Annotated in this window: 53 protein-coding genes, 2 tRNA genes and 2 rRNA genes (2 of these 57 running past the window's edge); 20 read left to right on the forward strand and 37 right to left on the reverse strand. The window is 39.4% G+C overall.

What is annotated here, in order from left to right; genetic code table 11:
- The 4 genes from RI845_RS17240 to RI845_RS17255 form a co-directional block, all read right to left on the reverse strand.
- Positions 1-256 (reverse strand): 23S ribosomal RNA (locus RI845_RS17240); it reaches 2,634 nt to the left of the window's first position.
- A 419-nt stretch (positions 257-675) separates the two neighbouring features.
- A tRNA-Ala gene (locus RI845_RS17245) sits at positions 676-751 on the reverse strand.
- A gap of 102 nt (positions 752-853) precedes the next feature.
- Positions 854-930, reverse strand: a tRNA-Ile gene (locus RI845_RS17250).
- A gap of 117 nt (positions 931-1,047) precedes the next feature.
- Positions 1,048-2,590, reverse strand: a 16S ribosomal RNA gene (locus tag RI845_RS17255).
- The 16S and 23S rRNA genes sit together here with 2 tRNA genes alongside, the layout of an rRNA operon.
- Before the next feature lie 827 nt (positions 2,591-3,417).
- Between RI845_RS17255 and RI845_RS17260 the strand changes: the two genes are divergently transcribed.
- Positions 3,418-3,864 carry an RNA recognition motif domain-containing protein gene (locus RI845_RS17260; RefSeq protein WP_348387411.1) on the forward strand — a complete coding sequence of 149 codons (447 nt, stop codon included), beginning with the start codon at positions 3,418-3,420 and terminating at the stop codon, positions 3,862-3,864.
- A 97-nt stretch (positions 3,865-3,961) separates the two neighbouring features.
- Here the strand turns inward: RI845_RS17260 and purD are convergent, their stop codons facing one another.
- The 6 genes from purD to prmA all read right to left on the reverse strand — a co-directional run bounded on the left by purD (position 3,962) and on the right by prmA (position 10,275).
- On the reverse strand, positions 3,962-5,245 hold the full coding sequence (purD, locus tag RI845_RS17265; protein WP_348387412.1) for a phosphoribosylamine--glycine ligase: 1,284 nt from the start codon (positions 5,243-5,245) through the stop codon (positions 3,962-3,964).
- A gap of 29 nt (positions 5,246-5,274) precedes the next feature.
- Positions 5,275-6,084 (reverse strand): class I SAM-dependent methyltransferase, encoded by an 810-nt coding sequence (locus RI845_RS17270; RefSeq protein WP_348389556.1) that lies wholly within the window; start codon positions 6,082-6,084, stop codon positions 5,275-5,277.
- A gap of 129 nt (positions 6,085-6,213) precedes the next feature.
- Entirely contained in the window at positions 6,214-7,800 is a 1,587-nt protein-coding gene (gene purH, locus RI845_RS17275; RefSeq protein ID WP_348387413.1) for a bifunctional phosphoribosylaminoimidazolecarboxamide formyltransferase/IMP cyclohydrolase, read from the reverse strand.
- Positions 7,801-7,920: 120 nt separating this feature from the next.
- Positions 7,921-8,208, reverse strand: a complete 288-nt coding sequence (gene fis / locus RI845_RS17280; protein WP_033075879.1) for a DNA-binding transcriptional regulator Fis — start codon at positions 8,206-8,208, stop codon at positions 7,921-7,923.
- Positions 8,209-8,224: 16 nt separating this feature from the next.
- A complete protein-coding gene (gene dusB / locus RI845_RS17285) occupies positions 8,225-9,190 on the reverse strand; it encodes a tRNA dihydrouridine synthase DusB (RefSeq protein ID WP_348387414.1) in 966 nt (321 codons plus the stop codon).
- A 200-nt stretch (positions 9,191-9,390) separates the two neighbouring features.
- On the reverse strand, positions 9,391-10,275 hold the full coding sequence (prmA, locus tag RI845_RS17290) for a 50S ribosomal protein L11 methyltransferase (RefSeq protein WP_348387415.1): 885 nt from the start codon (positions 10,273-10,275) through the stop codon (positions 9,391-9,393).
- Positions 10,276-10,422: 147 nt separating this feature from the next.
- Between prmA and RI845_RS17295 the strand changes: the two genes are divergently transcribed.
- Positions 10,423-11,352, forward strand: coding sequence for a siroheme synthase (locus RI845_RS17295; protein WP_348387416.1), 930 nt, complete (start codon positions 10,423-10,425; stop codon positions 11,350-11,352).
- Positions 11,353-11,395: 43 nt separating this feature from the next.
- On the opposite strand, the gene ggt is transcribed toward RI845_RS17295, so the two are convergent.
- Positions 11,396-13,066: a gamma-glutamyltransferase gene (gene ggt, locus RI845_RS17300; RefSeq protein WP_348387417.1), complete on the reverse strand. Its 1,671-nt coding sequence runs from the start codon at positions 13,064-13,066 to the stop codon at positions 11,396-11,398.
- A gap of 20 nt (positions 13,067-13,086) precedes the next feature.
- Positions 13,087-13,473 carry an MAPEG family protein gene (locus RI845_RS17305; protein WP_348387418.1) on the reverse strand — a complete coding sequence of 129 codons (387 nt, stop codon included), beginning with the start codon at positions 13,471-13,473 and terminating at the stop codon, positions 13,087-13,089.
- 210 nt (positions 13,474-13,683) lie between these two features.
- Between RI845_RS17305 and RI845_RS17310 the strand changes: the two genes are divergently transcribed.
- The 3 genes from RI845_RS17310 (at position 13,684) to RI845_RS17320 (ending at position 15,707) form a co-directional block, all read left to right on the forward strand.
- Positions 13,684-14,304 carry a helix-turn-helix transcriptional regulator gene (locus tag RI845_RS17310; protein WP_348387419.1) on the forward strand — a complete coding sequence of 207 codons (621 nt, stop codon included), beginning with the start codon at positions 13,684-13,686 and terminating at the stop codon, positions 14,302-14,304.
- 54 nt (positions 14,305-14,358) lie between these two features.
- A complete protein-coding gene (locus RI845_RS17315) occupies positions 14,359-14,805 on the forward strand; it encodes a hypothetical protein (RefSeq protein WP_348387420.1) in 447 nt (148 codons plus the stop codon).
- A gap of 182 nt (positions 14,806-14,987) precedes the next feature.
- A complete protein-coding gene (locus RI845_RS17320) occupies positions 14,988-15,707 on the forward strand; it encodes a hypothetical protein (protein ID WP_348387421.1) in 720 nt (239 codons plus the stop codon).
- A gap of 8 nt (positions 15,708-15,715) precedes the next feature.
- Here the strand turns inward: RI845_RS17320 and RI845_RS17325 are convergent, their stop codons facing one another.
- From RI845_RS17325 to RI845_RS17335, 3 genes are read right to left on the reverse strand one after another with little or no spacing between them, the layout of a single operon-like run.
- Entirely contained in the window at positions 15,716-16,111 is a 396-nt protein-coding gene (locus RI845_RS17325) for an MmcQ/YjbR family DNA-binding protein (protein ID WP_348387422.1), read from the reverse strand.
- 18 nt (positions 16,112-16,129) lie between these two features.
- The gene (locus RI845_RS17330) at positions 16,130-16,528 is read right to left on the reverse strand and encodes a hypothetical protein (protein ID WP_348387423.1); all 399 of its coding nucleotides are present in this window, start codon (positions 16,526-16,528) and stop codon (positions 16,130-16,132) included.
- Positions 16,529-16,564: 36 nt separating this feature from the next.
- Positions 16,565-16,963: a hypothetical protein gene (locus tag RI845_RS17335; RefSeq protein ID WP_348387424.1), complete on the reverse strand. Its 399-nt coding sequence runs from the start codon at positions 16,961-16,963 to the stop codon at positions 16,565-16,567.
- A 349-nt stretch (positions 16,964-17,312) separates the two neighbouring features.
- Between RI845_RS17335 and RI845_RS17340 the strand changes: the two genes are divergently transcribed.
- Positions 17,313-18,566: a S1C family serine protease gene (locus tag RI845_RS17340; RefSeq protein WP_348387425.1), complete on the forward strand. Its 1,254-nt coding sequence runs from the start codon at positions 17,313-17,315 to the stop codon at positions 18,564-18,566.
- Positions 18,557-19,519, forward strand: coding sequence for an FHA domain-containing protein (locus RI845_RS17345; protein WP_348387426.1), 963 nt, complete (start codon positions 18,557-18,559; stop codon positions 19,517-19,519). The genes RI845_RS17340 and RI845_RS17345 overlap by 10 nt, the downstream gene beginning before the upstream one ends.
- A 112-nt stretch (positions 19,520-19,631) precedes the next feature.
- Here the strand turns inward: RI845_RS17345 and pyrE are convergent, their stop codons facing one another.
- Together pyrE and rph are read right to left on the reverse strand one after the other, a co-directional pair.
- Complete coding sequence (gene pyrE, locus RI845_RS17350) at positions 19,632-20,273, reverse strand: orotate phosphoribosyltransferase (RefSeq protein WP_348387427.1); 642 nt, start codon at positions 20,271-20,273, stop codon at positions 19,632-19,634.
- 22 nt (positions 20,274-20,295) lie between these two features.
- Positions 20,296-21,009, reverse strand: a complete 714-nt coding sequence (gene rph / locus RI845_RS17355) for a ribonuclease PH (RefSeq protein WP_348387428.1) — start codon at positions 21,007-21,009, stop codon at positions 20,296-20,298.
- Positions 21,010-21,200: 191 nt separating this feature from the next.
- Between rph and RI845_RS17360 the strand changes: the two genes are divergently transcribed.
- From RI845_RS17360 to RI845_RS17370, 3 genes are read left to right on the forward strand one after another with little or no spacing between them, the layout of a single operon-like run.
- On the forward strand, positions 21,201-21,758 hold the full coding sequence (locus RI845_RS17360) for a thioredoxin family protein (protein ID WP_348387429.1): 558 nt from the start codon (positions 21,201-21,203) through the stop codon (positions 21,756-21,758).
- A 19-nt stretch (positions 21,759-21,777) separates the two neighbouring features.
- On the forward strand, positions 21,778-22,440 hold the full coding sequence (locus RI845_RS17365; RefSeq protein WP_348387430.1) for a gluconate 2-dehydrogenase subunit 3 family protein: 663 nt from the start codon (positions 21,778-21,780) through the stop codon (positions 22,438-22,440).
- Positions 22,440-24,137: a GMC family oxidoreductase gene (locus RI845_RS17370; protein WP_348387431.1), complete on the forward strand. Its 1,698-nt coding sequence runs from the start codon at positions 22,440-22,442 to the stop codon at positions 24,135-24,137. The genes RI845_RS17365 and RI845_RS17370 overlap by 1 nt, the downstream gene beginning before the upstream one ends.
- Before the next feature lie 66 nt (positions 24,138-24,203).
- On the opposite strand, the gene RI845_RS17375 is transcribed toward RI845_RS17370, so the two are convergent.
- Entirely contained in the window at positions 24,204-24,743 is a 540-nt protein-coding gene (locus RI845_RS17375; protein WP_348387432.1) for a hypothetical protein, read from the reverse strand.
- Positions 24,744-25,040: 297 nt separating this feature from the next.
- Between RI845_RS17375 and RI845_RS17380 the strand changes: the two genes are divergently transcribed.
- Both RI845_RS17380 and RI845_RS17385 read left to right on the forward strand, forming a co-directional pair.
- Positions 25,041-25,904, forward strand: coding sequence for a YicC/YloC family endoribonuclease (locus tag RI845_RS17380; protein WP_348387433.1), 864 nt, complete (start codon positions 25,041-25,043; stop codon positions 25,902-25,904).
- A 198-nt stretch (positions 25,905-26,102) separates the two neighbouring features.
- Positions 26,103-26,768 carry a YceH family protein gene (locus RI845_RS17385; protein ID WP_348387434.1) on the forward strand — a complete coding sequence of 222 codons (666 nt, stop codon included), beginning with the start codon at positions 26,103-26,105 and terminating at the stop codon, positions 26,766-26,768.
- A 360-nt stretch (positions 26,769-27,128) separates the two neighbouring features.
- On the opposite strand, the gene RI845_RS17390 is transcribed toward RI845_RS17385, so the two are convergent.
- Entirely contained in the window at positions 27,129-28,394 is a 1,266-nt protein-coding gene (locus RI845_RS17390; RefSeq protein ID WP_348387435.1) for a malic enzyme-like NAD(P)-binding protein, read from the reverse strand.
- 185 nt (positions 28,395-28,579) lie between these two features.
- Positions 28,580-29,419, reverse strand: coding sequence for an outer membrane protein OmpK (locus RI845_RS17395; protein ID WP_348387436.1), 840 nt, complete (start codon positions 29,417-29,419; stop codon positions 28,580-28,582).
- 292 nt (positions 29,420-29,711) lie between these two features.
- Here RI845_RS17395 and RI845_RS17400 point away from each other — a divergent pair, with 292 nt between their 5' ends.
- Together RI845_RS17400 and hpt are read left to right on the forward strand one after the other, a co-directional pair.
- Positions 29,712-30,833, forward strand: coding sequence for a pyridoxal-phosphate-dependent aminotransferase family protein (locus RI845_RS17400; RefSeq protein WP_348387437.1), 1,122 nt, complete (start codon positions 29,712-29,714; stop codon positions 30,831-30,833).
- Positions 30,834-30,885: 52 nt separating this feature from the next.
- Positions 30,886-31,425: a hypoxanthine phosphoribosyltransferase gene (hpt, locus tag RI845_RS17405; protein ID WP_348387438.1), complete on the forward strand. Its 540-nt coding sequence runs from the start codon at positions 30,886-30,888 to the stop codon at positions 31,423-31,425.
- Positions 31,426-31,692: 267 nt separating this feature from the next.
- Here hpt and RI845_RS17410 read toward each other — a convergent pair whose 3' ends face one another.
- The 3 genes from RI845_RS17410 to RI845_RS17420 all read right to left on the reverse strand — a co-directional run bounded on the left by RI845_RS17410 (position 31,693) and on the right by RI845_RS17420 (position 34,913).
- Complete coding sequence (locus RI845_RS17410) at positions 31,693-32,481, reverse strand: hypothetical protein (protein ID WP_348387439.1); 789 nt, start codon at positions 32,479-32,481, stop codon at positions 31,693-31,695.
- 93 nt (positions 32,482-32,574) lie between these two features.
- Complete coding sequence (locus tag RI845_RS17415) at positions 32,575-33,297, reverse strand: SIMPL domain-containing protein (RefSeq protein WP_348387440.1); 723 nt, start codon at positions 33,295-33,297, stop codon at positions 32,575-32,577.
- 179 nt (positions 33,298-33,476) lie between these two features.
- Positions 33,477-34,913, reverse strand: coding sequence for an NCS2 family permease (locus RI845_RS17420; protein WP_348387441.1), 1,437 nt, complete (start codon positions 34,911-34,913; stop codon positions 33,477-33,479).
- A gap of 733 nt (positions 34,914-35,646) precedes the next feature.
- Between RI845_RS17420 and RI845_RS17425 the strand changes: the two genes are divergently transcribed.
- Positions 35,647-37,257: a SulP family inorganic anion transporter gene (locus RI845_RS17425; protein WP_348387442.1), complete on the forward strand. Its 1,611-nt coding sequence runs from the start codon at positions 35,647-35,649 to the stop codon at positions 37,255-37,257.
- A 99-nt stretch (positions 37,258-37,356) separates the two neighbouring features.
- Here RI845_RS17425 and RI845_RS17430 read toward each other — a convergent pair whose 3' ends face one another.
- The gene (locus RI845_RS17430) at positions 37,357-37,800 is read right to left on the reverse strand and encodes a GlcG/HbpS family heme-binding protein (protein ID WP_348387443.1); all 444 of its coding nucleotides are present in this window, start codon (positions 37,798-37,800) and stop codon (positions 37,357-37,359) included.
- 281 nt (positions 37,801-38,081) lie between these two features.
- Complete coding sequence (locus tag RI845_RS17435; protein WP_348387444.1) at positions 38,082-38,861, reverse strand: IclR family transcriptional regulator; 780 nt, start codon at positions 38,859-38,861, stop codon at positions 38,082-38,084.
- A gap of 358 nt (positions 38,862-39,219) precedes the next feature.
- On the opposite strand from RI845_RS17435, the gene bhcB reads away from it, so the two are divergent.
- The 5 genes from bhcB to RI845_RS17460 all read left to right on the forward strand — a co-directional run bounded on the left by bhcB (position 39,220) and on the right by RI845_RS17460 (position 44,154).
- Complete coding sequence (gene bhcB / locus RI845_RS17440) at positions 39,220-40,197, forward strand: beta-hydroxyaspartate dehydratase BhcB (protein ID WP_348387445.1); 978 nt, start codon at positions 39,220-39,222, stop codon at positions 40,195-40,197.
- Positions 40,198-40,232: 35 nt separating this feature from the next.
- A complete protein-coding gene (gene bhcC, locus RI845_RS17445; protein ID WP_348387446.1) occupies positions 40,233-41,381 on the forward strand; it encodes a 3-hydroxy-D-aspartate aldolase BhcC in 1,149 nt (382 codons plus the stop codon).
- Positions 41,382-41,677: 296 nt separating this feature from the next.
- Positions 41,678-42,676 carry an iminosuccinate reductase BhcD gene (bhcD, locus tag RI845_RS17450; RefSeq protein ID WP_348387447.1) on the forward strand — a complete coding sequence of 333 codons (999 nt, stop codon included), beginning with the start codon at positions 41,678-41,680 and terminating at the stop codon, positions 42,674-42,676.
- A 101-nt stretch (positions 42,677-42,777) separates the two neighbouring features.
- Positions 42,778-43,218, forward strand: a complete 441-nt coding sequence (locus RI845_RS17455) for a YtoQ family protein (protein WP_348387448.1) — start codon at positions 42,778-42,780, stop codon at positions 43,216-43,218.
- Between the two features lie 60 nt (positions 43,219-43,278).
- Positions 43,279-44,154, forward strand: a complete 876-nt coding sequence (locus RI845_RS17460) for an urea transporter (RefSeq protein WP_348387449.1) — start codon at positions 43,279-43,281, stop codon at positions 44,152-44,154.
- Here the strand turns inward: RI845_RS17460 and RI845_RS17465 are convergent.
- From RI845_RS17465 to xdhA, 12 genes are all read right to left on the reverse strand, one after another.
- Positions 44,151-44,777 carry a TetR/AcrR family transcriptional regulator gene (locus RI845_RS17465; protein WP_348387450.1) on the reverse strand — a complete coding sequence of 209 codons (627 nt, stop codon included), beginning with the start codon at positions 44,775-44,777 and terminating at the stop codon, positions 44,151-44,153. The two genes, RI845_RS17460 and RI845_RS17465, sit on opposite strands and share 4 nt — an antisense overlap.
- Positions 44,778-44,912: 135 nt before the next feature.
- Positions 44,913-47,099 (reverse strand): malate synthase G, encoded by a 2,187-nt coding sequence (locus RI845_RS17470; RefSeq protein ID WP_348387451.1) that lies wholly within the window; start codon positions 47,097-47,099, stop codon positions 44,913-44,915.
- Positions 47,100-47,187: 88 nt separating this feature from the next.
- Complete coding sequence (locus RI845_RS17475; RefSeq protein WP_348387452.1) at positions 47,188-48,378, reverse strand: urate hydroxylase PuuD; 1,191 nt, start codon at positions 48,376-48,378, stop codon at positions 47,188-47,190.
- 36 nt (positions 48,379-48,414) lie between these two features.
- Positions 48,415-49,701, reverse strand: coding sequence for a guanine deaminase (gene guaD / locus RI845_RS17480; RefSeq protein ID WP_348387453.1), 1,287 nt, complete (start codon positions 49,699-49,701; stop codon positions 48,415-48,417).
- Positions 49,702-49,911: 210 nt separating this feature from the next.
- Positions 49,912-50,418 (reverse strand): ureidoglycolate lyase, encoded by a 507-nt coding sequence (locus RI845_RS17485; protein WP_348387454.1) that lies wholly within the window; start codon positions 50,416-50,418, stop codon positions 49,912-49,914.
- Positions 50,419-50,441: 23 nt separating this feature from the next.
- Complete coding sequence (gene uraH, locus RI845_RS17490) at positions 50,442-50,783, reverse strand: hydroxyisourate hydrolase (RefSeq protein ID WP_348387455.1); 342 nt, start codon at positions 50,781-50,783, stop codon at positions 50,442-50,444.
- Between the two features lie 14 nt (positions 50,784-50,797).
- Complete coding sequence (uraD, locus tag RI845_RS17495; protein WP_348387456.1) at positions 50,798-51,307, reverse strand: 2-oxo-4-hydroxy-4-carboxy-5-ureidoimidazoline decarboxylase; 510 nt, start codon at positions 51,305-51,307, stop codon at positions 50,798-50,800.
- 4 nt (positions 51,308-51,311) lie between these two features.
- Complete coding sequence (alc, locus tag RI845_RS17500; RefSeq protein ID WP_348387457.1) at positions 51,312-52,367, reverse strand: allantoicase; 1,056 nt, start codon at positions 52,365-52,367, stop codon at positions 51,312-51,314.
- Between the two features lie 80 nt (positions 52,368-52,447).
- Positions 52,448-53,803 (reverse strand): allantoinase AllB, encoded by a 1,356-nt coding sequence (gene allB / locus RI845_RS17505; protein WP_348387458.1) that lies wholly within the window; start codon positions 53,801-53,803, stop codon positions 52,448-52,450.
- A gap of 23 nt (positions 53,804-53,826) precedes the next feature.
- Positions 53,827-54,744, reverse strand: coding sequence for a xanthine dehydrogenase accessory protein XdhC (xdhC, locus tag RI845_RS17510; protein WP_348387459.1), 918 nt, complete (start codon positions 54,742-54,744; stop codon positions 53,827-53,829).
- Between the two features lie 22 nt (positions 54,745-54,766).
- A complete protein-coding gene (xdhB, locus tag RI845_RS17515) occupies positions 54,767-57,136 on the reverse strand; it encodes a xanthine dehydrogenase molybdopterin binding subunit (RefSeq protein WP_348387460.1) in 2,370 nt (789 codons plus the stop codon).
- Positions 57,129-57,671 carry the final stretch of a xanthine dehydrogenase small subunit gene (xdhA, locus tag RI845_RS17520; RefSeq protein ID WP_348387461.1) on the reverse strand. 918 nt of this gene lie beyond the right edge of the window, so the window shows 543 of its 1,461 coding nt (coding positions 919-1,461); its start codon lies off the right edge, out of view — the gene reads right to left on this strand; its stop codon occupies positions 57,129-57,131. The genes xdhB and xdhA overlap by 8 nt, the downstream gene beginning before the upstream one ends.

Genomic DNA, 57,671 nt, shown 5'->3' on the forward strand with positions numbered 1-57,671 from the left:
TTCGCTCGCCGCTACTAACGAAATCTCGGTTGATTTCTTTTCCTCGGGGTACTTAGATGTTTCAGTTCTCCCGGTTCGCCTCAATTAGCTATGTATTCACTAAAAGATACCCAACTTACGTTGGGTGGGTTCCCCCATTCGGACATCTGTGCCTATAACGCCTTTTATCGGCTTAACACAGCTTTTCGCAGATTAACACGTCCTTCATCGCCTCTAACTGCCAAGGCATCCACCACATACGCTTAGTCACTTAACCATACAACCCCAAAAAGTCTTGCAACTTCAAGAATGTCCGGAGACTAATCCGAACTAAGTTATAGGTCTGACATTTTCACGCATTCATAAGAATGTTGACATCTTCATGTCAAACCCACAGTAAACTGTGAGCCTTGAGTAAGAACTAATGACAACACGATAAGAGTTGCCATTAATAATGTTGAGCTGTTGTATAAAACAGCTCGGTTGATAAACAACAAGTTGTTTATCGTGGTAATTCGTTGAACGTTTATGATTGGAGGTCATAAACACGAATTACCGGGTTTAATATCAGCTTTCCAAATTGTTAAAGAGTACATTGATACGCACATTCGGTATCTATGTTGGTAAAAAACCAAATTTAAAACATCTTAAAAGATAATTTAAATTTGGTCTTTCTTGTGAAGAAGAGTAAGTAAATGGTGGAGCTAAGCAGGATCGAACTGCTGACCTCCTGCGTGCAAGGCAGGCGCTCTCCCAGCTGAGCTATAGCCCCATTGTTTTACCAATGGTAATTAGCGCTTTTTACAAGGCATGTTATGACGACGTTTAGTGTTTCTTAAACGAGTCATAATATAACGCAGTAAAAACGTTAATTTGGTAGGTCTGGGCAGACTTGAACTGCCGACCTCACCCTTATCAGGGGTGCGCTCTAACCAGCTGAGCTACAGACCTATCATGATGGGTCTGCAACTTAAGTAGTCACGACCTATACTTCTTCATCTTTCGTTATCATACAATTTGTGTGAACACTCGCAGAGCCTAAGCTCTCATTAAGTTGTCTACTTAAGGTAAGGAGGTGATCCAACCCCAGGTTCCCCTAGGGTTACCTTGTTACGACTTCACCCCAGTCATAAATCACAAAGTGGTAACCGTCCCCCCGAAGGTTAAACTAGCTACTTCTTTTGCAACCTACTCCCATGGTGTGACGGGCGGTGTGTACAAGGCCCGGGAACGTATTCACCGTGGCATTCTGATCCACGATTACTAGCGATTCCGACTTCACGGAGTCGAGTTGCAGACTCCGATCCGGACTACGACAGACTTTCTGGGATTCGCTCCACCTCGCGGTCTTGCTGCCCTCTGTATCTGCCATTGTAGCACGTGTGTAGCCCATCCCGTAAGGGCCATGATGACTTGACGTCGTCCCCACCTTCCTCCGGTTTATCACCGGCAGTCTCCTTAGAGTTCCCGACACTACTCGCTGGCAAATAAGGATAGGGGTTGCGCTCGTTGCGGGACTTAACCCAACATTTCACAACACGAGCTGACGACAGCCATGCAGCACCTGTCTCAGAGTTCCCGAAGGCACTAATCTATCTCTAGAAAATTCTCTGGATGTCAAGGGATGGTAAGGTTCTTCGCGTTGCATCGAATTAAACCACATGCTCCACCGCTTGTGCGGGCCCCCGTCAATTCATTTGAGTTTTAACCTTGCGGCCGTACTCCCCAGGCGGTCAACTTATCGCGTTAGCTGCGCTACCCACAGATCAAGTCTACAGACAGCTAGTTGACATCGTTTACGGCGTGGACTACCAGGGTATCTAATCCTGTTTGCTCCCCACGCTTTCGTGCCTCAGCGTCAGTATTTGTCCAGGTGGCCGCCTTCGCCACTGATGTTCCTTCCAATCTCTACGCATTTCACCGCTACACTGGAAATTCCACCACCCTCTACAATACTCTAGCTTGCCAGTTCAAAATGCAGTTCCAAGGTTGAGCCCTGGGCTTTCACATCTTGCTTAACAAACCGCCTACGCACGCTTTACGCCCAGTAATTCCGATTAACGCTCGCACCCTCCGTATTACCGCGGCTGCTGGCACGGAGTTAGCCGGTGCTTCTTCTGTTGCTAACGTCACAGCTAGCAGTTATTAACTACTAACCTTTCCTCACAACTGAAAGTGCTTTACAACCCGAAGGCCTTCTTCACACACGCGGCATGGCTGCATCAGGGTTCCCCCCATTGTGCAATATTCCCCACTGCTGCCTCCCGTAGGAGTCTGGGCCGTGTCTCAGTCCCAGTGTGGCTGATCATCCTCTCAAACCAGCTAGAGATCGTCGCCTTGGTAAGCCTTTACCTTACCAACTAGCTAATCTCACTTGGGCTAATCTATAGGCGAGAGGTCCGAAGATCCCCCCCTTTGGTCCGTAGACATTATGCGGTATTAGCAGTCGTTTCCAACTGTTGTCCCCCACCTAAAGGCATATTCCCAAGCATTACTCACCCGTCCGCCGCTCGACGCCAGAGTAGCAAGCTACCCTTCGTTTCCGCTCGACTTGCATGTGTTAAGCCTGCCGCCAGCGTTCAATCTGAGCCATGATCAAACTCTTCAATTAAAAAGTTGTTACATATGCATCGACAAGCGATGCTACTCAATGAATTCTGAATGTTTCGTCTAACCAGAAGCTGGTTAAACTAAAACGTACTAATTAACTTCATCGCTAAATAAAGATAATTAATTTGTTTGTGTGTTCATCATCATTAAGTGATTTTTGATACCGAGGTATCTATGTTGTAAATCAATCTTAATGTGAGTGCCCACACAAATTGCATGATAACTAATTGTTAAAGAACCGTTCTATTCGAACGAAGAGCTAATCGCATTCGTTAGTCTCTTTGTCTTCAAACTGGCTAGTAGCCTTGCCTGAAGCAGATGCGCATTCTACGCACCTCAGTGTTGAAGTCAACAGTTAATTTCAATAATTTCGAATTTAATTGTTGTTGTTTGTAACTCGGTAATCCTAACCGTAAACATTACAAACTATCTACACCACTTGCCGCTGGTTGCTCTGCAGTAACGTTGCCGTAACTTGTTGAGATTCCCTGTGGAAGTGGATGCGCATTTTAGGGATTTTTGCGCCGCCGTCAACACCTTTTTTCATTTAATTTAAATAAAATTGAATTTAGCTATTTATCGTTCAAATAACACACAACCATTAACACTTATTTAAACTAAGCGGCTAATTATTACTTTGCATGCTTAGCCTTCCCCAATTTACTTTTTCAAACTGGCTTTTTTATATGCAAATAAATTAACTCTAATCTGCTGTTATTATGTACTTTTTATTAGTTGTCCTTGCAGTTTGTTAAAATCTAGTTAACATAGGTTTTGATTAGACAAATTTCGACAACTATTAACAATAAAAATAATCAGGTATTAATCATGAAATCTCCACTTATCCTAACGTCAGCATTTATTGCAAGTGCATTAACCGTAGTTGGTTATCTAGTTTCAGACCAAATTGCACAAGTTAATGCTAACTCTATCTCTATAGGTTTATTTATTGGCGCAATCCTTAGCCCAATGATCATCAAACTAATGTCTGGTAAAGATAGCGGCTCTGGTGATGTAAAAACCCTTTACGTAGGTAACCTTCCATATAGAGCAAATGAATCAGCTGTTCGCAGTTTATTTTCTGAATACGGCTTAGTTCATTCAGTAAGACTGATGAAAGATAAGCAAACTGGCAAAAGAAGAGGTTTCGGTTTTGTTGAAATTGCAGCGTCTGATGCGAGTAATGCCATAAACTCTTTAAACGATACCGAATTTCAACAACGTACATTGAAGGTACGTGAAGCGAAAGAAAGACCAGAGCCAAACCAAGAATAATATTTATACTTTTTAAAAGAAAAGGGCCATTGAATTAACAATGGCCCTTTTTTTACATCAGGGATGATGGAATATAAAGTTGGTTTATACCAGCGCTTTAACTTTCACGAGCAATTGCACGGTAAGCGATGTCAGTTCTAAACTGAACATCTTTCCAACTGATTTGATTCAATAATTCATAGGCTGCTTGTTGTGCCGATGTTACAGTTTCACCTAATGCAGTTGCGCATAATACTCGCCCACCAGATGTTACTATATTACCGTCACTTTCAGCTGTACCGGCGTGAAATGTTTTACGGTCAGTTAATGTATTTATTTCTAAACCTGAAATAACTTCACCTTTACCATATGAACCAGGATAACCACCAGCGGCTAAAACAACGCCAACGGCAGCACGTGGATCAAAGTCGATTGTTGCTTTATCTAACTCACCATTACAAGCAAGTAAACATAGCTCAACTAAATCTGATTGTAAGCGCATCATAATTGGTTGTGTTTCTGGATCACCAAAACGACAGTTATATTCAATCACATTTGGTGTCCCATCAGCTGCGATCATTAAACCAGCGTATAAAAACCCGGTATATGGTGCATCTTCATTAGCCATACCTTCAACCGTTGGCAGAATTACTTCATTCATGATGCGTTGGTGAATTTCAGCAGTAACAACTGGAGCAGGTGAATAAGCGCCCATACCACCAGTGTTTGGACCTTCATCATTATTGTAAGCACGTTTATGATCTTGGCTAGTTGCCATGGCCAATACATTTTTACCGTCTACCATAACAATAAAGCTAGCTTCTTCGCCTTCCAAGAACTCTTCAATCACAACGCGATGACCTGCGTCGCCAAATGCATTACCAGCCAACATGTCTTTAATTGCATCTTCAGCTTCTTGAAGAGTCATAGCAACAATAACACCTTTACCTGCTGCTAGACCGTCTGCTTTAACAACAATTGGTGCACCTTGCTGACGTACGTATGCAATTGCTGGTTCAATTTCAGTAAAGTTTTCATAACTTCCAGAAGGAATATTATTACGTGCTAAGAAATCTTTAGTGAAAGACTTTGAACCTTCAAGTTGTGCGGCTTTAGCACTTGGACCAAAAATAGCAAGACCTTGAGCCTGGAAAGCATCCACTACACCATCAACTAATGGCTGCTCTGGTCCTACAATTGTTAAAGCTACGTTGTGCTCTTTTGCAAAAGCAATTAAGCCTTGGGTATCGTCACTAGAAACTGCGATGTTTTCTAGTTTTGATTCCGTTGCAGTACCTGCATTACCAGGTGCTACAAAGACTTTATTTACAGAGCTAGATTGTGCGGCTTTCCATGCAAGTGCATGTTCTCGACCACCACTACCAATTACTAAAACGTTCATTCATTTTTCCTAACTGAAATATAAAGCGGCTATTTTGCCGGCTTTACAAATTTTAATGTCATGCGATCACTTTCGCCAATGGCCAAGTATTTCGCTTTATCTTGTTCACCCAATCGTAATACAGGCGGTAATGTCCACACACCTTTAGCGTGATCAGCCGTATCTTTAGGGTTTGCGTTTATTTCACTGCTTGCTGCCAATTCAAAACCTGCAGCCTTAGCTAAATCAACGGTTAATTGCTGTGGGAAGTAACCACTTTTGCCATTTTTTTCTAAGCTTTGTGAGGTTGGCATTCTGTGTTCTACAACACCTAAAACACCACCTGGTTTTAACGCTTTGAAACTATCGGCAAAAATTTGCTTTACACCGTCAACTTTCCAATTATGCAAATTACGAAATGTAAGTACCATATCGGCACTGCCGGCAGGAGCAATATCACTCGCTACGCGTGGAGTAAAGTTGGTTAACTCGACTTCACTAAAAACTTCATTTGTTGCTAACTTCGCTTCCAGCTTACGACGAGACTTACTGTAATAGTTATCTTCACCAGTATCTGGGTAATGGGCTCCATAAAGCTTACCAGTCCCCTTTAAAGCCGGAGCTAAAATTTCAGTATACCAACCACCACCAGGTGCAATTTCAACAACTGTCATGGTAGATTTAAAACCAAAAAAAACTAGTGTTTCTTCAGGATGGCGATACATATCACGAGCTTTATTTTTATCACTGCGATGTTCGCCAGCGATTGCTTGCTCTAATTGAGTAGGTGCATGTGCATTAGCCGTTGTTGCAGCCAAAAGTGAAGTAGCTAGAATTGCTGTAGTGAGTAAAGATTTCATATTTTTCATTATTATATCCCTTAAGATTATTTTGCTAGATATGTTATAGCAGAAATAATCATATTAAGGGATAGTAAAAATATTTTCTAACAAAACAAGAGCAAATAAATTTGCTCTTGTTTTGGATTATTAGTGACGGAAGTGACGCATTCCAGTGAAGACCATAGCAATGCCATGTTCATCAGCTGCAGCAATAACTTCGTTATCACGCATAGAGCCACCTGGTTGGATTACCGCAGTAATACCAGCTTCAGCGGCAGCATCTAAACCATCACGGAATGGGAAGAATGCATCCGAAGCCATAACTGAACCAGCAACTTCAAGGCCTTCATCGGCGGCTTTAATACCAGCAACTTTAGCAGAATAAACTCGGCTCATTTGGCCAGCGCCAACACCAATAGTCATATCGTTTTTAACGTAAACAATAGCGTTTGATTTAACAAACTTAGCAACTTTCCAACAGAATAATAAATCACTCATTTCTTGTTCAGAAGGTTGACGTTTAGTTACTACAGTTAAGTCATCTAAACCAACCATGCCATTGTCACGATCTTGAACTAATAAACCGCCATTAACACGCTTTTGTTCTAAACCTGTAGTTTTAGTTGACCATTGACCACATTCTAATAAACGAACGTTAGGCTTAGCTGCAACAATTTGTGCGGCAGCAGCAGAAATGCTTGGTGCAATAATTACTTCAACGAACTGACGAGAAACAATAGCTTCTGCAGTATCAGCATCTAGTTCACGGTTAAAAGCAATAATGCCACCAAACGCTGACGTAGGATCTGTTTTAAACGCTTTTTCATAAGCGCCTAAAATGTTATCGCCTAACGCAACACCACAAGGGTTTGCATGTTTAACGATTACACAGGCAGGTTGCTCAAACTCTTTAACACATTCTAATGCAGAATCAGTATCGGCAATGTTGTTATAAGATAATGCTTTACCTTGAATTTGCGTAGCAGTAGAAACAGATGCTTCTTCAGGCTGTGCTTCAACATAAAAAGCTGCGTCTTGATGAGAGTTTTCACCGTAACGTAAATCTTGCTTTTTAATGTACTGGCTATTAATTGTGCGTGGGAACTTGCTAACGCTTTGTTCTTTATCATTGTAAGCCGGAAGCATTTTACCAAAGTAATTTGCGATCATACCGTCGTAACTGGCAGTGTGCTCATAAGCAGCAATTGCTAAGTCAAAACGAGTTTTATAGGTTAATGAACCGTTGTTATCAGCCATTTCAGCTAGAACACGGTCATAGTCTGATGCGTTCACAACAATCGTTACATCTTTATGATTTTTTGCCGCAGCACGAACCATAGTAGGTCCGCCAATATCGATATTCTCAATCGCATCTTCTAACGAACAATCTTCATTAGCAACAGTATTTGCAAATGGGTAAAGATTAACTACGACAATATCAATTGCTTGAATATTGTTTTCAGCCATTACCGCTTCATCCATATCACGACGAGCTAGAATTCCGCCGTGAACTTTAGGGTGAAGAGTTTTTACACGTCCATCCATAATTTCAGGATGACCTGTGTAATCTGAAACTTCAGTAACAGGGATGTTGTTTTCTGCTAATAATTTAGCTGTACCACCGGTAGATAAAAGATCTACACCTTGTGCCGATAATGCTTGAGCGAACTCAACAATGCCGGTTTTGTCAGAAACACTTAATAGAGCGCGTCTAATAGGGCGTGGAGTATCCATAGTTTTTCTTTACCTTGTATGCGTAATTTTAATTTAAAGTAATATTTTATGGTGAAATTATAAGCCCATAAAACAAGAAAGCACCCGAAGGTGCTTTATAGCAGGCGAACCTGCGTGTTTTTAGTTCATGCCGTATTTTTTAAGCTTCTTACGTAAAGTACCACGGTTGATACCTAGTAAGTTAGCAGCTCGAGTTTGGTTGCCTCGAGTGTATTGCATTACTTCTTCAAGCATAGGCGCTTCGATTTCTGATAATACAAGGTCATACATGTCATCAACATCGTTGCCGTTTAATTGTGATAAGTAGTTTTTAATTGCTACTTTAGCTTGGGTACGTAAAGGTGATGCCTTGGTCTGAGTTTGCAGGTCACCGATAACAAATGGAGAAGTAATATTTTGTTCAAACATAAAGTTCAGACTCTTTCTAAGTTAAATTATCAAAAAATATATTTAACGATTCAAGTTGCTCTAAAGGCTGCTCGAGACCATTAAATATGGAACGAAATTGTTTTCCTTGGTCAAGCGTTTGCATGTACCAAGATACGTGTTTACGAGCAATCCTTACGCCCATAAATTCACCATAAAATTTGTGCAGTTCTTGCACATGAGCCATTAATATAGCTCTGATCTCAGCCACGGCGGGAGGTGCTAAATGCTCACCAGTATTTAAAAAGTGATTAATCTCTCTAAATATCCATGGTCGACCCTGTGCTGCTCGGCCAATCATTATTGCATCGGCATTGGTATAATCTAATACCTGCTTTGCTTTTTCTGGGCTATTTACATCACCGTTAGCAATAACGGGAATATTCACAGCGCTTTTAATTGCCTTTATTGTGTCGTACTCAGCGTTACCTTTATAAAAGTCACATCGAGTACGGCCATGCACAGCTAACGCCTGAATTCCATTTGCCTCGGCGATTTTTGCTATTTCGACACCGTTTCGGGTATTTTCACACCAGCCAGTTCGAATTTTCAGTGTTACGGGTATTTCTACGGCTGCAACAACTGACTTTACTATTTGCTCTACTTGCTCTGGCGCTTTTAATAGTGCTGAGCCCGCAAGCTTTTTATTTACTTTTTTTGCAGGGCAGCCCATATTGATATCAATAATTTGAGCGCCGTGTTCTGCATTTACCTTAGCCGCAAAAGCCATTTCGTCGGGATCAGATCCAGCGATCTGTACCGAACGAATACCAGCTTCATCACTATGCTCAAGCCTTAACTTCGATTTACCTGAATTCCAAACCTTAGGGTTAGAAGACATCATCTCAGACACAGCCATACCCGCACCTAATTGACAACATAGCTGCCTGAAGGGTTGGTCTGTAATTCCTGCCATTGGAGCAAGGATCACATTATTGTTTAACTGATAAGAACCTATATTCACGTGATGCTTTTTTGAGCTACTGCTTAAAAGGGCGCTAAGTTTACGTGTTTTTTCTGATAAAGAAAAGCATATAAATTGAACAATTGTGTATTTTTTCGTAGTTTTTTATATTGACTTTTTTTTGAATCACATATGACAGAAAAAAAGGCGTTAAATAAGAATTATTTAACGCCTTTAAGATAAGTTTTTAGAAAGATTAGCTATTTATTATTAACGCCTGATAAGCGTACCCAATCTTCTTGTACTTTTATTGGGTCCATAGTACACCACTGGCCATAAATTCCTTGCAATTCATTGCCCTGTTCTTCAAGTATCCCAGATAAAGCAACCAGACCATCTTTTGCGACATAACCCATAATAACGGGAGCTAATTCACGAAGTGGCCCAGCTAAAATATTCGCCACTACAACATCAGCTTTTAATGTCGGCTGATCTTTCGGTAAAAACAACTCTAAACGGTCTTCAACACCATTGCGCTGTGCATTAGCTAAACTGGCTTGTAATGCTTGTGGGTCTATATCAATACCGATAACCTTTTTAGCGCCAAGTTTTAATGCAGCTAAAGATAATATGCCTGAGCCGCAACCAAAATCGACTACGACTTTATCGGTTAAATCTAATGAATCCAACCAAGTTAAGCATAATGCTGTTGTTGGGTGAGTACCGGTACCAAACGCTAATCCGGGATCTAACATCACGTTCACTGCATCTGGCTCTGGCACATCACGCCAGCTTGGGCAAATCCACAAGCGCTGGCCAAATTTCATTGGATGAAAATTATCCATCCATTCTCTTTCCCAATCTTTGTCTTCTAATTGCTCCAGCTTGTATTGCATGTCTTCTTTATCAGGATGAATACTTTTTAAATACGCAATTGCTCTATCCATGTCATGACTGGCATCAAACAGCCCCATAACAACGGTATTATTCCAATAAATTACTTCATCACCTGGTAATGGTTCATATATAGGTGTGTCTTGTGCATCTATAAATGTTACTGCTTGTGAGCCACAAGCCATTAACCAATCGCTGTACTTTTCAGCGGTTTCTTCATTTGCAGCTAAACGCAATTGTATCCAAGGCATTTTTAATCTCTAAAATAGTTAATTAGTTATAGTTTATCACTTATGAAGAATGTCGGTTATATGAAATTCAAATTACATCTGTGCAAATGATAAATTTAAGAAAAAATAATGATATGCTGAACAAAAATAAATTAAGGGCGACACACGTTGGATTACTTTCCTGTTTTCTTAGATGCTAAAAAACTCAATACCGTAGTGATAGGCGGAGGGAATGTTGCTGCAAGAAAAATAGAATTGTTATTAAAGACACCGGCGAGTATTACAATTGTTAGTCCGATAATAAAAGCGCCTGTAGCAAAACTGATCCAGCAGCATGATATTAAGTACATTGCTGAAACATATAACGAGCGTCATTTAAGCAATAAACAATTGGTTATTGCTGCAACCAACCTAAGAGATATCAATAAACAAATTGCAAAACATGCCACCGCAAAAGGAATGCTTTTGAATGTGGTTGATGACCCTGAGCTTTGTAATTATATAACTCCAGCAATAATCGATAGAAGTCCAATGATAGTTGCGCTTTCCAGTTCAGGCAGTGCGCCAATATTACTGCAAATGCTGAAACGTAAAATTGAAACAAACCTCCCTGCCAATTATGGGAAATTAGCTGAGTTTTGTGGCAAGTATCGATTGTTAGTTCAGCAGAAAATACAATCATTTGCGGAGCGTAAGAAATTTTGGCAACAAACCTTAGAGGGCGAAATCGCTCAGTTGATTATTAACAATGAAGATGAAAAAGCAGAGCAGCTTTTTCAAACGAGTTTTACCCAAGAGCAACCTAGCCAAGCGAGTAAACTCAGTATTATAGTTATCCACGATCAAAACCCAGATAATCTAACACTGAGAGCCTATCAACGATTACAAAGTGCCGATACAGTTATGTTAGCCGAAGATATTGCCAGCACTTTTTTCGATTTTGGTCGTCGCGATGCAGATAAACAGCAAGGCTATGATGCTAATTTAATTAAAGATCAATTAGCACAGAATAAAAACATAGCCTTGGTGGTAAATATTGAAATGGCCGAAATACAACAACAATGGCCAAACTCTTCACTGATTGTATGTGGTAAATGATTGTTAGCGGTTTTAAACGCTAGCGAGTTTACCAGATACAGGATTAGTGAATGACTATTGACTTACCTCTACCATTTTCTTCTGAGGCAGCGTCAAGAACGCCATCTTTTCTAGATATGAGCTGAACATCACCAAACTTACTTTGCTGAAAGTTGTAACCTAGTTTTTGCAAACTATCTAATGTGCGTTTATCTATGCCAGAGTAATGACGTATTTCATTTTCAGGCCAAAGCTGATGGTGAAATCTAGGTGTATTTACCGCTTGCTCAGCATTCATGTCAAACTCGACTACATTTAAAATAGACTGATAAACCGACGTGATGATAGTAGTACCGCCCGGAGAGCCAGTAACAAGTTTTACCTTATTATCTTTTAATAAAATGGTTGGCGTCATCGATGAAACCATACGTTTATTTGGCTGTATTTCATTAGCCTGCCCACCTATGGCACCATAAACATTAGCAACACCTGGCTTTACACTAAAATCATCCATTTCATCATTTAAGATAAAACCTGCACCTTCAACTATCACTCCACTACCAAAGGTATAATTAATTGTTGTGGTATTTGAAACCGCATTACCCCACTGATCAACAATAGAGAAATGGGTTGTATCTTCACTTTCTTTTAAGCCAGGCTCTATGCTTTCAGTAACAGATATTGCATTGGCTGAAATACCTTTAGCCCTACTTGTAATGTACCGTTCATTGATAAGCTGTGCTTGTGCAACGCTGACAAAGTCAGGGTCACCAATATATTCAGCTCTATCAGCAAATACTCGTTTACCAATTTCTGCCAATAAATGCATATATTGAGCTGAATTATGTTGTAACGTTGTAGTGTCAGGTTTAACCATGTCATACATTTTTAACCACTGTAAAATAGCAATACCGCCAGAGCTTGGTGGTGGTGCCGTGATAACTTGATACTCTCGCCATTGTTGTTGAATTGGAGTGCGCCAAATGGCTTTATACTCAGCTAAATCTGACATGCCAATTATGCCGCCATGTTCCTGCATAAATTTTGAGATTATTGTTGCTGTGTCGCCTTTGTAAAATCCATCTCGACCGCTTTTTGAAATACGCTTTAACGTTACCGCAAGCTCTGGCTGTTTAAATACCACTCCAGTTTTTGCGCTGGCAAAGTACTTGCCAAAATTTACATTCACGCCTTCCTCATTAAAGCTGTTAATGCGCCACTGAATATTTTCTTCTAATTTTGGGTGAACAACAAAACCCTGTTCAGCAAGGCTTATTGCTGGAGCGACGAGTTCTTGCCAAGGTTTAGAACCATATTTTTTATGGGCTTGCCACATACCATCAACCGTACCCGGTACAGCAGATGACAAAATTCCGTACAATGACTGATTTTCTATAACATTGCCGTGTTCATCAAGGTACATATCTCTGTGCGCTTTTTGCGGTGCTACTTCACGATAGTCTAAAAAATCTGCCTGACCATCTTTATACACAGTCATAAAACCGCCGCCACCAACGTTACCAGCTTCTGGTAACGTTACAGCTAATACAAATTGAGCAGCAATTGCCGCATCCACAGCATTACCACCACTTTTTAAAATATCAATAGCAATATCTGCACTGTAACTGTCAGGCATAGCGACTGCAGCTTGAGTATTTGGTTCAGCAATTGCATTAGCAATAACTAAATTGAATGCTATAACGATGCTGCATAGAGTGTTTAACGTAATTTTCATGGGTATTTTTCTCATTTTATTTAAGCAAACAGATCGATGATTAACATGCTCAAACTGCCAAGTACCAAGGCAACATTACTAAATATACTTAACACCATACCTAAGGCTCGTTTCTCAGGGTTTTTAACATAAAGATGAGAATATATTTGTCGACCAAGCAAAAATGCTACACCAGGTATAACAACCCACTTATCACTTACATGCATAGAAAAAATAATTATCGCGGGTATAAAAACAACGAGTTGTTCCATAGTGTTTTGCTGTACACGATAAATGCGTTCCCAAGTTTCATTACCAACAACTTTAGGTGCTGACACGCCGTATTTATCTCTGGTAAAGCCAGTGCGCATGGTAAAAAAAGTGAATTGTAGAAGGGCAAATAAAATAATTAAAATAGTGAGTTCCATGTGTGCTCCACAAGTTTTATTGTAATGTTGGTAATTAACGTAGGGTTAACACTACCCTATTTTTGAATTATATGAAATTATATAAATCGACTGCATCTCATCTGCTAAAATCTGTATTCATCAGTAATACCTTTTAGCAATTATATAGTTAAACTTTTTACATCAACTTTAACTAAATAATTGCCTCTTCTAATTAAAAGTGTCACATTAATGTCGTCAAATGATCGCGTTGGTTGCGTTGATTTATCGTCACGAATATTGCTTCTCTCGGGTAATCTAAACATAGATTTCATTGAGGGAGATAGAGAAATGAAAATGCAAGTAAACGGTGAAAAAATAAAGCACTTAAGAGAACAACGTTGTTGGTCTCAACTTCAACTGGCTGAAATGTCAGGTATAAGCACACGAACATTGCAACGATTAGAGGCGAAGTCAACGGCGTCTCAAGAAACGATAAAGAGTATCGCCGCCGTGTTTGAGCTCAATTGTGACTTATTGCTTCCCGAGGATACAATAAAGCCATTAGATAAAGAGGCTGACTTGGAGCACGTTATTGATGCCAAGTTAGCAATTGATGAAGAAATTACACTTGATGAAGTCACTGATAAAAAACATGCTCGACATAAATTTTATTTTAGTTTGATCTGTTTAATTACTGCGATTTCTTTTGGTTTTTGGGGTGTATTTAGCGCCCTCGATGCCCAAAAAATTAGTTTTGAATCTTTTCAGCTATTAAAAAATGGCCTATCCATTGTTTTACTTGTCAGTATAGCCTTTACGATATTTAGAGCATATCGCAAAGGCATCATTAGCAGGCCCAACATACTTTAAACAACTTAAATCCATAGCAATTTTATTAATTAAGACACATCTTAAGGGATCATTATGTCTACAGTTTATCAAACAACGAAATACACTCTAGTCGCTTTTATCTGTTATATCATCAGTACGGTCATACTTTCAGGAGTTATGATGTCAATTTGGATATCAGATCAAAACATAACAGGGTTAAGCCCTCAACAAATTGAAGCATTAGCCAACCAATCGATTCCTATTCAGTTCATGAGTGCTGTTATAGGGTTTGTTGCAACATTAATCATTAGTTATGTTTTGTGTAAAAAAACGCTAAAAGATGGCCTGACAACAATTAAGGCTTTTGCTGTAGCCTTAACATTTTTTTCAATGTTGGGCATTTTTCTGCATCCTGAGCACCATGTGATTTATCAAGTCGCTAAACTCTTTTCTCCAGCAATCATTTGTCTGCTTGGCTTGAAGTTAGCTGCAAGGCATTCAGCAGGAAATTTGCTAGTTATTGAAGAACACAGCAACTAGGCATTAGATACCAGAAGGCGCCACTGATGCTGTGGTGCTCTTGAATTTAAAAGATAAAAAATTGAATTATATTAGCTTCATCGTGTATTCCTTAGCACTACATATATTTAACTTCATGTTGTATGTAATTTATACAATTACGTTATACTAAATTTGAATCAAAAATTTATGGAAACTCTTTGATGCTAACATCTAATGTAATCAAACACTTAAAGCAACAGAATTGGGGCGCTGCAATCATCGACTTTATCGTTGTTGTGTCAGGAATTTTTGTCGCAATTCAAGTTAATAGTTGGAATGATGGACTGGTAAACAAACAAAAAGAAAAGGTTATTCTTGAGCAACTCTATAGTGACTTTTCAAACAATGTTGAAAGTATCAGTTCAATGGCCACATTTCATCAAAACAAAGCCAAAGAGCTTGATTATGTGATAGATATGGTAGCAACAGATAACATAGACCCCACCTCTGACCGTGCTAGAAACGCACTAATGAGCATGTTTCAAATGCCCCCAATTACCGCATCAATGGGCACATATAAATCACTGATTGCCACTGGAGATATAGGGCTTATTCAAGATCAACAATTAAAAACCCAGTTAATTGATCTTGAATCACACTTAGAGTCTGAAAAGAGTATGTTGGCTTACTTTCGTCAAATGAACGATTTAGAAATGAATTACGTGAGGGGCTTAGTATCAGTACAACCAAACCATGATAATAGCGGAACATTTATAAATGTTGATTTTGAACGATTTAATACAGATAAAAACTTATTAACTGTTGTCGCAAATCAAGAACGAAGCCACCTTATATTTTCAAGAATTCGTGGTGGAGTTGCACAAAAATTTGATAAAGTGAAATCTTACATCGGTAAGCAACTTAATAAAGTTGAAGATTGAATTTGTGGTTAAAGATGAAGTTGTATTGAGGCTTGATCTTTCTTGGTCATTTTACTGACCACCAAATTGTAGGAGTTATCGATCATTCGTTCAATTTCTCCTTGCGGAATAGAGCCATCCAGAATGACTGAATTCCATTGCGATTTGTTCATATGATAACCAGGAATTACCGAAGGGAAAATGTCACGCAAAATCAAAGCTTCATGGGGGTCGCATTTAAGGTTCATCCAAAAGTAGGTTTTGGCTTCATCAGATGTTTTGGCACTTTTTGCCGTTTGACCTAAGGCGATTGTGGCAAACATTTTATTTTTAACCCGAAATACTTTCACGTCTTCGCCAAAGGGATAATCAAGGGAGGTGAACGGTTTACTTAGTAGATAAATTTGAGCTTGCTCATCCGTCATAATAACTAGACTATAAATTTATCTTTTTATCATCGAATCGGCCAATACAGCTTCTAACCATTCAAGCGCTTGTTCTCGACCCATTTTAAAGCCAGAAAACTCTTTTAACAGCCAATGGTCTTGCAACCTAAGCTTTTTATAGTTTTGACTTTGTAAATAGCTGTTTTTGTCATAGGTTACTACAGCAACAGCGATTAAATTTTCAAGCGAAGCGATATGCAAATTTGCTTCGTAGGTATAAGAAAATTTATGAATTTTATTATTCAGAATTGCAAACTTTTCTGGAAACTGCTCAAGCAAGAATGCGTCATATTCTTCACACATTTCCAGTGTAAAAATAACCCCTTCATCAACTAATACTTCAGCAATGTTGTTGTTGATAATATTAATTTTGCCAAAACTTAGATCAAATATCATTGCTGAGTTGCCTTAACAGAAACGTACATATTCATGTTAAGCATTCTCTTTAGCTTTGATTAACTCAAGTTCTAGCCATCTGATTGCCTTAATACGACCCATTTCAAAACCAGAAAATTTTCTGAAATTTAAATTTTCAGGCCCTCTATCCTTTAGGAATTTTTCAACAACTTGCTCTGATTCGTTACCAAAGCTTACAGTTGCTGTAGCGGCTAAATCACGGCTTCTAGCAGCAAGTAAAGTAACCTCAGGACTCATTGAATAGGTATTTATGCTATTAACTAAAACAGCATAAGGCTTACTAAAATGTTTAGTGATGAATTCATTATATTCTTCAAACATTTCAACGGTAATTATAGTGCTGTTATCAATTATTAATTCTGCAATATGGGCAGATACTTGATTGATGTAGCCAAAACTTAATGTGTATTTCATGGTGTCTCCGGGAAACTATGATGATTAAAATACACGCATATTATCAATTGTACAAATATACAATAACTCTAATAATAAAATTCAAAGCTGTTTCGTAGCAATAAAGCTTAGTCCATTAAAATGTTACAAAGATCGGTTTTATGAATTTTTAGCGCAAAAGGTGTTTCTTATGTAATTAAAAGTAGATGATGATCTATAGAAAATCTAATCAAAAATTCAATTTTTTTAAATTAAATTTAAAAAATTGATCTATGTCAATCTTACCAAATTAAAATATTACTATTTAACAAAGCTTTAACCATTTACCTTAAAGTGGCACAATGAATAAAAAATATTTTTAGGATAATAAATGAAACGTTTTGTTGTACTGGCATTCAGTTTTTATAGCGTTTTCGTTAGCGCTAAGGAACAAGCCCAGCAAATTTTTCAAGATATGGCGCCTTCCCTTTACCAAATTAGGCTAATTGATAAAGCGACTTCAGAAAAGTCTTCTATTGGCTCTGGTTTTCAAATTAGTGAAAACGGTTACATTGCTACCAATTACCATGTTATTTCGGGCTATGCTCAATACCCTGAAAAATATGTTATTGAATATGAGGATCACCTAGGTAATAAAGGTCATTTGGCTTTACAAACTGTGGATGTAATTAATGATTTAGCAATCGTTCTTTTAGATGAAAACCCACAAACAACGCATTTTTCCATATCAGAACAAACCCCTCATAAAGGTGAAGAGTTATATTCTTTGGGTAACCCGCATGATCTTGGCATGATTGTGGTACCTGGTACATACAACGGTTTAAAGAAAGAAGCATTTAACGATCGTATTCACTTTACCGGCTCAGTAAACCCGGGGATGAGTGGTGGACCTGTAGTGAACAAATTTGGCCAGGTTGTTGGAGTTAATGTTGCTTCGTCAGGCAATCAAATTGGCTTTTTAATTCCACACGACAAACTAGCTACACTCATTAATAACTTTGATGTGCAAGTAGAGCAAAGTATTGATGAACAAATTACCGAGCAATTAAAAGCTAACCAAGCACGTTTGTTAAATGAAGTAATGGCAAATGAGTGGCAAACGAAAACATTTGCCAATGCGCTAATCCCTAATACTGGGGTTAATTATATAAGGTGCTGGGGTAATTCTAATGCGGATAAGCCCGATGCACTGCTTTTTAAAGCCGTAACAAATTGTCAAATGGAAGAGTACGTATATATTTCAGAGTCTTTTACTACCGGCAGTATCAACATGGAATTTCATTTTTTTAATGCCGAAGAATTAAGTAGCACTCGTTTTTATCAAATTTACCAAACTCAAATTAATAGAGCTGCTGGTGGTAATCGCGCCGGCAAAGAAGATGTGACAGAGTATGAGTGTCAACATGACATCACTACCGATAGTGAAGAGAGTATTCGTAATAAAGCCATCTTATGTATTCGTGCCTACAAAAAGTATCAAGGCTTATACGATGTAATGTATTTATCAGCATCGGTCGACAAAGATACCAAGGCACTAGTAAGCCATTTTACCTTATCAGGTGTGGATAAAAACTTTGCGCAAGTATTCAATAAGAAGTTTATGGAGTCAGTAAAATGGAACTAATTATTGAAGAAATTAGCCGCGGCAAAAAACTTATTGGTCGCCATAAATTTGCAACCTCTACAGTTAATGTTGGCCGAGCTTATAATAACGATATTATTTTATCTGACCCTCATATTTGTCCAGAGCACCTTGCTTTAAAGTGTGAAGATGGCATTTGGTACATTAAAGATCTTGAATCACTTAACGGCAGTGTTTTTGCTAACAAACAACCATTAACGCAATGGCAGGCTTTAGTATCTGGCGATATTATTCGTTTGGGTAAAACCCAACTTAGATTTTATTTGCCAAACCACCCGGTAAGCAAAAGTGTTGAATTCAGTGAGTTGGAAAACGCCGTTGAATACTTTGGTCGCTGGTCAATGATAATTGCCATGGTTGCCTTGTTTGGGCTGATTAATTTTGCCATGTTATATTTAAACGATCCAAATAAAGAAATTGTATACAGCCAATTATTTATTGGCGTAATTTCAGTAACTATAGGTTATGCACTTTGGCCGTTACTATGCTCTTTAATGGCATTTTTAAACAAACATGAGCCAAGAGTTGGAAGTCAGCTTGGGGTAAGTTTTGTTATTATAAACATGTTCTGGATCCTTGATTTTATTGACGCATTATTAGGCTTTAATATTTCGAGCCAATGGTCTTGGCATTGGTTACTTGCCGCCGCTTCAATAGGCTTAACCTTTAGTTTATTTTGGTTTAATTTCTATATTGCCTTCCAACAATCACCGAAACGACGTTTTCGTATTGCCGCTGGCTTAACAATCATTATTTATGGTGGTTTATACATGAATGAGCTGAGCGATAAACCAGAGTTTAATCCTTACCCTGTGTATAACAGCACGGTACTAACACCAATATTCTCTGTTGCGCCAGCAAGTTCAAGTGATGAATTTATCAAACAAAGTGATGATTTGTTTATTGAAGCTGACAAAAATATAGATAAAAAATAAGAGTAAAACAAAAGGGGTCAGTGATATTTAATAGTTTTTATTAAATATCACTGACCCCTTTCTTATGCATAAAACCACAAGATACTGAAACGAGTTCAGCAAGTGGAAATTTTTAAATACCGTATTTTTCTCTGTATGCGGTTACTGATTCAAGATGTTCTTTCATCTCTGGCTTGTCAGCTAAGTAAGTAATTACATCACCTAAACTCACTATCGCAATTACAGCAGTATTAAAGTCGCGCTCTACTTCTTGAATAGCAGATAACTCACCTTGGCCTTTTTCTTGGCGATCCAGAGCAATTAATACCCCAGAAAGCTCAGCGCCATGGGCTTTAATAATTTCCATTGATTCACGAATTGCCGTGCCTGCAGTGATCACGTCATCAACTAACATGATTTTGCCTTCTAAGGCTGAACCAACTAATGAACCACCTTCACCATGTGTTTTAGCTTCTTTACGATTAAAACAGTATGGTACATCTCTATTATGATGATCTGCTAAAGCAACGGCAGTAGTCGTAGCAATAGGAATACCTTTGTATGCCGGGCCAAATAGTAAATCAAAATCGATACCAGACTCTGCTAAAGCAGCAGCATAAAAACGACCTAAACGAGCCAAGTCGCCACCCGTGTTAAATAAACCGGCATTAAAAAAGTATGGACTAACTCGACCAGACTTTAAGGTGAATTCACCAAAACGTAATACTTGTTTTGCTAGGGCAAATTCAATAAATTCGCGTTGATAATCTTTCATCTATCTATCCTGTAAATCTAAATTAACTTAGCGCTGCTTTTTGCGCATCAAATAATTCACTGATGCTCGCTTTCGCTAATTGCATCATCTCTTGCATTTCTTCAAAGCTAAATGGCTCTTCTTCGGCAGTACCTTGAATTTCAATTAACTTGCCAGTGTCGGTCATAACCACATTCATGTCTGTTTCAGCAGCTGAATCTTCAGGGTAATCTAAATCTGAAACCGGTGTACCTTTGTAAATACCAACAGATACAGCAGCAATCATGTGTTTAAGTGGGTTAGTTTTTAACGCACCTTTAGCACGTAAATGATCTAACGCATCAACTAACGCAACACATGCGCCAGTGATAGAAGCTGTACGAGTACCGCCATCGGCTTGGATAACATCACAATCAACAGTTATGGTGTTTTCACCAAGTGCTGATAAATCTACTGCTGCACGTAAAGCGCGAGCAATAAGGCGAGAAATTTCTAATGTACGACCACTTTGTTTGCCACTTGCCGCTTCTCTGCGCATACGAGTGTGAGTAGAGCGAGGTAACATACCGTATTCTGCAGTTATCCAACCTTTACCTTGGCCTTTTAAAAAGCGAGGAACACCTTCTTCTGCAGTAGCGGTACAAATTACTTTAGTATCACCAAACTCAATTAATACTGAACCTTCAGCATGAGCGGTAAATTGACGGGTAATGGTTACTGGGCGAATTTGACCAGCAGTTCTGCCACTTGGACGCATAGAAATTCCTAATATTTAATTTATAAACTGCCGCGCATTATAAAGACTTCTCGCTAATTTTTATAGTACTAGTGCTGATAATTCATGCACAATTACTATCAAAATCAATGTTGTTGAAATATAGTTAATACTTATAAGGTCTTTTATACCAAGTCCATTAAATAAGTTTCCTAAGTTTAGACAATTTTTTTATGAATAAAACCATACAACAATCAATCATCATTTTTCTTACCTCGATAATCTTTATCAGTTTTGTCTCAAATGCAGCAGATGGTGAATTACCGCTATATAGTAAAGTATATGATGAGCAACGAGATCCATTTAAAGACGCCATGGCGGCAATTACGTTAGCAGAACAAACTGATCGCAATGTATTAATAGAAATTGGTGGCGACTGGTGTACCTGGTGTCATAAAATTGATGACTTCCTTGCGGCTAACCCTGATATTTATGAAGCATTGCATGCAAATTTTGTACTACTTAAAGTGAGTGTGAGCGACGCCAATGAAAATTTAAAATTTATGAGCGGCTTACCACCGGTTTTAGGCTACCCGCATATGTATGTATCTACTGGCAAAGGTAAGGTGATATTGTCAAAAGACACTGCCGAATTTTTAGTTATGGAAGATTATTCACGACAAAAGTGGTTAGAGTTTATTGATACGTGGAAAGCAGCCAATAATAATCAAAACATTGCCACTCAAAACGCAATCAATTCTGCTGCAAAAGCAAGTGCTGACCAAGGCTGATCATTTAAGGACAATTAAGATGATAACTATAAACTCATTTTTTGATAAACATTATCAAACTCCTCCTTGTTTAAAGCAGCGTTTATCTCGGAGACACTTTTTAAAGTCTGCGGCTATGACAACCGCTTTAACCGCCCTTCCGGTGTCTACATTTGCCAAAATTAATATTGCTGACTTATCTCAAGATCCTTGGCTAACATTAAACGCGGTGTTAGAACATTTGTTACCCAGTTCTGATACTGGTCCGGGAGCTGTCGAACTGCAAGCAATTCATTATTTATATAACGTAGTAACTCAGCAACCGATAGACCAAGATGAAAAAGACTTTATTAAAAAAGGTGTCGGTTGGCTAAATGGTTACACCAATGGCCAATTACAAAAATCGTTTGTTAATTTAACCCAGGCAGAAAAAGAATCTTCCCTAAAAGCTATAAGCAACTCTCGTGCGGGTGAAAATTGGATAAGCACACTATTAAGTTATTTATTTGAGGCCATGCTTGCGCCGCCGGCATATGGTGGTAATCCAAACGGCATTGGTTGGCAATGGCTTAAACATAAACCGGGCTTTCCTTTACCTGAACAAGGCAAGCGTTATTACGAAATACCCGCTTATGCAACTATAGAAGTCACCAATATCGATGACAGGAATGTGTCTGAAAAATCTAAAGGAAAAGCGCTTTAATGAAAGATATTAACTATGATGTTTGCATTGTTGGTAGTGGTGCTGGCGCTTCTCCTGTAGCGTATACCTTAGCTAAAGCCGGAGCTAAAGTTTTAGTATTAGAAAAAGGGCCTTGGCTTACTGAAGAAGACTTTTATAAAGATGAGATGGCTTGTTGTCGCCGTACAACATACTCTCCTAAACTTACCGATGAACAGCACGTTATCGAAGAAGAATATGAAGATAATGAAGGCAATAGTTATTGGCAAGGTGAAGCAACAAGCGAATCTGGTTGGGATTTTTGGAATGGCAGCTTAGTTGGCGGCTCATCTAATTTTATGAGTGGTTATTTTCATCGATTAAAACCAATGGATTTTCGCCTAAAAACTGAATTTGGCCAAATTGAAGGTGCTAATGTGGCAGATTGGCCCATAAGTTATGAAGATTTAGAGCCATATTATGACAAAGTTGATAATGAGGTGGGAGTGTCGGGCAAGGTTGTCCCTCATCCGTACCTTGAACCACATAAAACTGACTACCCTTTTCCACCAACGGCTGAACACCCAATTTCAGCTTGGATAGACAATGCCGCAAAAGACATAGGGTTTCACTCCTTTCCAGTGCCAAGAGCCGTTTTATCACAACCGGCTATGGGTAGACAAAGCTGTGAATATTCTGGTTATTGTTCAAGTTACGGTTGCTCATCGGGGGCAAAAGGCAGTGGCAGAGCAGCATTGTTGAACCACGCCGTTGCAACAGGTAATTGTACAATTCAACCGCATGCAAAAGTGTTTAACATTGAAACAAATGAACAAGGTGATGTAAGTGGTATTTGGTATTACGACAAAGCCAATAACAAACACAAAGTTTCGGCAAAAATTTATGTCATCGCTTGTCAGGCAATTGAAACCTCAAGATTATTACTTAGCTCTACAGGTTCAAAACACCCAAATGGTTTAGCCAATAACACCGGCCAAGTTGGCAAAAATGTTGTGTTTTCAGCGGGCGGAAATGGCCAGGGCGATTTCTTATTTGACGAAATATCAGATGAAAAAGAGCAACAGCTGCGAGTTGTTGGACCCTTTATCAATCGCGCTTTACAAGACTGGTATAAAATTGACGATAAAGACTTTGGCAAGCCGGCAAAAGGCGGCACCATAGACTTTCTCTTTCACCAAAATGCAATATCAAAAGCAAGTTCAGAAAAATGGGATAATAATGATAACTTAGTTTGGGGTGAACAACTGAAAACTAACTTACAAACCGCATTTAATTTTGGCAAAACGCTGCGTTTTGAGGTGTTTAACGACTGGTTGCCAACTGATGACTGCTTTATCACTCTCGATGAAGATAACACTGACAAATGGGGCGATCCGGTTGCCAAGGTAAGAATTGGGGCGCATCAACACGATTTAAAAGTTGGCGAATACTTAACCGCAAAAGCAGAAGTGTTACTTGAAGCTATGGGCGCAAAAAATATCAGCTCGTCGGTAAGCTCATATCCACCAGCCAACCTGCAAGCAGGCGGTTGTCGTTTTGGTAACGATCCGAAAACCTCTGTGTTAGATAAAAACTGTAAAGCCCATGACGTAGATAACCTTTATGTTACCGATGGTTCATTTATGCCAACAGGCGGCAGTGTGCCGTATACCTATACCATTTACGCCAATTCATTTAGGGTCGCCGATAAAATAGCGGAACGCTTAAAATTAGGATAAAAAACCAATGATGCGTTTACTTAACATCATTGGCTCAAAAATTTATTACTTTTTTACCGTAACATATTATTCGTCAGTCAATGTGATAACAAATAAGCAGTCAAAATAAATACCTCCATCATGCATTGAAACCATACCTGATAAACGCACAGTCCCAGTACTATCGGCAAAACGTCCAGTACCATCGATGATTGCATTTTCAGCGCCTGCTGCGCCAGTGATGTGTGTAATGCTAATACCACTTGCGGTCATTATTTCGTGGTTTGCTTCTTGAACTGTGGTGCTACCTCTAGTAACTATCATGCCTTCATGCAAGTAAAAAAACGTAGTACCAATTAACTCTAGTCCGCCATTACTACCGGGGACAATATCAGACAAGCAATCAGTAGCAGTGCCTATCATTTTACCATTTTTGGCATTAATAAGATTAACATCAAAACATGTAGCAGGCTCCTCAAAACCATCAACGTCCATTTCATATGGTGCTGCATCACCTACTAGATTTAATACTAAAATATGACCAGCATTATTACCCTTTTCACTTGCGTTTGATGAAAGGGATAAACAGATAAATACAATTAACAATAAAACAGAGTTAACTCTCATAGTAACATCCTTAGTGTTTAACTTAACGTCGAAAAAATTTATGCATATATTGAACCTTTGCCATACTCTATTAATTTAATTAGAGTTTATTTTTTATTAAAAATTAGCAAAGTATAAACTGTAAAAAACACTGACACTAAAACCGTAATAACATGTTTTTCCTATTCGAATTTCTAAATCTAAGTAACTAACATTGCCCGATTATCATCTGTGGTGCATAATTCTAAGTCCAATTGACACCTAATAACTAATAACTGTGTCGATTGCCTTAAAAATTTAACAATGAAGGTAATATTTATGATCCATAGTATGACTGCTTTTGCTCGCATTGAGGTGAAAGGTGACTGGGGTAATGCGGTTTGGGAAATTCGCTCGGTTAACCAACGTTTTCTTGAAACATATTTTCGTATGCCTGAACAATTTCGTGGTTTAGAAGCGGTATTACGTGAGCGTTTTCGTAAAAAATTAAATCGAGGCAAGGTAGAGTGTAATTTACGTTTTAACGCTAATCCAGCGGCTAAAAGTAATCTGTCTATCAACCAAAAACTTGCCGAACAACTTATCGAAAGTGCAAAGTGGATTAATGATAAAGCCGGAAATAATCAGTTAAATCCGTTGGACATAATGAAATGGCCAGGAGTAATGGAGGCTGAAGAAGCTGACATGGACAAAGTTTCAGCCGAACTATTAGCCGGTTTTGATCAAGCGCTAAAAGATTTCATTGCCGCTCGCGCAAGCGAAGGTACAAACATGGCCGAACTTATAAAAGCCCGTTTAGATGGTATTACCGAGCAAGCAACTAACGTGAAAGCACATATGCCTGAAATTATTCAATGGCAACGTGATCGTATTATTGAAAAGTTCAATGATGCCGGTGTTGATCCAGAATCTACACGTCTTGAACAAGAGCTGGTAATGCTGGCGCAAAAAATGGACGTTGATGAAGAAATTGACCGTTTATTTAGCCACGTTAAAGAAACCAATAAAATCCTCAAAAAAGGTGGCCCACAAGGTCGTCGTTTAGATTTCATGATGCAAGAATTCAATCGTGAAGCAAACACCTTAGGATCTAAATCAATTAATACTGACATCACTGCTGCGGCAGTTGAATTAAAAGTGTTAATTGAGCAAATGCGTGAGCAAATTCAGAATATTGAATAGCCATAATTTTACGTATTAGCAATAAATAAAGCCATGCATATCGCATGGTTTTTTTTATTAAAGTGTTTGCTAGCGAAATAAGTTTATACTTTTATAGCGATGCTTATACTAACGGTGATTTTCAACTAAACTGCATGGTATTATTAGCGTTAGCTTACTATAACCTCCAGTACTCTTGCTAAAAGGATACCTTCTATAATGATCTCATTATCAGCTCAACAATGTCGTGTTATTGGTGTAATGTTAGAAAAAGAAATCACCACCCCCGAACAATACCCGTTGTCATTAAACGCGCTTACCAATGGCTGTAATCAAAAAAGTAACCGCGAACCGGTAATGTCACTTTCTGAAAGTGACGTGCAAAATGAAGTTGATCAATTAATTCAAATGAACCTATTGATGATCGATCAGATGGCTTCAGGCAGGGTGAATAAATACAGCCACCGCTTTTGTAATACTCAATTTGGCGACTTGCAATTTACCCCTCAACAAAAAGCTATTGTATGTGTGATGCTACTTAGGGGGCCGCAAACGCCTGGTGAGTTGAGAACTCGAACTAACCGGTTAGCAGATTTTAATGATGTTAGTGAAGTAGACGCAACAATTCAGCAATTGCAAAACCTTAACGGCATGGAAATTGTTAAAAAACTTGCGCGTGAACCTGGCAAGCGGGAATCACGATATATTCAATTATTCTCAGACTATGAAGAAAGCGAAACTGCAGAAAGTAATATAGATCACTCACCAGCACAGTTAGCTACTGAAAGTTCGAGTGAACTTATTGCTCGCATTGATGTTTTGGAAGAACACGTTGCATCATTAACCAAAGAAGTAGCGCGGTTAGCCGAATTACTTGAACGTTAGAAGTAATAAATTCTCTAATAATTAGTAACGCTGTTCTTCAACAATTTCATCTGAACCGCGTAATCTTATGATCGTTAAAAAAGCGGTGCTGTAAGTGAAAAATATATAAATAGATATGAAAAAATAGACTGCAGGGGCATTTTGATACTCTGGATTGTAAGAAAAAGTAAGTAATCCAACTAGAGCAAATAAAGCACTAACAAACGGGGAATTTAATAAATATTTCATCCAACACATACTCGGTTATCCATACTAAGTAATTTAAGCATAGCTGAACTATCTGATTAATAAAGCAGCGTATTTTACTTTTTTTGCTGTTAAATATTTTAATAAAAAGCCCTGGTTCACAGGGCTGTATTTTTAAGCAAACTCAACGGTTTCATTGGCGTAGTTGTAGTGCTTTGGCATTGGCAGTGCAGCAACACCTGAGTCTACTGCTGCTTGAGCGACAGCTTTAGCCACGTTATTACACAATCTCGGATCCATAGGGCGTGGAATAATGTAGTCCTTACCAAAACTTAATGATGTTTCACCAGTGGCTTTTAGCACGCTTTCTGGCACTGGCTCTTTTGCCAGAGCACGAATCGCATGTACCGCAGCCAATTTCATTTCATTATTTATTTTTCGAGCTCTAACATCCAATGCCCCTCTAAATATAAATGGGAAACACAATACGTTATTTACTTGGTTCGGATAATCAGAGCGACCAGTTGCCATAATTAAATCATCTCGAGTTGCGCGGGCAAGCTCTGGTTTAATTTCTGGGTCTGGGTTTGAACAGGCAAATACAATAGGCTTATCAGCCATTTTTAATAATTGCTGTTTAGAAAGTAAATTAGGGCCTGACACCCCAACAAATACATCGGCTTCTGTTATAGCGTCATCCAAAGTGCGTTTATCGGTATTGTTGGCAAATAACGTTTTGTACTCGTTCAGATCGGTACGGCGAGTGTGAACAACGCCCTTGGTATCGAGCATATAAATTTTTTCACGTTGAGCGCCACACTGAATAAGCAGTTCCATACAGGCAATTGCCGCAGCTCCTGCTCCTAAACAAACAATGACTGCATGCTCAATATCTTTGTCTTGAATATCTAATGCATTCAGCATTGCAGCAGCAGTAACTATTGCGGTGCCATGTTGATCATCGTGAAACACTGGAATTTTACAACGTTCCTGTAAGGCTTTTTCAATGATAAAACAATCTGGAGCTTTAATATCCTCAAGGTTTATTCCGCCGAATGTATCAGCAATACTTGCGACAGTATTAATAAATTCTTCAGGAGTTTTGTGGGTAACTTCTATATCGAATGAATCGATATTGGCAAAACGCTTAAACAATAATGCCTTGCCTTCCATCACAGGTTTAGATGCCATAGGCCCTAAATTACCTAACCCTAACACTGCGCTACCGTTAGATATTACTGCTACAGTGTTGCCTTTTCCGGTGTACTTATAAACATTTTCTATATTGTCGGCTATCTCTCGACAAGGCTCAGCAACACCAGGGCTATAAGCGAGTGATAAATCACCGCTTGTTTCGGCAGGCTTGGTTATTTCAATTGCAATTTTTCCTGGTTTTGGCTGGGCGTGATAATCCAGCGCGCGTTGTTTTAAATCGCTCATAGGTGACCTTTAAATAGTTGTTAGTGTTTTACTTGGTAAGTAAAAATATTGCAGCTTGGAGGAGCTAGCGGGTGAAGCGAATTGGTTACTGCTTGTTAAGGTTTAACAAGCAGTATTTGGGATGGTGCATTTCTTTGCTATTAATGTTCTGCTTAATAAGCAAACATAGCGTAGATCCTAAATAATTAGAACCTCCACACAGCTAAGAATTGAGCAGCATTATCATCGGTATCTTTTTCACCCAACTTGTTTTGCCAGTATTGGTATTCAATACCTACAAATAATTGTCCGGCTTTATTACCTAACACTTCACCCAGATCTAAACGAATTTGTGGTTGAAACAAAATCCATGACTCAAGCTCAGTTGTGCCAAAGTTATTGGTTTGCTGACGTCCATCAATGTACTCTAAATGACCTTCAATGCTCCAACTTGTTGATCCTATTTTGAATGGGTAAGCCCATGCAAAGTCAACCATAAAGCTCGAATCTTCATCGACAACAGTAAACACTTGCGAGTTTTTACTACCACCGCCTTGGTGCATGTAACCTGTTACATCAATTTGAGCAAAAGCAAAACCAGGTAAATCTAATGAAAACCTTACCCCTGGTAATACCCACATACTGTCTACTTCAGGTGCAAAGTTAGTGCCGGCAACAATACCTATGTCTTTTACTGGACCAAAAGATAAATCATTACCGGTAATAGCGCCTAAGCTGAAGTTAGAATACCACTCACCATAAAACTCACTGCTATCTTCAACAGGGAAGTAGGCATTATTATTTACACTGTAACGACTGTGATCAACGAAGAAAAAGTTGTCTCCGTATTCCCATCCGCCTGCATGTTGGAAAGTAATAATTGTTGCATCGGCTGTTCCGCCAGTACCTACTTGCTCTAACTCACCAAAGGCTTGCAGCTGGACTTCGGTGCTGCTCCAGGTTTCAGCTGAAGCGCTAGTTGTTAATAGTGCTGTTGATGCAATAACTGTTGTAGCAACCGCATTGAGAATTTTACTGGTTTTCATAATTTACCCTTTCTGAATTCATGTTGATTATTAATTTATAATTATTAGCAATTGTTTAAGACTTAAAATTTGTTCAAAAACCAGTGTTAAGCTAAATTGAAATACTAACAATTGGTTAATTTTTAGTTAAATCTGAATTTAAAATTACAAATCCTGACACGAATGTCAACAAAGCATTTTCCACAATGTGAACCGTAATTTGTTCATATTTTCAAAACTTGACACTTGTGACAGGTTTTGTTATCAAATAATACACCAATCGTTATTTCATTAAATAAAGGCATAACCAAAAATGAATTTTCAATCATTCAATCCTCCTCGCAGGATCTTAATGGGCCCTGGCCCGTCAGACATTAGTCCAGAAGTTTTAGCTGCATTATCAAGACCAGTTGTAGGTCATTTAGATCCCCTATTTGTTAGTATGATGGATGAAGTAAAGGCACTACTTCAATATGCTTTTCAAACTAAAAATGAATTTACTATCGCCCTTTCAGCACCGGGCTCGGCAGGAATGGAAGCTTGTTTTGTTAACTTAGTAGAAGCCGGTGATAAAGTAATAGTTTGTCGCAATGGGGTGTTTGGTGATCGCATGATCCAGAACGTTATCCGCAGTGGCGGTGAAGCAATTATTGTTGATTCACCTTGGGGCCGAGCCGTTGAAGTAGACAAAGTTGAGCAAGCATTAATTGCCAACCCAGATGCTAAATGTTTAGCTTTTGTGCATGCTGAAACGTCAACCGGAGCAGTATCTGACGCTAAAGTCTTGTGTGCTTTAGCGCAACAACACGACTGTTTATCTATTGTTGATGCCGTTACATCCCTTGGTGGCATTGAGCTTAAGGTAGATGACTGGGGCATTGACGCTATTTATTCAGGCTCTCAAAAATGCTTATCTTGTGTACCCGGACTATCTCCGCTTTCGTTCAGTGAAAAAGCCGTAAATGTTATTAAAAACCGTAAGTCGACAGTACAAAGTTGGTTCTTAGATCAATCTCTTGTGATGAGCTATTGGTCAGGTGCAGGAAAGCGTAGCTACCACCATACAGCGCCTGTTAATTCACTATATGGTTTGCACGAGTCATTAGTACAGTTGCAAAACGAAGGCATTGAGAACCGCATAGCACGCCACAAAGAGCAGCATGAAATGCTTGCTAAAGGGCTAGCCAAGTTGGGTATTGAGTTTATTGTGCCTGAAGAAGAACGCTTGCCTCAATTAAATGCTATATACATTCCAGAAGGCGTTGATGATGCCAAAGTAAGAAACTATTTACTAAATAAATACAACCTAGAAATAGGTGCTGGCTTAGGCGATTTAGCCGGTAAAGCGTGGCGTATTGGTCTTATGGGCTATGCTGCAAGAAGTGAAAATGTTGCGTTATGTTTAGCTGCACTTGAAGATGCATTGAACCAATAAGCACACTTTATTTAAAACAGTTTTCACAATGTGGAATTAAAAAGAAGTTAATATGAAACATAAAATTGAGGAAATGATCTCAGAACAAGAGATCAAAGGCCGAGTAGCTCAATTAGGGCAACAAATAAGCAAGCACTATCAAGATAGTGAAAACTTAGTAATGGTTGGTTTATTACGTGGTTCATTTGTTTTTATGGCTGATTTAGCCAGGGCCATAAGTGTTAATCATAGCGTTGATTTTATGACCGCTTCCAGTTACGGCAATAACATGGAAAGCTCTCGTGATGTTCATATATTGAAAGATTTGGACGATAACATTGAAGGCAAAGATGTATTACTGGTTGAAGATATTATTGATACTGGCAATACCTTAAGTAAAGTTTTACAAATTTTGAATTTGAGAGAGCCAAACTCTATTCAAATTTGTACATTACTAGACAAGCCTACACGTAGAGAAAAACAGGTAGAAGTAAAATGGGTAGGTTTTGAAATACCCGATGAATTTGTTGTTGGTGTAGGTATCGATTACGCACAAAAGTATCGTCACCTTCCCTATATTGGCAAAGTAATCCCATTAGCATCGGGCACTTAACTCAATTTAGCAAAATATTAAATGCTCGCGCATAAATCAAAAGCCTAAGCTGAAATTACAGTTTAGGCTTTTTTATTTATGAACTACCTTACTAACTTGTATAAGAAGAGGTAGAGAAAATACTCCTTCATCCCCCACGAGATGAGGGATCTCCTAAAGCGTATTGTGGATAATAAACCTTCTTCCTGAACTTGTTTCAGGATCTTCTTTGATATTGTTATGACCGGCAGAAAAGTGCCAATCAGAGACGTTCAAGGGTGGTTATAATTACCACCTTTTCCAAGCCCCATCGGTTAACTGAAAAACAGTTCGATATACCTTTAAATTTTTCGTTGGATTTTCAAATCTACTTTCATTTGTAGCAGTCATAGCTACATCTTTTAGCCCACTATTAATGGTTTTCGGTGCAGCAAAAGACTCCAATATCAACGATGCTTCAGACTCTATTTCATCGATACTTTCTAACGGTGTTGCGGTAAAGTATTTCACCGTATAGACGTATTTACCTTCATTTTGAATAAGGGTTTTCGTTACACCTTCGATTGTGACTTCGTTTCCATTATTAAGCTTGAGGGTTCGATTCAGATTATTATCAGTATCCGAGGTTAAAGGGGAAGAAAAGTCTTTATAAATCCCATTTTTATCAAATATTTTATCTTTAAATCTAATGTGCTGGAGCTTGTACCCTTTTGATTGGGTTCCATTAAATGTAATCGCATAATGAAAATTAACAACGTTGCTCTGGCTTGTGGCATAGATAGTCATTTCTTCACTAGTGCCGTAAATTTCGTAGCCTATTACCTTAATATCACTATGAGAGTAGCTGTACGCTATTTGGTCTACTAAATACTGAAAATCATTATATGGGACAGAATCTTTAAAGGCTTGTGTTGATGAGTTATAAACTGTTTCTGCATCAGCCTTATAAATCATGCTGTCTAATATTTGCAGAGCATTTTTAGCAGCAGCACGTTCATCGTGAACGGTGGCATCAAAAGAGCAACCAGATACACTAATCAAAATGATTAAAATGAGATTTTTAAGAATATTTTCCATGTAATTATTACTTTATTTTTATTAGAAAAGTTGAGTATACCCAAGGGCGGGTTATCGCTCATTACAGCCAGCGGGGTTATTATCAATGTTGCGCTATTTAATTCTGAACACAACATTAACCCCTTGAGAAATTTTAATTTTTTCAGGTGCAAACATTGCAACTCTGCTGCCGGACACTGACATTTGTTCCATTGCTGCGTACCTTTGAGAATCGGTTCCAAATGTAGCAAAAAAGTTCCCAAAATTAGATACTTGCGAAATAGCATACACAGAATGAATCTGAGTATTTAAACTTTCAGCCAATTGGTTTGCTTTTAAATTAGCATTTTTACTAGCTTCATTCATTAGCTCAGCTTCGATTGATTTTCTATTTGATACGTCGAATATTGCGGTAACATTCGACACATTATTCAACGCAACCAATTCACCCATTAATTCAGAATACTTAGTTAAATCTTTTAACTTGATATTGATGCTCCTTGAGACCTCGTAACCTAAAACCTCCAATCGGTTATAATCTTCATCTCTTTTTCTTTTAGTACTTTTATTGATATCTGTTGCTTCTAGAGATTTTTCATCCAGTTTATATTTCTTTACTAGTTCGAAAATTTTTACTGATGTTTTATTTATGTTTTGTAAAGCATCATCAGATTCCTTATCAAATGCCATTAAGCTCAATTGCAATGTAGCTTTATCTGGTTTTACATCGCGCTCAGCTTCTCCCACTGAAACGACAAAAGGAAAGTCAGGTAAATTAGCACTGTATGCTGATAGAGATATGATTGAAAAAAATAAAATACAAGCAATTTTATACACTTTAAATCCTTTTAATAATAAAAATGTTAATGACTGTCACTCGCTCACTAGAGCCGTTCATTATCAATAAGTTACGTTATATTTATGAGTGTTGCAAATACCGTCTTACCCTACTGGTTTCACAACAAAAAAGCCCTTCCGAAGAAGGGCTTGTTAGAGTAGAGGTTTAAACGATTGTATTACGTTAAGAAAATAAACTTAGCAACGAATAGAGCAGTAAGAGCCCAAACACCAGCAGATATTTCTTTAGACTTACCAGCACCAACTTTTAGTACAGTGTAAGTAATAAAACCAAATGCAATACCATTAGCGATAGAGAACGTAAACGCCATCATAATCGTTGTACATACTGCTGGAGCATACTCGGTTAAATCTTCCCAATCTAAGCCTTTTAGAGAGCTCATCATCAACATTGCTACGTAGATAAGTGCACCATCAACGGCAAAGCCTGGTAACATTTGTGCAAGTGGTAAGAAGAACATACCCACAGCAAATAGCAAACCGATAGTTACAGCAGTTAAACCTGTACGACCACCAACTGAAACACCTGCCGCAGATTCAACGTACGAAGTAACCGGAGGACAACCAAAACCAGTACCTATTACAGAAGAGATTGAGTCAGCTTTTAACGATTTGCTTAAACCGTGAATTTTACCGTTTTTATCTTGTAATTTTGCGCGTTCAGCAACGCCCATTAACGTACCGGCAGTATCAAAAATGTTAACAAATAAGAAAGTAACAATTACCGGGATTAAAGCCACCTGAAAAGCGCCAGCAATATCGGCTTTCCACAATATTGGCTCTAGAGCAGAAAACTCAGGCACAGCTAGTAGACCGTTGTAACTAACAAACCCAGAAGCAGGTGCCCATGCTTTAGCTTCTTCTGCAATCACGAAGAAATCAGCAGGTAAAACCCAAGTCATAATAAAAGCAACTAGAGTCGTAACACCGATACCAATTAAAACAGCACCAAATACTTTGCGGTAACTAAGTACAGCAATAAGTAAGAAGCTTAAAAAACCAAGAGCAGGGGCTTCAGGACCAAATTTACCAAAACCAAAATGTGTAAGATCAGCAATAGCAACTACGTTATCAGGGTTTGGAACAACGATACCGGTAAAACGTAAACCAATAAAACCTAGGAAAAGACCAACACCTGCCGTCATAGCAAGCCTTAAACTCATGGGGATACTATCTAGCATCCATTCCCTAAGGCGAGTGACACTCATCAATACGAAGATTACACCCGAAAGGAAAACTGCACCTAGTGCAATTTGCCAACTGTATCCCATTGCGCCCACGACCGAGAAGGTAAAGAAGGCATTTAACCCCATACCTGGAGCAAGACCTACCGGCCAGTTTGCGTAAAGCCCCATCAAAATGGTTGCTATAGCAGCACCCAAACATGTGGCTAGGAATAAGCCATCAAAAGGCATACCCGTTTTTGACATTATAATAGGGTTTAAAAACATAATGTATGACATGGTCACGAACGTCGTAAGACCCGCCATGACTTCTGTTTTTACATTAGTATTATGTTCAGACAGCTTAAAAAGACGCTCTAACAGACCGACCTCTTTCGCTTGGTTTTCGTAATTTTCACTAACCTGTTCCATAACTACAGTTCTCTCGTTGATTGATATATAAGGTCGTTTGTTTTTTATAATTTTAAAGGGTGACCTGTTTTTTTTGCAGAATTACCATTAATTAACGGTAACCCCTCTGTGTTTGCTATTAAAAAGAAAGAGGCTGTGTTGGACCCTATTTCTGTGTAGCTAACTCAATAAAACACAAAAAAAACTCAAAGTTAATATTTATACCTCTTTTATGATTTCACATTATGAAAACAGTTCATAATTACGCTTGCATAGCTTAATGAAAATAACCAGTTAGGCGGCTTATTAATGCATATTAATTTCACATGGTAAAATGTGGCTATACTAAGTTGAAGCCATTGAAACCAATAGCTATTACTAGAAAATGCGCCATAGTCCTGCTTAATGCTGTAATGAATTATTGATAAAAAACGGTGGGATTTTTTACCTACAAGAAGGATTAAATGATAAGTTTTTTTGCTTTGGCCAATAATTTTTTTGACTAGTTATTAACCGTTATCTTTATTATAATTATCACCTCAATTAAGTATGATCTTAATCGAACTCTTCATAAATACTTTTTCTTTAAATCAGAAAGTTTGTCTGCGGTACAGATGTCTGGTTTATATTGTAATAGAACATCTCTGGTTATCTTCGTTTAACACCTATGACTGGTGTTAACCTTATGACGAGAGAAGCTATAGTGGCATTAAATGGTTAATGCGGCTAACCAAACATTTTATTTTAGGTTGTTATGCTTTCTTTATCACATTTTAATCGACATACCATCAAAGGCGACATTTTTGGTGCGATAACCTCAACAATTGTCGCATTGCCTTTTGCCTTAGCATTTGGTGTTACTTCTGGCGCAGGTGCCAGTGCAGGTATCTATTGTGCCATTTTAACGGGCTTATTTGCCTCATTATTTGGTGGCACTAACCAACAAATATCAGGACCAAATACCGGCTTAACCGTAGCGATGGTAGCGATATTAACCAGCTTTGTTTCTCAGTCACCAGAAAATGGAATTGCCATGGCATTTACTGTGGTGAGTTTGGCTGGACTATTCCAAATGTTGTTTGGATTTTTTAAGCTAGGTAAGTATTTTATTTTGGTTACATACCCGGTTATATCAGGTTTTACTTCTGGCATCGGGGTGTTGATCATCCTTTCACAAATTGAGCCGTTATTTGGCAGTTCTTTAACAGAGCTGGATATTTCATTAACTACATTAACCAGTACCAACACATTACTTGGTCTTGCTTGTATATTGGTACTTTTTTTCTGGCCACAAAAATATAGCCGTGTAGTACCTGCAAGCATCATTGCAGTAATTGGCGCAACCATCTTTTATGTATTTGCCGGCGTTGATATGCCTGTTGTTGGTGCTATTGCCAGCGAACTTCCTTCTTTTAACATGCCTATATGGGACAATGCCCTGGCTGGTGAAATGATTAAGTCAGCATTGCTAATTGCCACGTTAAGTACGCTAGATTCTTTAATGACATCACTTACTGTTGATAGTATCAGTAATGAATTGCATGACTCGGATCAAGAGCTTGTAGGTCAGGGTATTGGTAATATAGTGGCAGGCTTATTTGGTGCATTGCCAGGCGGCGGCGCGACCATGCGCACCGTAACTAACTTAAGAGCCGGTGGCACCACACCATTGTCTGGTATTCTTCATGCGCTTTTCATCTTAGCCATTGTATTGTGGGCTGGGGAATATACTGCGTATATACCGGTGGCGGTTTTAGCCGCTATATTGACCCATGTTGGTCTTAGTATTATTGATTGGAACTTCCTCAAGCGCATTCATCAAATACCATTATTCAGTGTTGGTTTAATGGTTTCTACAATGTTTATGTCGGTAGCTTTTGATTTAGTTACTGCGGTATTAATCGGTGTATTCATCGCCAACCTTGTGACTATTCGCCGTATTTCAGAAATACAATTAGATAATATTAAATTATGTACGGCTAAAGATGCCGAGCATATGTCTGCATCTGAGAAAGAGTTGTTAGAGTCGATGGATGATAGTGTAATACTGCTTAATATCTCAGGACCCATTGGTTTTGGTGTTGCACGAGGATTAAAGCAGAGTGTCTCACAATCTGATCAAAATAAAGCATTGCTGATAGATCTAAGTGATGCTCGCTTTGTTGGTATTACTAGTACCATTGCAATTGAAGAGATAATTGTAAGCTATCTTAATGAGGGACGAGATATATTCTTATCAAGTGTTTGTGAACGAGTACGTAATGATTTTAATAAATTAAAATTGCTCGATAAGTTCCCAGATGACCATATTTTTGAGAGCAGAATAGATGCACTGAATTACTTAAAGAAGAAAGTTTCAACTTAATATATTGCAGCACGGGCATATTTAATCATCAAAAAAACCGTTTATAAATAGTGCCATTTATAAACGGTTTAATACTAAGAATGAAAAAATAATGCAGTTTTAAGCAACTGAAGCTGACAAAATTCGGTTAAAGGTATCAACCCCAGCTTGAGCACAGCCTAAATCTTGCTCAGGTGAGCCTGAGCTAACGCCTATACCGCCGACAACCCTACCGTTGTGAGTAATGGGTAAGCCTCCACCAACTATACACATACGTCCACCTAAGGCTGTATGAATACCAAATAAATTATTTGCATGCCCAGGAATACAAGCCTGATTAAATTCATGTGTACCTTTGCGAGCCGACGCTGCTGTAAAGGCCTTATCTTGAGAAATGGTTATGCTGTGAATTTTACCGCCGTCCATACGCTCAAAGGCAATTAAACTACCGGATTCATCAACAACAGAGATACACATCGGTACACCCAACTCATTGGCTTTGTCTACCGCACCGTCGATTATTAGTTTTGCCTCTGTTTGATTTAATCTATTTATTGTTAACATATATTACTCTCTTTAGTTTTAAAATTTGTTTATCAAACAGGCCTTTGCGGCAAAGAAGTGAAAATGTCTTATTACTTTCTTGCTTGATATAAAATGACATTAGTGTCATTTCAATAATTTATTATGTGATCTCGGCAATGCACTCACATGCCGTAAGGGCCTAGGCTTTGCTTCGAGCAAAATGTTTTACTGATAATAAAGAGAATGCAGCATTGTAATTAATACGGCCGAACTAAACTGATGTAACGTTGTGAAACTGTATTTTTAGATCACTTAATTTTTTACTCATCTATCCCTTGGCTTTCAACATAGCCAAGTTCAGCGGATAACGACTTGCCGGCAGCAATAAGATCTTCAATCCACTCATCTTTGCGCCTTTCAATTGGGGCTGAAACAGACAAACCAGCGACAACTTCACCGTATCTGTCATATAAAAGCACGCCAATACAACCTACGCCCATCTCTGCTTCTTCATTGTCAAAAGCGAAACCTTGTTCAACGCAGTGTAAGCATTCAGGTACCAGCGTTTCTAAGGTCGAATATGTTTTACGAGTATACCCCGGTAAATTAGTACGTTGGGCATATCCGCGTATACCCTCTTTGCCATCCATGCCCAACATCATTTTACCCACTCCGGTTACATGCAATGGCGCCCGGCTGCCGATAATTTGCTGAACATGCATCATTCTGTTTGGAATTGCTTTTTCTACATAAATAACTACATCACCCTCACGAGTAGTGAGATTAATGGTTTCCCCAAATTTATCACGCAACTTTTCCATATATGGTTTTGCCACCTTACGAAAATCAATGTTGGTATCTTGAGAGTTGCTTAACCGTATCAATCGTCCACTAAGCAGGTACTTTCCGGTTGCATCTCGATCAACAAAACGGTTGTCGATTAATGAATGCAAAATACGAAATGCAGTAGAAGGAGCCAAGTTAGTATCCGCACTGAGCGCTTTTAATGTTACTGGCATTGAATAGCGTGAAATAGCATCGAGCAACATCGCTGCTCGGTCAATCACTTGAATTCTAGATTCTGGTTTAGCTTTTTTCATAATTTGTTACTACCCATTGTGACCACGCTCATTTTGAATATATGTCTAAAAATACAATAAATCCACGATACGGTATGCACTTGTTAATTTCATAATGTGGAATATATCTATATTCAACTATTAAAACTATAAAGTAAACCTTAACTGTCAGTAGTTTAGGTACTTATAAAGTGTATGAACACACAATTGATTTCACAATGTGAAAGTGTTGTTGATTGCGAGACAGCGTTATTTTCCATAAGGTGAAATTGAATCGAAATTAAATCATTAAAGCAAAAACTTAATAAGCAGACATATTGTCAAGCAGAAGTCGTTGCCCAAATAGCAACAGTATGTTGACCAATATGGAGAGGAAAATATGAACAGTACAACTGAAGAGACAATGTACATTCCAACCTATGATGACGTGTTAGTTGCCCATGAGCGTATTAAACCATACATTCATGAAACCCCAATTTTAACGTCTCGTTTTTTGAATGAATTAACCGGCGCAGAGTTATTTTTTAAATGTGAAAATTTACAAAAAGCAGCGGCATTTAAAGTGCGAGGTGCATGTAATGCAGTATTTGGCTTAACCGACGAAGACGCAAAAATTGGTGTGGCTACCCACTCTTCAGGTAATCACGCGTTATCACTTTCATATGCAGCTGGCCAACGTGGTATTCCAGTAACGGTGGTTATGCCAAGAACGGCACCACAAGCGAAAAAAGATGCGGTAATAGGCTATGGCGGTAGCATAGTTGAGTGCGAACCATCAACAAGCTCTCGTGAAGCCGTTTTTAGCGATGTTGTTGCCCAGTCAGGAGCTGATTTTGTTCACCCTTATAACGACCCTCGTGTTATTGCCGGACAAGCTACCTGTTCAAAAGAATTGGTAAATCAGGTGAATGACTTGGATACCGTAGTAGCGCCTATCGGTGGCGGAGGAATGATCTCAGGCACATGCCTTACGTTATCAACCATTGCCCCAGATATTAAAATTTACGCTGCAGAGCCACTGAATGCCGACGATGCTGCCCGCTCATTTAAAGCAGGTCATATCATTGCAGATGATGCCCCAAATACCGTTGCAGATGGCCTTAAAGTGCCGCTTAAAGATCTAACCTGGCATTTTGTCAAAAACCATGTAACCGATATTTTAACCGCTACCGAAGAAGAAATAGTAGCGGCAATGAAGCTTATCTGGTTGCGCATGAAGATAGTAATAGAGCCAAGCAGTGCAGTGACGCTGGCAACCATATTGAAAAACCCAGACGTTTTTAAAGGCAAACGAATCGGGGTAATTATTACCGGCGGCAATGTTGATTTAGACAAACTGCCATGGATGAACAAATAAAACGAATACTAATGCTAAAAACTTTGGAGATTAAAATGGCAAGAGGAAACAATTTAGAAGTAGGTTACGACGTTCCAGCGGTACCAGGAATGGCTGAAGAAGATATTCAAACCCCGTGCTTGGTGGTCGATTTGGATGCGTTAGAACGTAATATCAAAACCATGGGGCAATACGCCAAAGAAATGGGCGTTCGCCATCGTGTGCATGGCAAAATGCATAAATCTGTTGATATTGCTCTATTGCAAGAAGAGCTGGGCGATAGCTGCGGTGTATGTTGTCAAAAAGTTTCAGAAGCAGAAGTCTTTGCTCGTGGTGGCATAAAAGATGTTTTAGTGTCAAACCAAGTACGCGATCCGGCAAAAATTGATCGCTTAGCGCGCATGCCTAAATTAGGTGCACGTACGCTTTGTTGTGTCGATGATATTGAAAACGTCGCTGAATTAGCGGCCGCAGTTGAAAGGCACGGTACTGAAATTGAGTGTCTGGTAGAAATTGATTGTGGCGCTGGTCGCTGCGGTGTTAGCGAAGGTCAGCCTGTTGTTGATATTGCCAAAGCAATCGCGGCAACGCCAGGTTTGAAGTTTGCCGGAATTCAAGCCTACCAGGGTGCAATGCAGCACATGGAAAACTATCAACAACGCAAAGAAAAAATTGATATTGCCATTGGCATGGTCGCGCGCACAATAGACATGCTTAAAGCTGAAGATCTTGAGTGTGATATCGTCGGCGGTGGTGGTACAGGGTCGTATTACTTCGAAGGTAACTCTGGTGTTTTCAACGAATTACAGTGTGGCTCGTACGCATTTATGGATGCCGATTACCAAAAAATTCATGATGAAAACGGCGAAAGAATTTCTGAGTTTGAAAATTCACTGTTTATCCTTACGTCTGTTATGAGCCACTCAAAAGCCGACAAAGCTATTTGTGATGCAGGTCTTAAAGCACAATCAGTCGACAGTGGTTTACCTTATATCTTTGGTCGTAATGATGTGGAATACATTAAATGTTCTGATGAGCACGGTGTTATTTCAGATCCTGATGGTGCACTTAAGGTAAATGAAAAATTAAAGCTTGTACCGGGTCACTGTGATCCTACCTGTAACGTTCACGATTATTACGTAGGTGTTCGAAACGGAAAGGTTGAAAAATTATGGCCAGTTTCTGCGCGTGGTAAAGCTTACTAAAACCAATTAAAGCAAATTAAAATTTTCCCTCTGAGCGAGCATTAAAAGGTTTAATAGCAATATTGTTGTATATAACTTCATTAGTCCCCAACTAAGCTTACCTCTGCATTAATGCAGGGGTCTTTGAAAAACAATGTTGTTCAACAAGACCTTTTAAACTCGCCTTGGGGAAATTTTTACTGGCTCGCAGTTATAGAGCTAACCAATAAATAACACCAATATAATCGGTAAATCATTTGCCGTCTTTCCCCTTGAGATTCACTAAGGGGTATTGCCATTATTCTAGGAAATAAACAATGAGTAATTCAAACCAAAATAATAGTAAAGGCGTATCCGTTGTATCTGAAGCGGTATGCCAAGAAATCATGGGGCGACCTGAAGCCTTCACCGCCGTAGAAAACGTATTTGCAGCTATGGCAAAAAACACTGCCTACAATTTTCCAGTAATACGTGAAGCTATTGGCCATGCCGACGCCCTTTACGGCTTTAAGTCAGGGTTTGACCGTGACGGTATGGTATTGGGCCTAAAATCTGGTGGTTATTGGCCAGGTAATATCCAACTGGATTTAACCAATCACCAGTCGACAGTTATTTTGTTTGATCCTGATACCGGTAAATTGAAGTCTCTGGTTGGTGGAAATTATTTAACCGCAGTGCGCACAGCAGCATCATCTGCAGTATCAATTGCTCACTTAGCGCGTAAAGATGCCAAAGTATTAGGAATGGTTGGTGCAGGACATCAATCAACATTTCAGTTAAGAGCAGCTGTTGAACAGCGTAACTTCGAGAAAGTTGTGGCTTGGAATTTTCATCCTGAGCAACTGCCTAACCTTGCCGCTGTTGCAGAAGAGTTAGGTTTACCATTTGAATCTGTTACTCGTGAAGAACTGGGCGCGCAAGCCGATGTAATTATTACGATTACTTCTGCATTTGAAGCTTTAATTGATGCTGACTGGATTAAACCGGGTACTCACATTGCTTGCATGGGTACCGACACGAAAGGCAAACAAGAAGTTGATGCAAAACTATTATCAACGGCAACAGTATTTACTGATGAACTGGCCCAGTCGGTTAGCATAGGTGAAGCGCAACATGCCATTGCAGCCGGCTTAATTCAAGAAGCAGACATTGTGCCTATTGGCGAAGTGATCAACGGTACAAAACCAGGCCGTACTTGTGACAAACAAATCACCTTATTCGATGGTACCGGTGTAGGGTTGCAAGATTTAGCCGTTGCCTCGGTTGCAGCAGAATTAGCTGAAGCGAAAGGCCAAGCAACGTATTTTAATTTATGATGATATCAGTTTAATTAAATTGGTATTAGACTGGGTTCTGTTGAACGTTCAACAGAACCTAAGCTTTTTAAAAAAGGCATAGCACAATAAAGGACACCGTTATGGAATTAAACGTTTATCTCTCAGGTGAAATTCACACCGACTGGCGAGAGCAAATTATTCAGGGTTGCCAAGCGCATGATTTAAACATCGTATTTTGCTCTGCAAATACCAATCATGATGAAAGTGATGGCGCTGGTGATGTACTTGGTAATGAAGATAAATCATTTTGGCGAGATCATAAATCAGCTAAAGTAAATGCGCTAAGAACAAATACATTAATCGAACGTTGTGACATTGCGATTATTCGCTTTGGCGATAAATATAAACAATGGAATGCTGCTTTTGATGCGGGCTATTGTGCCGCATTGAGCAAGCCATACATTACTTTACATGGTGAGGATATAATTCACCCACTAAAAGAGGTTGATGCCGCAGCTCACGCATGGGCAACAACCGTTGAACAAGTCATTGAAACACTTAAGTATATAAGTAACAACTAGTTAAACCATTAAATAGGGGTTAATAACCATTAACCCCTATTGAATTTTATTCGGTAACACATGAAGTGCCCTTCTCATCATTTCAGCAATAGTTTTTTTTGTAGCTTTTCACAAATTATGCTGCAAGGAAATGCTGTCACAGGTTTTTTATTCTGTATCGGTATTGGCCTTAATTCGCCGCAAATGCTGCTAGGTGGAATAATAGCAACACTTGCAGGCTTGGCCACCGCAACGATGAATCGTTATGACTCTGCCTCGATACAAAATGGCGTTTATAGCTATAACGCTAGTCTCGTCGGCATAGCGGTTTTATTCTTTTTTCCTGCCAGTTTATTCTCGCTATCATTGGCAATTTTTGCTGGCGCTTTTGCTACCGTCATCACACATTTAATGCTGATAAGAATACCTGGTATATCAGTATTAACTGCGCCGTTTATTATCTCTACCTGGTTAATTTTACTGGTTTTTGATAATTCTCAACTCGCTAATTCAGGCGCGGATGTCGCTGCTAATATCACTGGCGATTTTTACTCGCTAATGCGAGGCATAAGCCAAGTGATGTTTCAGGACTATTGGCTCTCAGGGGGCGTTTTTATATTTGGACTGCTATTTCACTCATTTAAAGCAACCGCTTGGGCAGTTATAGGGTCGGCGCTGGGTATACTAACCGCACGAGTGTTAGGCTTTTCTGAAGAGTTATTGCTAATGGGTATGTACGGCTTCAACGCTTGCCTAGTGGCAATATCGTTAGCCGAACGATATAACAAACATTATTCGCCAATTGTTCTTGGCATTATACTTTCGGTACTCCTTAGCAGAGTATTCGAGCAGATAACGCTGCCAGCATTAACGGCTCCATTCGTGCTTAGCAGCTGGATAATCCTAGGGTTTATTCGAAGAGATACAAATGTTCAGACTTGCAATAAATCTGCTTAGTGAATGCCACAGCCTTTAAGGATTATTTGAGTCAATGAAGAAACAACGCCTTCGAAATCTTCATCGCTCATTGCATCCTTGTCCAAGGCAGCAATAACTTGCACATTAAAGTCAGCGTAATGTTGAGTGGAACTCCAAATTAAAAACAATAAGTGATGCGGATTAACATTATCTATTAAGCCTTTATCAATCCATGTTTGGATAACGGCAACTTTACTTTTTAACCATTCTTTAAAGTCGCTATTTAAGTATTCATTTAAAACTGGTGCGCCATGAATCAACTCACTGGCAAATATTCTCGATGAATCAGGGTCATCTTTAGAATGCATAACTTTGGCGCGAATATATGCGCTAAGAGCTTGTTTAGGCTCAAGTTCTGCATTCAAGGTGTCGTAATCCCTATTCCATATTTCAACGATATTGCTTAACAATTGCTGATAAAGATCGGTTTTGTCTTGAAAGTAGTAATGGATATTTGCGCGAGCGATATTGGCACGTTCGGCTATACGTTTAATTGACGCACCTTTGAAACCATAGGTGACAAATTCTTTTTTGGCCGCATTAAAGATGATCGCCTTATTCTTTTGTCGAACACTGCCTTCTGACATTTTAGCTTTGGCCACAAAAACTCCTATTAGAAAATTAAAATCAGCAGCATGTTAGGTTTTAACACTATGCCGCTGATTCCTCATCATTAAATAATAAAAGCCAAATATTTTCAACCACGAAAATTGTGATTTCAGAATTAATTTTGCCCTTTAATTTACTGCTTTTAATTCTATACGGCGTTGATGCAATAGTGGTTCTGTATAACCACTTGGTTGCTCCTTGCCTTTGAAAATTAAATCCATTGCAGCATTGAACGCAATATTAGTATTAAAGTTTGGCGCCATAGGCTCATAACTTGCGTCAGTTATATTTTGTTGATCAACCACTTTCGCCATACGCTGTAAAGACTCTATCACTTGCTCTTTGGTTAACATGCCATGATGCAACCAGTTACAAATATGCTGACTCGAAATTCGTAATGTTGCTCTATCTTCCATGCGCCCGACGTTATCAATATCAGGAACTTTTGAACAACCTGTGCCTTGATCAATCCAGCGCACAACATAACCAAGCAATCCTTGAACGTTATTATCAAGTTCGTGCTGAATATCTTCGGCGCTGAGCGATTCTTTATTTTTTAATAGCGGGATAGTTAATAATGCCGATAAATCATTACTATTTGACTGACTAAACTGTTCGAGCATAGCCTCTTGAATTTCAACAACATTAACCTTGTGGTAGTGCAATACGTGCAATGTAGCAGCTGTTGGTGAGGGTACCCAAGCACAATTAGCGCCTGATTCTGGATGGCCTATTTTATTGGTTAACATGGCCGACATTTCATCCGGAATGGCCCACATGCCCTTACCTATTTGCGCTTTGCCTTTTAAGCCAGCTTGTAAGCCAATACGCACATTGCGGTTTTCATAAGCATCAATCCATTGCTCGTTTTTCATCAACTCTTTACGCGCCATCGGTCCCGCTTGCATGCTGGTATGAATTTCATCACCGGTTCTATCTAAAAAACCTGTGTTGATAAAAGCAAGACGATCTTTTGCAGCTCTAATACACTCTTTTAAATTAACCGAAGTTCGACGTTCTTCATCCATTATCCCCATTTTAATAGTATTAGTAGCTAAGCCTAAACCCGCTTCAATTCGAGTGAATAATGCATTACTAAATGCGACTTCTTCTGGGCCATGCATTTTAGGTTTAACAATGTAGATACTGCCTTGGCGCGAGTTTTTAAATTTTGAACTGCCCTTTAAATCATGCAATGAAATTAGTGTGGTTATGAGGCCATCTAAAATACCCTCTGGCACTTCTTTATCGTCTGCGGTTAACACCGCATCGTTCGTCATTAAATGACCAACGTTACGGACAAATAACAAACTGCGACCAGGTAAGGTTAACTCTTGCTCATCTAAAGTCGTATAGCTTCTATCTTCATTAAGTGTTCGAGTGATTGAAACACCATTTTTTTCAAGAGTCTCGCTTAAATCACCTTTCATTAAACCTAACCAGTTACGATATACCGCGGTTTTATCTTCGGCATCAACCGCAGCAATAGAGTCTTCGCAATCCTGAATGGTACTTAAGGCAGATTCAAGAATAATATCAGCAACTGACGCCGGATCTGTTTTTGCTACCGGCACACTTGGGTCGATTTTAATTTCAATATGCAAACCATTGTTTTTAAAAAGAATAGCCGACGGGTTTTGCTTGTCACCTTTAAATGCAACAAACTTTTCCTGCTCGACTAAGCTCACTTGTTGAGCATTTTGCAACGTCACCACCAGTTTACCATCAGCAACCTGGTAACTTGTTACCTCAATATGGCTACCATTGGTTAATGGTAAAACATCATCTAAAAAACGGCGCGCATATGCTTGTACCCTGGCCCCGCGGATCGGATTATAATTTTTGGTTACAGTAGCACCATTATCCTCTCCAATAACATCAGTACCATAAAGGGCATCATATAAACTTCCCCAACGAGCATTGGCAGCATTAAGAGCGAAACGGGCATTCATTAACGGCACAACCAATTGTGGTCCTGCGACCTTGGCTACCTCTTCGTCAACATAAGTAGTGGTTATCGAAAAATCTTCTTTTTCGGTAACGATATAGCCTATATCGGTTAAAAAGTCCTGATACTTTTGCTGCTCAAAAGGTTGGTTATTCGGGTCTAGATGCCAAGCATCTATTTTCGCTTGCATCTCTTCGCGAGTTGCCAAAAGCGCCTGGTTTTTAGGGGTAAATTCATCAAAAACATACGCTAAAGTTTGCCAAAAATCTTCAGCATCAAGACCAGTTCCTGGTAGTACTTCATGCTCTACTAAATTGTATAAAGACTCTGCGACTTTATAGCCGTGTTTAATTACGCGTTTATTCATAGGGTAACTCTGTTTATTTGATACTGATCGAGAAAAGCAGCTGCGCTGCTTTTCTGTATTTTTACGACTGTCTGCATACGCAGAACGGTTAGTTCATTCGTTCCAACCAAATTGCCAAGCTCGTTCGCTCTTCATCGCTCATTTCGGTTTTGTTCATAAATGGCATATCTTTAGCGTCAATAACCCGCGCTTTAATTCGCGGAGCCCACTGTTCGATGCTTGCTATGTTGGTAAATACAATTCCTGCCGGGGCAATTTTAAAGATATCATCTGTTGGCTGCTCGGAATGACAAGAGCCGCAACGTTGTTCAATAATTTGTGTCACTTGCTCATTACTCACCACTTGCTGTTTCTGCTCTGCACTTATTTCTACCGAGCGGGGTGCAATAACAAATGCCAAAGCAATGGTTGCAACAACAGAGCCAACTAAAACAAATGGTTTTTGCTTACCAAAATGGCGCAAGACAAAATATTGACGAACAGCTGCCGTAATTAAAATGATGCCAATTAACACTAACCAATTAGCACTATGATTATAGGTCATTGGGTAATGGTTTGAGATCATAATGAAGATAACCGGCAAGGTCGTATAGGTATTATGAGTCGAGCGTAATTTCGCATTTAAGCCATAAGATGGATCAGGCGAGGTGCCTTGTTCAACTGCTTTTACCAAAGCACGTTGTGATGGCATAATTCCAAAGAATACGTTGCCAGCCATAATCGTGCCTATGATTGCGCCCATATGCATGTAAGCACCACGTGCACTAAATACTTGGGTTAAACCATACGATAACGCGGTGGCCACAACGATTAAGATCAAGCCTAAAATAATGCCATGGTTTTTTAATTTAGTACGCACTAACACTTCATAACTACCCACACCAACAACAATGGAACCTATGCCCAAGGCAATGGCTTGAAACTGTGTGAGGTCGGCAACACGTTTATCAATCAAGTACGATTCTGCACCAACATAAAACATTAACGATAGTAATAAAAAGCCAGTGATCCAAGTAGTGTAGGCTTCCCACTTAAACCAATGCAATGTGGTTGGCATTTTCGGCGGCGCAAGTTTGTACTTAGCCACTTCGTAAAAGCCACCACCATGAATGGCCCATAGATCACCACCAACACCATTGTCGGCTTTTACTTGTGGTGGTTTTTCTAAGTGGTTATCTAGCCAGACAAAGTAAAATGAGGCACCGATCCAAGCGATACCAGTAATAAGATGAGCAAAGCGAATAACTAAATTTAGCCATTCATTAATATACGGATCCATAATAATTCCTTAATTCTTTTATTTTTAGCAGCTGCGTTATATACGCTCACCCATAATATGGGTGGCCTTAACGTGTCGCTCATCGCCTAACATGCTTAAAATAAACAGCTTTTCAGACAAGTGTGTGCAATGCTGCATACGTCTGTCCATAAGCGGTGTTGCATGATAATCAAGAACGATAAAGTCAGCTTCTGCGCCTTTACTGAAGTTACCTATGGTGCCCTCAAGATCTAACGCAATGGCTCCTCCTAATGTGGCCAAATAAAACGATTGGAATGGGCTGAGTTTTTCTGAACGAAGTTGTTGAGTTTTATAACCTTCGTTAAGTGTGCTTAACATTGAAAATGTTGTACCTGCGCCAATATCGGTACCATAACCAACATTAACGTCAAATTTTTGCGCCTGTTGCAGGTTAAATAAACCACTGCCTAAAAACAGGTTTGAACTTGGGCAAAAAGCTATGGCTGAATCGGTTTCACCCAAGCGTTGACACTCACTATCATGCAAGTGCACGCCATGGGCAAAGACACTACGGCGTCCTAGCAATTTACTTTTATCATATACATCCAAATAGCCGTCGCTATCCGGGAAAAGTTCATTTACCCAAGCTATTTCATCTTTGTTTTCACTTAAATGGGTATGTAAATAAACACTCGGATTTTCGGCAAGTAATTGCCCGGCTTTATTTAATTGTTCGCTTGAACAGGTTGGTGCAAAGCGTGGCGTAATGGCATATTGTAAACGATCTTTTTTGTGCCATTTTTCGATTAATGCTTTGCTGTCGTCATAACCTGATTGCGCTGTATCTGACAAATAATCAGGGCAATTTTGGTCCATTAATACCTTGCCACAAATCATTCGTAATTTTTTCTGTTGCGCAACGCTAAAGAACGCATCAACAGACTCTTTATGTACCGTACCAAACACCAAAGCCGTTGTTGTGCCAGCATCGAGTAACTGTGTCAAAAAGAACTCTGCCACTTTTTTTCCATGCTCTAAATCTGAAAATTTACGCTCAAATGGGAACGTATAGTTTTCTAGCCACTCGAGTAACTGTTCGCCATAGGAGGCGATCATTTCGGTTTGTGGATAATGAACGTGAGTATCGATAAAACCAGGCATGATCAGGCCATTTTCATAATGAACAACATCAATGTTGCTATCTAACGTTGGTAATAATTCACTGGCTTCGCCGACTTGTTCAATCAGACCATTTTTAATGATCAATAAACCGTCTTCTATATATTGGTAACTGTCTTCGAGTTCTACTTTGGCTGGATCGGCCAAAAAATGTAATAACTCTCCGCGGTAAACTTTTAACATGTTGTTCTGCCTATATGCATAATCGCTATATTTTTCTGATTTTGCGATTTGTTCTGTGTTGTAATGTATTGCCGTTTAATTGATTATTCTGTTTTTGCAAACCAATTCAACCGGCTTCTTGCTTGTTGCCTTTGTGCTCTTGATTTATGGCACATTTGGCATTTTCTATTTGTTCTTCTTGCGATTTTTTTCAATGTCTAACCCATATCATCAGCTTGTCGCGATAACCAACGAACCGTCGAGTTTGAGTACGTCACAGTTGTCACCCTCACCGCCTCTATCAACGACTAAAAAATCACTTTCGCCGCCAAGCGCTAGACAAAAGTGATGCCAGGTACCCTTATGGTAGTTAATCCCTTGACCAGCTTTTGCTAGAAATACTTCAATTTTATTCACATCAAATTCGCCAGCGGGAGCGACAACCACTAAATACGGGTTTGGACCCATAGGGATAAATGCTTGGCTGCCATGTGGGTGGCGCTCCATCATTTTAATGGCAATCGGTTGTGTTAATGGCTTAGAGCGAAAAATATTCACTAAGGTATGACCGTTATTATCATCAACATCTACCTTGGCTAAGTCATGAAAACGGGTAGTATGACCGTCGTTTATGGCAAAGCTTTTTGCATGAGAGCTAGCTTCAATAACGTCACCAAAAGCACTGAAAGCGTCCTTGGTAAGTGGTTTTGGCGTGATAATTTGCACGTTATCAGTCATTATAGTTTCCATTTAAATTATCTTTAGCTGCCACGGTAAGTCGAATAACCAAACGCGGTTAATAACAACGGAATATGGTAATGCGTTCCGCTGGCATCAATTTCAAACACGATATCAACATACGGGTAAAACCCTTCTTCGTTGTTCGCTTTAAAATAAACTGAGGTTGCAAAGTGCATACGGTAAACGCCAGCAGGTAATACTTCACCCTCAGCGAGTAAGCCTGGTAAACGGCCATCATCATTTGTGACACCGCCATTGATTTCTTTCCAATCACTGCCTTGCTGGGCAAATAACGTGATAGGAACATTTTTTGCGGGTTTTCCGCGTGTTGTATCGAGTATGTGAGTAGTAATTTGACTCATATTTATTCCTTAAGTTAGCCTTCAGCTAATGCCTTATCGATGCGAAGTTGAAAAATTTTTCGCTGCTCCTCAGCCGCATTAACTAATTCTTGTGCTTTGCTATTTGGTAATCGTGCTTGCAGTAAATCAGACATTTGTTTGGCACTTTTTCCTGTTGCACAAACAATAAAAATGAAGCCAAATTTTTCTTCATAGTCAGTGTTACCTTGCGCTAAAGTTTCAAGAACACTTTCGTTAGCTTGTTTCACTAAGCCCTGTTCATTACCTGCCAGCTCTTTAGTATTTGCATATTTGGCCCTTAAACTGCTCACATCGCCGATTTTTGGATGCCCTTCAAAGGCTTCCAAAAAGTCATATTCTTGTAGCCCTTGCCAAGCACTATCAGCCGCCCTCTTTAACCCTTGCTCACTAATAAAAGGTCTTGCAGACACCATACGCTCTACCCAAGCAGTAGATGTACAGCATTGCATAAATGTATGTGCAGCCTGTTCTGGCGTTTGATTATTTAAATCATCTAAGGTCATCAATTTATCCTTTTTTACCAAATGCACGTAACCGAGAAATACCACCGTCAGGGAAAATATTTAAGCGTATATGGGTAAAAGTTTCAGTGTTCGCTGGAATGATTTCCTCAATAAATAAGTGCTCACGATGTGCGTACAACTTAGTACGAGCAATTATAGGTTGCCACTTGTCTTCTTGCTTACCATCGCTAAAGTCATCGCTGGTCGACACCATGCCTTCAAGCGTAAATGTGTCAGGGAAGTTCCCTTTAAAATGACAGGTATCAACGATGACTTTTTCAATACTTCCCTGGCTGGCAAGTTTAACAATAGACCAATCTGGACCTGGGTCACGGCGACGTTTTGTTTCCCAACCATCGCCCATATCTTTACCACGACCTGGCATAATTAAATTGTTCTTGTCACTAAAGAACATGTCGCTAACCAATAACGCTTTACCACCATTTTTAATGTAGGCTAAGTCTATTAATTCACCATCAATAAATTGCTGCCAGTTAACTTCTGCTTCACCATAAACACGTAAACGCGCAATACCGCCATCCGGGAACATATTCAAACGCACATGTGTCCAGGCAGTGTCATCATTAATGGCAAAAATATTTTGACTGTGAGCGTCTACAGCTGCCGGAGCTAAAATAGTATGCCAAACGGTATCAGCATTAGGCTCTACTTCACTTACACAAGCTTCTACTGAAACAGACTCTGGCGCATTTCCACGGAAATAGTTAGTGTCGATGTCAAAACCACGAATTACACCTTTGATACCTAAACGAATGATGCACCAGTCAAAATCACGACCGTTATCACGACCATAACTGCGACGTGATTCCCAACCATCCATCCATTTACCTCTGTCGGTAAATTTGTCATCGATAAAAATACCACGACCAGGTTTGATTAGATTTTCCATCTCAGCAAAAAAATCATCACTACAAGACAGAGTTTCTCCGCCTACACGTTCACTGGCTAAATCAACACAATGGGTTTTTAGCTCGTTTTCTAATTCAAGCGATTTACCGCTTAGTTTATTTTGTTGCTGAGTATCTATTTCTAGCATCATAGCTTGGTTTTCCTACATCTAAATTTGTTATTAATTCAATTTTGGTAATTATTGCTGCTACCCACTTTAGCAACTGATAATTACAGCCTACCTTTTAATAAAGGACGCCCTTTTGGCGCATTGATGAATTCGTCTTGTTGATATACATGATGACCACGAACAAAGGTATGTTCTACTTGACCGGTGACCTTACGACCTGCGTAAGGAGTAATATTGTGACGGTGTTTGATCATCTCATTGGTGATGGTAAATTCAGCACTCGGGTCAAACACTAAAAAGTCAGCATGGTTACCAACCTTAATTGCCCCTTTGACTGAGTCTAAACCGGCAAACTTTGCTGTTTCAGTAGACATTAAACGAGCAATATCAACTAAGCTGAAACCACGTTCTTTTGCTTCAGTCCAAATTAATGAAATACCAAATTGCAGCGCAGAAATACCGCCCCAAGCCTTTTCAATATCGCCAGTATCAATGTGCTTTAACTCTGGTGTACATGGCGAGTGATCTGAAACAATAAAGTCTAAACGGCCATCGGTAACTGCTTGCCATAAGTGTTCGCGGTTTTTGTTTTCACGAATTGGCGGACAACATTTAAATAATGTTTTGCCATCTGGAATGCTTTCTGAAGCAATGGTTAAATAATGAGGACAGGTTTCAGCAGTAAAGCGTAAGCCTTCTTGTTTCGCACCGGAAATAGTGTCCAATGCTTCATCTGAAGATAAATGCACGATATGAACTTTACAGTTATCACCCTGCTCTTTTGATTCACGGGCCATATCGACCATTAACGAAATTGCATCGTTTTCCCAGCTTTTAGGGCGAGACTCTAAGAAAGTATTATATTCTTTGGTGATTTCAACGTCATGAAAACTACCACAGTCTAATTCAGCATGAATTAAATATGGCACATCGTGCTTGGCTAATATTGGCATAGCGGCGCGCATATCTTTCGCTTCAACTGGAGGAAACTCTTCAATTCCAGAATCAATTAAAAAGGATTTAACCCCTAATACTCCGGCTTCAAGTAACTCGTCTAAATCACCAATATTTTGCGGAATTACGCCGCCCCAAAAGCCACAATCAACCCATAACTTATCGTCTACTGAGTCGAGTTTTTCTTGAAACGCGGCTTTAGTTGTAGTCACAGGAATACAGTTTAATGGCATATCAACTAGTGCAGTAATACCACCTGCTGCCGCTGCTTGAGTAGCAGTATTAAACCCTTCCCACTCAGTGCGGCCAGGTTCATTAATATGTACATGCGAGTCAACTAACCCTGGCATGATCACTTTGTTGCCAAAATCTTGCACTGGGCAAGATAAGCTTGCACCGTATGGGTGAATGGCCAAGATAAGTTCATCTTTTATTTCAACACAAGCGGCGATCTGTTTACCGTCAATAATGACATTTTTACTTTGCAGGGCAAAATGAGACACTTTGCTTCTCCTATTGTTTGAGGCTAACTACTTACTTCTTCGCTAGTAAGTAATTCCTTAAATTCTTTCCAGTGAATACCCTGTTGTGATACAGGACGAGTTTTATTCTTTTCAACAGCAATTTCTGGTTGTTGTTGCTCAAGTTTTTGCTGTTGTACTGTTTGATAAATATTGATAATTTCGCCAGCAACAGATACGGCAACTTCCATCGGTAGTTTCCCACCCACTTGTTCCAGACCAATTGGACAATTCATTCGGGCAACCTGTTGTGGATCAATATCCCGATGCTTGAAGCGCTGTTCGAAGCGACGTTTTTTTGTATCTGATGCGATAAGGCCTAAATAACTAAAATCTGCACGTTTCAGAATGGCTTGTGATATATCAAAATCCATTTGATGATTATGTGTCATCACCACGAAATAGCTGTTTGCTGGCATACTGGCAACTTCAAGTTCAGGCTCTTCACTAACCACTTTATGGACATTATGATAGGCATCTAAATTTGCAGGAAATTGCTCATCTCTACTGTCTACCCAAGTAACCTGACAAGGTAGTTGCGCTAAAATTGGTATTAGAGCTTTGCCCACATGACCCGCACCAAACAGCATAATGTTCACACCAACTGCTGCAAAACATTCAAACATCACCGTAGCGTTGCCACCACAACATTGGCCTAGATTGCTGCCAAGTTGAAAATGCTCCAAGTGTTGGGCGCTTTTACCTTCTGCCAGCATAGTTTTCGCATACTTAATGGTTTTATGCTCTAAATGACCACCACCAATGGTGTCAAAAATGTCATCTTTGGTGATAACCATTTTTGTACCACTGTTTCTTGGCGTTGAACCAGAAACGCCAACCAATGTTACCAGCACATAGGCTTGGCCTTGCTTGCTTAATTGATAAGAAGCGCTATTCCAGTTGTTATTCATTGCCATAGTCATCAGATTTCTCCTAAGTAAGCTGTTACGATTGTGCTTTCATTGCTTCAACCGCCCAGAGTACTCGTTCAGGGGTTGCTGGTGTATCAAGCACAGGACTTAAGCTGTAATTTGACACACTCGAAATTGCATCTTTAAGTGCCGACCATACAGACATCCCTAGCATAAATGGTGGTTCACCAACGGCTTTAGAGTTGTAAATCGTATGTTCACGATTAGGGGCATCAGGCACTAGGGCAACACGAAAATCTGCCGGTGCATCATTAATCGCTGGGATCTTGTACGTTGCCGGGTTATTAGAAAGTAGACGGCCTTGTTCGTTCCACATCAATTCCTCAGTCGTTAACCACCCCATACCTTGCACAAACGCACCTTCAATTTGGCCAATATCAATCGCCGGATTAATAGAGTGTCCGACATCTTGTAAAATATCGGTCCGCAAGGTTTTGTATTCACCGGTTAACGTATCAATGAGCACTTCCGATACTGATGCACCCGTTGCGTAGTAGAAGAATGGACGTCCTTTACCTGTTGCACGGTCAAAATGGATCTTAGGGGTTTTATAAAAGCCAGTAGAGGATAAAGAAACACGGGCCATATAAGCGATTTGTGAAAACTCAGCAAAACTGAAGGTTTGCTCTCCAACAATTATATTGTTGTTTTCAAAGATGACTTGCTGCGCTGTTACTTGGTATTTTTCACAGGCAAAGTCAATTAAGCGTTGTTTAATGGTTTTTGCTGCAGCTTCGGCAGCTTTACCATTTAAATCAGTACCCGAAGATGCTGCGGTTGGTGACGAGTTTGGAACTTTATCAGTACGCGCTGCCGAAACGGCAACAGTGTCAACATCAACCTGGAATTCTTCCGCAACAATTTGCGCCACCTTGGTGTTAAGGCCTTGCCCCATTTCACTGCCACCATGGCTTAAATGAATGGTGCCATCGGTATAAACATGAACAAGCGCGCCGGCTTGATTTAAATGTTGAACGGTAAATGAGATACCAAATTTAACCGGCGTTAAGGCAATACCTTTTTTAAGTATGGCGTTATTGGCATTAAATTCAGTAACCGCTTTACGACGTGCCTGATAATCAGAACTTTGTTCTAATGTCTCAATAATTTCAGGTAAATTGTTATGTTCGACTTCTTGATGATAGTGAGTTTCATTGCGACCTTCACCACCATATAAGTTAATTTTTCGAATTTCTAACGGGTCTTTACCCAGATGACGAGCAATATCGTCCATGACCATTTCAATAGTCATCATACCCTGAGGACCACCAAAACCACGGTACGCAGTATGAGAAACAGTATTCAATTTACAACGATTACCGGTGACACTGGCTTGATCCAAGAAGTAAGCATTATCAGAATGGAACATCGCTCTATCAACAATGGCATCAGATAGATCCGGTGAATAACCACAGTTACCATTAACTTCTATGTTGATACCTTTGATCTGGCCGTCTTTGTCAAAACCAACGGTATAGTTATTTTCAAACGGGTGACGCTTACCCGTCATGATCATATCGTCCATGCGGCCTAATTTAAATTTAACCGGACGATTAGTTTCATTAGCAAGCAAGGCGGCAATACATGCCCACGGTGCTGCTTGTGTTTCTTTACCACCGAAACCACCGCCCATACGGCGCATATCCACTAACACTTTATTCAATGGAATATCTAACACTTCAGCAACTAATTTTTGAACTTCACTTGGATGTTGAGATGAGGTATAAATTTCCATACCACCATCTTCGGTCGGCACAGCTGTTGATACTTGACCTTCAAGATACATATGCTCTTGACCACCAACAATAATTTCACCTGAAAGTTGATGTGGTGCTGCATTAATGGCAGTTTCAGAATCACCACGTTTCATCTGAAATGGCGGACGAACAAAGTTTTGTTTCGCTAAAGCGTCTTTTACCGTTAATACCGCTTCTAATTCTTGATACTCAACTTTTGCTAATTTAGTCGCTTTTCGAGCCAAATCGTAACTTGTTGCAGCTACTGCAAAAATTGGTTGGCCAACATATTCTACTTTGCCAATAGCCAGTACAGGATCACCTGGGAATACCGGACCAATATCAGTATGTCCCGGTACATCTTCAACGGTAATTACCGCAACAACACCTTCTGCAGCTTTAACCGCAGATAAATCCATTGAAAGAATATTCGCGTGTGCATAAGATGATTGACCTACTGCAGCATGCAATTCACCTCTTAACGCTGGACGGTCATCAACATAAATTGCTTCACCAGCAACTTGCTTGTCAGCACTTTCATGTTTTTTAGAACGACCTACGCCACCTAAGCCAACATTGACTTGTCCGGTAACAACACTTTTATCACTGTTCGAACTTGCTTTTTTTACATCAATCAGACTACGCATAATTTACCACTCGTGTTTCAATAACTTTGCTTTGCAGCTCTAAATAGCACTTTTCAATAAGATTTTGAGCCACCGTCATACGGTAATTGCTCGACGCACGAACATCAGACATCGGATTAAAGTCATTCGTTAAGGCTTGTTTCGCTTGCATTACTGACTCTTTAGTTAAATTATTGCCTTGCAGCTTTTCTTCTGCAGCGGGAGCGCGTTTTGGAATAGCCGCCATACCACCAAAAGCTAGACGTACATTGGTAATTTCCTGACCGTCTTGCTCTATAAAGAATGCAGCTAATACTGCCGATATATCGTCATCGATACGTTTAGATATTTTGTATAACTTTAATGTTTGACCAGCGACTGGTTTAGGGATTTGTACAGACTTGATAAACTCAGAAGGCTTAAGCACTGTTTTCTTGTAATCAACAAAATAGTCTTCAACTAAAATAGTGCGTTCATTGCCATTAACATGCAAAGTCATTGTTGCGCCAAGTGCAATTAATGCGGGAGGCATATCGCCAATCGGAGAGGCATTACC

The organism is Thalassotalea nanhaiensis (genome assembly GCF_031583575.1).
Taxonomy (GTDB): domain Bacteria; phylum Pseudomonadota; class Gammaproteobacteria; order Enterobacterales; family Alteromonadaceae; genus Thalassotalea_A; species Thalassotalea_A nanhaiensis.

Excerpts from the sequence above, each read along its gene's own strand:
- RI845_RS17365 (WP_348387430.1), top strand. The coding sequence starts at position 21,778 with ATGATAACTATAAACTCATTTTTTGATAAACATTATCAAACTCCTCCT.
- RI845_RS17370 (WP_348387431.1), top strand. The coding sequence starts at position 22,440 with ATGAAAGATATTAACTATGATGTTTGCATTGTTGGTAGTGGTGCTGGC.
- RI845_RS17395 (WP_348387436.1), bottom strand. The coding sequence starts at position 29,419 with ATGAAAACCAGTAAAATTCTCAATGCGGTTGCTACAACAGTTATTGCA.
- bhcD (WP_348387447.1), top strand. The coding sequence starts at position 41,678 with ATGAGTAATTCAAACCAAAATAATAGTAAAGGCGTATCCGTTGTATCT.
- RI845_RS17410 (WP_348387439.1), bottom strand. The coding sequence starts at position 32,481 with ATGGAAAATATTCTTAAAAATCTCATTTTAATCATTTTGATTAGTGTA.
- RI845_RS17335 (WP_348387424.1), bottom strand. The coding sequence starts at position 16,963 with ATGAAATACACATTAAGTTTTGGCTACATCAATCAAGTATCTGCCCAT.
- rph (WP_348387428.1), bottom strand. The coding sequence starts at position 21,009 with ATGCGTCCAAGTGGCAGAACTGCTGGTCAAATTCGCCCAGTAACCATT.
- bhcB (WP_348387445.1), top strand. The coding sequence starts at position 39,220 with ATGAACAGTACAACTGAAGAGACAATGTACATTCCAACCTATGATGAC.
- alc (WP_348387457.1), bottom strand. The coding sequence starts at position 52,367 with ATGATGCTAGAAATAGATACTCAGCAACAAAATAAACTAAGCGGTAAA.
- RI845_RS17475 (WP_348387452.1), bottom strand. The coding sequence starts at position 48,378 with ATGGATCCGTATATTAATGAATGGCTAAATTTAGTTATTCGCTTTGCT.
- xdhB (WP_348387460.1), bottom strand. The coding sequence starts at position 57,136 with ATGCGTAGTCTGATTGATGTAAAAAAAGCAAGTTCGAACAGTGATAAA.
- uraD (WP_348387456.1), bottom strand. The coding sequence starts at position 51,307 with ATGACCTTAGATGATTTAAATAATCAAACGCCAGAACAGGCTGCACAT.
- RI845_RS17435 (WP_348387444.1), bottom strand. The coding sequence starts at position 38,861 with ATGAAAAAAGCTAAACCAGAATCTAGAATTCAAGTGATTGACCGAGCA.
- RI845_RS17320 (WP_348387421.1), top strand. The coding sequence starts at position 14,988 with ATGCTAACATCTAATGTAATCAAACACTTAAAGCAACAGAATTGGGGC.
- ggt (WP_348387417.1), bottom strand. The coding sequence starts at position 13,066 with ATGAAAATTACGTTAAACACTCTATGCAGCATCGTTATAGCATTCAAT.
- prmA (WP_348387415.1), bottom strand. The coding sequence starts at position 10,275 with ATGCCTTGGATACAATTGCGTTTAGCTGCAAATGAAGAAACCGCTGAA.
- purH (WP_348387413.1), bottom strand. The coding sequence starts at position 7,800 with ATGGATACTCCACGCCCTATTAGACGCGCTCTATTAAGTGTTTCTGAC.
- RI845_RS17485 (WP_348387454.1), bottom strand. The coding sequence starts at position 50,418 with ATGACTGATAACGTGCAAATTATCACGCCAAAACCACTTACCAAGGAC.
- RI845_RS17390 (WP_348387435.1), bottom strand. The coding sequence starts at position 28,394 with ATGAGCGATTTAAAACAACGCGCGCTGGATTATCACGCCCAGCCAAAA.
- RI845_RS17430 (WP_348387443.1), bottom strand. The coding sequence starts at position 37,800 with ATGTTAACAATAAATAGATTAAATCAAACAGAGGCAAAACTAATAATC.
- RI845_RS17380 (WP_348387433.1), top strand. The coding sequence starts at position 25,041 with ATGATCCATAGTATGACTGCTTTTGCTCGCATTGAGGTGAAAGGTGAC.
- uraH (WP_348387455.1), bottom strand. The coding sequence starts at position 50,783 with ATGAGTCAAATTACTACTCACATACTCGATACAACACGCGGAAAACCC.
- fis (WP_033075879.1), bottom strand. The coding sequence starts at position 8,208 with ATGTTTGAACAAAATATTACTTCTCCATTTGTTATCGGTGACCTGCAA.
- RI845_RS17460 (WP_348387449.1), top strand. The coding sequence starts at position 43,279 with ATGAAGTGCCCTTCTCATCATTTCAGCAATAGTTTTTTTTGTAGCTTT.
- RI845_RS17270 (WP_348389556.1), bottom strand. The coding sequence starts at position 6,084 with ATGAAATCTTTACTCACTACAGCAATTCTAGCTACTTCACTTTTGGCT.
- RI845_RS17385 (WP_348387434.1), top strand. The coding sequence starts at position 26,103 with ATGATCTCATTATCAGCTCAACAATGTCGTGTTATTGGTGTAATGTTA.
- hpt (WP_348387438.1), top strand. The coding sequence starts at position 30,886 with ATGAAACATAAAATTGAGGAAATGATCTCAGAACAAGAGATCAAAGGC.
- RI845_RS17330 (WP_348387423.1), bottom strand. The coding sequence starts at position 16,528 with ATGATATTTGATCTAAGTTTTGGCAAAATTAATATTATCAACAACAAC.
- guaD (WP_348387453.1), bottom strand. The coding sequence starts at position 49,701 with ATGTTAAAAGTTTACCGCGGAGAGTTATTACATTTTTTGGCCGATCCA.
- purD (WP_348387412.1), bottom strand. The coding sequence starts at position 5,245 with ATGAACGTTTTAGTAATTGGTAGTGGTGGTCGAGAACATGCACTTGCA.
- RI845_RS17375 (WP_348387432.1), bottom strand. The coding sequence starts at position 24,743 with ATGAGAGTTAACTCTGTTTTATTGTTAATTGTATTTATCTGTTTATCC.
- RI845_RS17400 (WP_348387437.1), top strand. The coding sequence starts at position 29,712 with ATGAATTTTCAATCATTCAATCCTCCTCGCAGGATCTTAATGGGCCCT.
- pyrE (WP_348387427.1), bottom strand. The coding sequence starts at position 20,273 with ATGAAAGATTATCAACGCGAATTTATTGAATTTGCCCTAGCAAAACAA.
- RI845_RS17360 (WP_348387429.1), top strand. The coding sequence starts at position 21,201 with ATGAATAAAACCATACAACAATCAATCATCATTTTTCTTACCTCGATA.
- xdhC (WP_348387459.1), bottom strand. The coding sequence starts at position 54,744 with ATGACTATGGCAATGAATAACAACTGGAATAGCGCTTCTTATCAATTA.
- RI845_RS17345 (WP_348387426.1), top strand. The coding sequence starts at position 18,557 with ATGGAACTAATTATTGAAGAAATTAGCCGCGGCAAAAAACTTATTGGT.
- RI845_RS17340 (WP_348387425.1), top strand. The coding sequence starts at position 17,313 with ATGAAACGTTTTGTTGTACTGGCATTCAGTTTTTATAGCGTTTTCGTT.
- RI845_RS17260 (WP_348387411.1), top strand. The coding sequence starts at position 3,418 with ATGAAATCTCCACTTATCCTAACGTCAGCATTTATTGCAAGTGCATTA.
- RI845_RS17455 (WP_348387448.1), top strand. The coding sequence starts at position 42,778 with ATGGAATTAAACGTTTATCTCTCAGGTGAAATTCACACCGACTGGCGA.
- RI845_RS17470 (WP_348387451.1), bottom strand. The coding sequence starts at position 47,099 with ATGAATAAACGCGTAATTAAACACGGCTATAAAGTCGCAGAGTCTTTA.
- RI845_RS17305 (WP_348387418.1), bottom strand. The coding sequence starts at position 13,473 with ATGGAACTCACTATTTTAATTATTTTATTTGCCCTTCTACAATTCACT.
- RI845_RS17425 (WP_348387442.1), top strand. The coding sequence starts at position 35,647 with ATGCTTTCTTTATCACATTTTAATCGACATACCATCAAAGGCGACATT.
- bhcC (WP_348387446.1), top strand. The coding sequence starts at position 40,233 with ATGGCAAGAGGAAACAATTTAGAAGTAGGTTACGACGTTCCAGCGGTA.
- RI845_RS17310 (WP_348387419.1), top strand. The coding sequence starts at position 13,684 with ATGTCGTCAAATGATCGCGTTGGTTGCGTTGATTTATCGTCACGAATA.
- RI845_RS17420 (WP_348387441.1), bottom strand. The coding sequence starts at position 34,913 with ATGGAACAGGTTAGTGAAAATTACGAAAACCAAGCGAAAGAGGTCGGT.
- RI845_RS17325 (WP_348387422.1), bottom strand. The coding sequence starts at position 16,111 with ATGACGGATGAGCAAGCTCAAATTTATCTACTAAGTAAACCGTTCACC.
- RI845_RS17315 (WP_348387420.1), top strand. The coding sequence starts at position 14,359 with ATGTCTACAGTTTATCAAACAACGAAATACACTCTAGTCGCTTTTATC.